The sequence below is a fragment of the Thermococcus sp. Bubb.Bath genome, assembly GCF_012027595.1.
Taxonomy (GTDB): domain Archaea; phylum Methanobacteriota_B; class Thermococci; order Thermococcales; family Thermococcaceae; genus Thermococcus.
The window spans coordinates 277,290-331,138 of sequence record NZ_SNUR01000001.1 but is presented as its reverse complement, the minus strand read 5'-3'; the positions used below and the strand labels follow the sequence as shown (position 1 = coordinate 331,138).

63 protein-coding genes, 1 tRNA gene, 1 pseudogene and 1 CRISPR repeat array (1 of these 66 only partly in view) are annotated in these 53,849 nt (G+C 52.6%); of the genes and pseudogenes, 37 read left to right on the top strand and 28 right to left on the bottom strand.

Annotated elements, in window-relative coordinates; all coding sequences use genetic code 11:
- The first annotated feature begins 436 nt into the window (after positions 1-436).
- From cas1 to E3E29_RS01780, 4 genes are all read left to right on the top strand, one after another.
- The gene (gene cas1 / locus E3E29_RS01795; protein WP_167909233.1) at positions 437-1,390 is read left to right on the top strand and encodes a CRISPR-associated endonuclease Cas1; all 954 of its coding nucleotides are present in this window, start codon (positions 437-439) and stop codon (positions 1,388-1,390) included.
- Positions 1,391-2,111: 721 nt separating this feature from the next.
- Positions 2,112-2,514: direct repeats of the CRISPR family, unit length 29 nt; unit sequence GTTGTTTCAGAACTATGATGTGTGGAAAC.
- A 112-nt stretch (positions 2,515-2,626) separates the two neighbouring features.
- Positions 2,627-3,103, top strand: coding sequence for a hypothetical protein (locus tag E3E29_RS01790; RefSeq protein ID WP_167909232.1), 477 nt, complete (start codon positions 2,627-2,629; stop codon positions 3,101-3,103).
- A 146-nt stretch (positions 3,104-3,249) separates the two neighbouring features.
- Complete coding sequence (locus tag E3E29_RS01785) at positions 3,250-3,456, top strand: hypothetical protein (protein ID WP_167909231.1); 207 nt, start codon at positions 3,250-3,252, stop codon at positions 3,454-3,456.
- A gap of 40 nt (positions 3,457-3,496) precedes the next feature.
- Positions 3,497-3,754, top strand: coding sequence for a hypothetical protein (locus E3E29_RS01780; RefSeq protein ID WP_167909230.1), 258 nt, complete (start codon positions 3,497-3,499; stop codon positions 3,752-3,754).
- 17 nt (positions 3,755-3,771) lie between these two features.
- Here the strand turns inward: E3E29_RS01780 and E3E29_RS01775 are convergent, their stop codons facing one another.
- The gene (locus tag E3E29_RS01775) at positions 3,772-5,025 is read right to left on the bottom strand and encodes a hypothetical protein (protein ID WP_167909229.1); all 1,254 of its coding nucleotides are present in this window, start codon (positions 5,023-5,025) and stop codon (positions 3,772-3,774) included.
- The gene (locus tag E3E29_RS01770) at positions 5,022-6,476 is read right to left on the bottom strand and encodes a hypothetical protein (protein WP_167909228.1); all 1,455 of its coding nucleotides are present in this window, start codon (positions 6,474-6,476) and stop codon (positions 5,022-5,024) included. Before E3E29_RS01770 ends, E3E29_RS01775 begins: the two co-directional genes overlap by 4 nt.
- A gap of 102 nt (positions 6,477-6,578) precedes the next feature.
- Here E3E29_RS01770 and E3E29_RS01765 point away from each other — a divergent pair, with 102 nt between their 5' ends.
- On the top strand, positions 6,579-7,829 hold the full coding sequence (locus E3E29_RS01765; protein WP_167909227.1) for a hypothetical protein: 1,251 nt from the start codon (positions 6,579-6,581) through the stop codon (positions 7,827-7,829).
- Between the two features lie 164 nt (positions 7,830-7,993).
- Here E3E29_RS01765 and E3E29_RS01760 read toward each other — a convergent pair whose 3' ends face one another.
- The 3 genes from E3E29_RS01760 to E3E29_RS01750 all read right to left on the bottom strand — a co-directional run bounded on the left by E3E29_RS01760 (position 7,994) and on the right by E3E29_RS01750 (position 10,328).
- Positions 7,994-9,067 (bottom strand): mRNA surveillance protein pelota, encoded by a 1,074-nt coding sequence (locus tag E3E29_RS01760; protein WP_167909226.1) that lies wholly within the window; start codon positions 9,065-9,067, stop codon positions 7,994-7,996.
- Positions 9,058-9,219 carry a hypothetical protein gene (locus tag E3E29_RS01755; RefSeq protein ID WP_240922726.1) on the bottom strand — a complete coding sequence of 54 codons (162 nt, stop codon included), beginning with the start codon at positions 9,217-9,219 and terminating at the stop codon, positions 9,058-9,060. The genes E3E29_RS01760 and E3E29_RS01755 overlap by 10 nt, the downstream gene beginning before the upstream one ends.
- A 62-nt stretch (positions 9,220-9,281) precedes the next feature.
- Positions 9,282-10,328 (bottom strand): Xaa-Pro peptidase family protein, encoded by a 1,047-nt coding sequence (locus E3E29_RS01750; protein ID WP_167909224.1) that lies wholly within the window; start codon positions 10,326-10,328, stop codon positions 9,282-9,284.
- Between the two features lie 103 nt (positions 10,329-10,431).
- On the opposite strand from E3E29_RS01750, the gene E3E29_RS01745 reads away from it, so the two are divergent.
- Positions 10,432-10,623 (top strand): PCNA-inhibitor, encoded by a 192-nt coding sequence (locus E3E29_RS01745; protein WP_167909223.1) that lies wholly within the window; start codon positions 10,432-10,434, stop codon positions 10,621-10,623.
- On the opposite strand, the gene E3E29_RS01740 is transcribed toward E3E29_RS01745, so the two are convergent.
- Positions 10,618-11,769 carry a methyltransferase domain-containing protein gene (locus tag E3E29_RS01740; RefSeq protein WP_167909222.1) on the bottom strand — a complete coding sequence of 384 codons (1,152 nt, stop codon included), beginning with the start codon at positions 11,767-11,769 and terminating at the stop codon, positions 10,618-10,620. The two genes, E3E29_RS01745 and E3E29_RS01740, sit on opposite strands and share 6 nt — an antisense overlap.
- Before the next feature lie 81 nt (positions 11,770-11,850).
- On the opposite strand from E3E29_RS01740, the gene E3E29_RS01735 reads away from it, so the two are divergent.
- Positions 11,851-13,713 (top strand): dolichyl-phosphate-mannose--protein mannosyltransferase, encoded by a 1,863-nt coding sequence (locus tag E3E29_RS01735; protein ID WP_206205743.1) that lies wholly within the window; start codon positions 11,851-11,853, stop codon positions 13,711-13,713.
- Positions 13,714-13,719: 6 nt separating this feature from the next.
- On the opposite strand, the gene rnhB is transcribed toward E3E29_RS01735, so the two are convergent.
- The 3 genes from rnhB to E3E29_RS01720 are packed head-to-tail and all read right to left on the bottom strand — an operon-like array spanning position 13,720 to position 16,084.
- Positions 13,720-14,472, bottom strand: a complete 753-nt coding sequence (gene rnhB, locus E3E29_RS01730; protein WP_167909799.1) for a ribonuclease HII — start codon at positions 14,470-14,472, stop codon at positions 13,720-13,722.
- A 2-nt stretch (positions 14,473-14,474) separates the two neighbouring features.
- Positions 14,475-15,296 carry a metal ABC transporter permease gene (locus E3E29_RS01725; RefSeq protein ID WP_167909221.1) on the bottom strand — a complete coding sequence of 274 codons (822 nt, stop codon included), beginning with the start codon at positions 15,294-15,296 and terminating at the stop codon, positions 14,475-14,477.
- On the bottom strand, positions 15,293-16,084 hold the full coding sequence (locus tag E3E29_RS01720; protein ID WP_167909220.1) for a metal ABC transporter ATP-binding protein: 792 nt from the start codon (positions 16,082-16,084) through the stop codon (positions 15,293-15,295). The genes E3E29_RS01725 and E3E29_RS01720 overlap by 4 nt, the downstream gene beginning before the upstream one ends.
- Positions 16,085-16,502: 418 nt before the next feature.
- Between E3E29_RS01720 and E3E29_RS01715 the strand changes: the two genes are divergently transcribed.
- The gene (locus E3E29_RS01715; RefSeq protein ID WP_342764645.1) at positions 16,503-17,129 is read left to right on the top strand and encodes a DUF447 domain-containing protein; all 627 of its coding nucleotides are present in this window, start codon (positions 16,503-16,505) and stop codon (positions 17,127-17,129) included.
- Here the strand turns inward: E3E29_RS01715 and E3E29_RS01710 are convergent.
- Positions 17,097-18,062, bottom strand: coding sequence for a hypothetical protein (locus E3E29_RS01710; protein WP_167909219.1), 966 nt, complete (start codon positions 18,060-18,062; stop codon positions 17,097-17,099). The genes E3E29_RS01715 and E3E29_RS01710 overlap by 33 nt on opposite strands.
- Positions 18,063-18,220: 158 nt before the next feature.
- Between E3E29_RS01710 and E3E29_RS01705 the strand changes: the two genes are divergently transcribed.
- The 5 genes from E3E29_RS01705 to pgiA all read left to right on the top strand — a co-directional run bounded on the left by E3E29_RS01705 (position 18,221) and on the right by pgiA (position 21,290).
- Complete coding sequence (locus tag E3E29_RS01705; protein ID WP_167909218.1) at positions 18,221-19,165, top strand: ribonuclease Z; 945 nt, start codon at positions 18,221-18,223, stop codon at positions 19,163-19,165.
- 8 nt (positions 19,166-19,173) lie between these two features.
- Complete coding sequence (locus E3E29_RS01700; RefSeq protein WP_167909797.1) at positions 19,174-19,881, top strand: TraB domain-containing protein; 708 nt, start codon at positions 19,174-19,176, stop codon at positions 19,879-19,881.
- A 13-nt stretch (positions 19,882-19,894) separates the two neighbouring features.
- Positions 19,895-20,083, top strand: coding sequence for a KH domain-containing protein (locus E3E29_RS01695; RefSeq protein ID WP_167909796.1), 189 nt, complete (start codon positions 19,895-19,897; stop codon positions 20,081-20,083).
- Positions 20,080-20,655, top strand: a complete 576-nt coding sequence (locus E3E29_RS01690; RefSeq protein ID WP_167909217.1) for a site-2 protease family protein — start codon at positions 20,080-20,082, stop codon at positions 20,653-20,655. Before E3E29_RS01695 ends, E3E29_RS01690 begins: the two co-directional genes overlap by 4 nt.
- Positions 20,656-20,720: 65 nt before the next feature.
- Positions 20,721-21,290, top strand: coding sequence for a glucose-6-phosphate isomerase (gene pgiA / locus E3E29_RS01685; protein WP_167909795.1), 570 nt, complete (start codon positions 20,721-20,723; stop codon positions 21,288-21,290).
- A 46-nt stretch (positions 21,291-21,336) separates the two neighbouring features.
- Here pgiA and E3E29_RS01680 read toward each other — a convergent pair whose 3' ends face one another.
- Together E3E29_RS01680 and E3E29_RS01675 are read right to left on the bottom strand one after the other, a co-directional pair.
- The gene (locus tag E3E29_RS01680; protein ID WP_167909216.1) at positions 21,337-21,918 is read right to left on the bottom strand and encodes a lysine exporter LysO family protein; all 582 of its coding nucleotides are present in this window, start codon (positions 21,916-21,918) and stop codon (positions 21,337-21,339) included.
- A complete protein-coding gene (locus E3E29_RS01675) occupies positions 21,915-22,178 on the bottom strand; it encodes a hypothetical protein (protein WP_167909215.1) in 264 nt (87 codons plus the stop codon). Before E3E29_RS01675 ends, E3E29_RS01680 begins: the two co-directional genes overlap by 4 nt.
- Before the next feature lie 88 nt (positions 22,179-22,266).
- Here E3E29_RS01675 and E3E29_RS01670 point away from each other — a divergent pair, with 88 nt between their 5' ends.
- A complete protein-coding gene (locus tag E3E29_RS01670; RefSeq protein ID WP_167909794.1) occupies positions 22,267-23,466 on the top strand; it encodes a pyridoxal phosphate-dependent aminotransferase in 1,200 nt (399 codons plus the stop codon).
- A gap of 77 nt (positions 23,467-23,543) precedes the next feature.
- Here E3E29_RS01670 and E3E29_RS01665 read toward each other — a convergent pair whose 3' ends face one another.
- Together E3E29_RS01665 and E3E29_RS01660 are read right to left on the bottom strand one after the other, a co-directional pair.
- Complete coding sequence (locus E3E29_RS01665; RefSeq protein WP_167909214.1) at positions 23,544-23,747, bottom strand: MoaD/ThiS family protein; 204 nt, start codon at positions 23,745-23,747, stop codon at positions 23,544-23,546.
- 494 nt (positions 23,748-24,241) lie between these two features.
- Positions 24,242-24,319, bottom strand: a tRNA-Val gene (locus tag E3E29_RS01660).
- Positions 24,320-24,419: 100 nt separating this feature from the next.
- On the opposite strand from E3E29_RS01660, the gene E3E29_RS01655 reads away from it, so the two are divergent.
- Positions 24,420-24,914 carry an HIT domain-containing protein gene (locus E3E29_RS01655; protein WP_167909213.1) on the top strand — a complete coding sequence of 165 codons (495 nt, stop codon included), beginning with the start codon at positions 24,420-24,422 and terminating at the stop codon, positions 24,912-24,914.
- 30 nt (positions 24,915-24,944) lie between these two features.
- On the opposite strand, the gene E3E29_RS01650 is transcribed toward E3E29_RS01655, so the two are convergent.
- The 6 genes from E3E29_RS01650 to gatD form a co-directional block, all read right to left on the bottom strand.
- On the bottom strand, positions 24,945-26,009 hold the full coding sequence (locus E3E29_RS01650; protein WP_167909212.1) for a glycosyltransferase family 2 protein: 1,065 nt from the start codon (positions 26,007-26,009) through the stop codon (positions 24,945-24,947).
- 31 nt (positions 26,010-26,040) lie between these two features.
- Positions 26,041-26,457, bottom strand: a complete 417-nt coding sequence (locus E3E29_RS01645) for a hypothetical protein (protein ID WP_167909211.1) — start codon at positions 26,455-26,457, stop codon at positions 26,041-26,043.
- A gap of 17 nt (positions 26,458-26,474) precedes the next feature.
- Positions 26,475-26,696 (bottom strand): hypothetical protein, encoded by a 222-nt coding sequence (locus E3E29_RS01640; protein ID WP_167909210.1) that lies wholly within the window; start codon positions 26,694-26,696, stop codon positions 26,475-26,477.
- 100 nt (positions 26,697-26,796) lie between these two features.
- Positions 26,797-27,300, bottom strand: a complete 504-nt coding sequence (locus E3E29_RS01635) for a hypothetical protein (protein ID WP_167909209.1) — start codon at positions 27,298-27,300, stop codon at positions 26,797-26,799.
- A 41-nt stretch (positions 27,301-27,341) separates the two neighbouring features.
- On the bottom strand, positions 27,342-29,231 hold the full coding sequence (gene gatE, locus E3E29_RS01630) for a Glu-tRNA(Gln) amidotransferase subunit GatE (RefSeq protein ID WP_167909793.1): 1,890 nt from the start codon (positions 29,229-29,231) through the stop codon (positions 27,342-27,344).
- Between the two features lie 5 nt (positions 29,232-29,236).
- The gene (gene gatD / locus E3E29_RS01625) at positions 29,237-30,553 is read right to left on the bottom strand and encodes a Glu-tRNA(Gln) amidotransferase subunit GatD (RefSeq protein WP_167909792.1); all 1,317 of its coding nucleotides are present in this window, start codon (positions 30,551-30,553) and stop codon (positions 29,237-29,239) included.
- Positions 30,554-30,636: 83 nt separating this feature from the next.
- Here gatD and E3E29_RS01620 point away from each other — a divergent pair.
- The 5 genes and pseudogenes from E3E29_RS01620 to E3E29_RS01600 all read left to right on the top strand — a co-directional run.
- Positions 30,637-31,275 (top strand): annotated as a pseudogene (locus E3E29_RS01620) (haloacid dehalogenase); the annotation flags it as partial.
- On the top strand, positions 31,256-31,861 hold the full coding sequence (locus E3E29_RS01615; protein WP_167909207.1) for an endonuclease V: 606 nt from the start codon (positions 31,256-31,258) through the stop codon (positions 31,859-31,861). The pseudogene E3E29_RS01620 and the gene E3E29_RS01615, both read left to right, overlap by 20 nt.
- A complete protein-coding gene (locus tag E3E29_RS01610) occupies positions 31,827-32,474 on the top strand; it encodes a DUF120 domain-containing protein (protein ID WP_167909206.1) in 648 nt (215 codons plus the stop codon). The genes E3E29_RS01615 and E3E29_RS01610 overlap by 35 nt, the downstream gene beginning before the upstream one ends.
- Positions 32,471-32,977 (top strand): hypothetical protein, encoded by a 507-nt coding sequence (locus E3E29_RS01605; protein WP_167909205.1) that lies wholly within the window; start codon positions 32,471-32,473, stop codon positions 32,975-32,977. The genes E3E29_RS01610 and E3E29_RS01605 overlap by 4 nt, the downstream gene beginning before the upstream one ends.
- 34 nt (positions 32,978-33,011) lie before the next feature.
- On the top strand, positions 33,012-33,218 hold the full coding sequence (locus E3E29_RS01600) for a PRC-barrel domain-containing protein (RefSeq protein ID WP_167909791.1): 207 nt from the start codon (positions 33,012-33,014) through the stop codon (positions 33,216-33,218).
- Here the strand turns inward: E3E29_RS01600 and E3E29_RS01595 are convergent, their stop codons facing one another.
- Positions 33,219-33,515 carry a transcriptional regulator gene (locus tag E3E29_RS01595; protein WP_167909204.1) on the bottom strand — a complete coding sequence of 99 codons (297 nt, stop codon included), beginning with the start codon at positions 33,513-33,515 and terminating at the stop codon, positions 33,219-33,221.
- A 48-nt stretch (positions 33,516-33,563) separates the two neighbouring features.
- On the opposite strand from E3E29_RS01595, the gene E3E29_RS01590 reads away from it, so the two are divergent.
- The 9 genes from E3E29_RS01590 (at position 33,564) to E3E29_RS12010 (ending at position 38,931) form a co-directional block, all read left to right on the top strand.
- On the top strand, positions 33,564-34,730 hold the full coding sequence (locus E3E29_RS01590) for a tRNA pseudouridine(54/55) synthase Pus10 (RefSeq protein ID WP_167909203.1): 1,167 nt from the start codon (positions 33,564-33,566) through the stop codon (positions 34,728-34,730).
- A 184-nt stretch (positions 34,731-34,914) separates the two neighbouring features.
- Positions 34,915-35,211: a 50S ribosomal protein L21e gene (locus tag E3E29_RS01585; RefSeq protein ID WP_167909202.1), complete on the top strand. Its 297-nt coding sequence runs from the start codon at positions 34,915-34,917 to the stop codon at positions 35,209-35,211.
- Between the two features lie 2 nt (positions 35,212-35,213).
- On the top strand, positions 35,214-35,582 hold the full coding sequence (locus E3E29_RS01580) for an RNA polymerase Rpb4 family protein (RefSeq protein ID WP_167909790.1): 369 nt from the start codon (positions 35,214-35,216) through the stop codon (positions 35,580-35,582).
- A 69-nt stretch (positions 35,583-35,651) separates the two neighbouring features.
- A complete protein-coding gene (locus tag E3E29_RS01575; RefSeq protein ID WP_167909201.1) occupies positions 35,652-36,272 on the top strand; it encodes a DUF655 domain-containing protein in 621 nt (206 codons plus the stop codon).
- The gene (rsmA, locus tag E3E29_RS01570; protein ID WP_167909200.1) at positions 36,269-37,087 is read left to right on the top strand and encodes a 16S rRNA (adenine(1518)-N(6)/adenine(1519)-N(6))-dimethyltransferase RsmA; all 819 of its coding nucleotides are present in this window, start codon (positions 36,269-36,271) and stop codon (positions 37,085-37,087) included. Before E3E29_RS01575 ends, rsmA begins: the two co-directional genes overlap by 4 nt.
- A 116-nt stretch (positions 37,088-37,203) precedes the next feature.
- Positions 37,204-37,608 (top strand): glycine cleavage system protein GcvH, encoded by a 405-nt coding sequence (gcvH, locus tag E3E29_RS01565; protein ID WP_167909789.1) that lies wholly within the window; start codon positions 37,204-37,206, stop codon positions 37,606-37,608.
- Between the two features lie 375 nt (positions 37,609-37,983).
- The gene (locus tag E3E29_RS11705) at positions 37,984-38,196 is read left to right on the top strand and encodes a hypothetical protein (RefSeq protein WP_240922725.1); all 213 of its coding nucleotides are present in this window, start codon (positions 37,984-37,986) and stop codon (positions 38,194-38,196) included.
- Between the two features lie 27 nt (positions 38,197-38,223).
- Entirely contained in the window at positions 38,224-38,640 is a 417-nt protein-coding gene (locus tag E3E29_RS11700; RefSeq protein WP_342764670.1) for an ATP-binding protein, read from the top strand.
- A gap of 84 nt (positions 38,641-38,724) precedes the next feature.
- A complete protein-coding gene (locus E3E29_RS12010; protein ID WP_342764644.1) occupies positions 38,725-38,931 on the top strand; it encodes a hypothetical protein in 207 nt (68 codons plus the stop codon).
- A 57-nt stretch (positions 38,932-38,988) separates the two neighbouring features.
- Here the strand turns inward: E3E29_RS12010 and gltA are convergent, their stop codons facing one another.
- The 4 genes from gltA to E3E29_RS01540 form a co-directional block, all read right to left on the bottom strand.
- Complete coding sequence (gltA, locus tag E3E29_RS01555) at positions 38,989-40,434, bottom strand: NADPH-dependent glutamate synthase (protein WP_167909199.1); 1,446 nt, start codon at positions 40,432-40,434, stop codon at positions 38,989-38,991.
- Entirely contained in the window at positions 40,434-41,309 is an 876-nt protein-coding gene (locus E3E29_RS01550) for a sulfide/dihydroorotate dehydrogenase-like FAD/NAD-binding protein (protein ID WP_167909198.1), read from the bottom strand. Before E3E29_RS01550 ends, gltA begins: the two co-directional genes overlap by 1 nt.
- A gap of 173 nt (positions 41,310-41,482) precedes the next feature.
- Positions 41,483-42,241, bottom strand: a complete 759-nt coding sequence (locus E3E29_RS01545) for a tRNA (adenine-N1)-methyltransferase (RefSeq protein ID WP_167909197.1) — start codon at positions 42,239-42,241, stop codon at positions 41,483-41,485.
- Complete coding sequence (locus E3E29_RS01540) at positions 42,228-42,860, bottom strand: hypothetical protein (RefSeq protein WP_167909196.1); 633 nt, start codon at positions 42,858-42,860, stop codon at positions 42,228-42,230. The genes E3E29_RS01545 and E3E29_RS01540 overlap by 14 nt, the downstream gene beginning before the upstream one ends.
- 55 nt (positions 42,861-42,915) lie before the next feature.
- Here E3E29_RS01540 and E3E29_RS01535 point away from each other — a divergent pair, with 55 nt between their 5' ends.
- Complete coding sequence (locus E3E29_RS01535; RefSeq protein ID WP_167909788.1) at positions 42,916-43,245, top strand: signal recognition particle protein Srp19; 330 nt, start codon at positions 42,916-42,918, stop codon at positions 43,243-43,245.
- On the opposite strand, the gene E3E29_RS01530 is transcribed toward E3E29_RS01535, so the two are convergent.
- Positions 43,246-43,488 carry an Lrp/AsnC family transcriptional regulator gene (locus E3E29_RS01530; RefSeq protein WP_167909195.1) on the bottom strand — a complete coding sequence of 81 codons (243 nt, stop codon included), beginning with the start codon at positions 43,486-43,488 and terminating at the stop codon, positions 43,246-43,248.
- Between the two features lie 365 nt (positions 43,489-43,853).
- Between E3E29_RS01530 and E3E29_RS01525 the strand changes: the two genes are divergently transcribed.
- Genes E3E29_RS01525 through E3E29_RS01505 form a run of 5 tightly spaced genes read left to right on the top strand, consistent with a single transcriptional unit; the run spans position 43,854 to position 50,289 of the window.
- A complete protein-coding gene (locus E3E29_RS01525) occupies positions 43,854-46,067 on the top strand; it encodes an ABC transporter substrate-binding protein (protein WP_167909194.1) in 2,214 nt (737 codons plus the stop codon).
- Positions 46,068-46,120: 53 nt separating this feature from the next.
- Complete coding sequence (locus tag E3E29_RS01520) at positions 46,121-47,122, top strand: ABC transporter permease (RefSeq protein ID WP_167909193.1); 1,002 nt, start codon at positions 46,121-46,123, stop codon at positions 47,120-47,122.
- A 9-nt stretch (positions 47,123-47,131) separates the two neighbouring features.
- Complete coding sequence (locus tag E3E29_RS01515; RefSeq protein ID WP_167909192.1) at positions 47,132-48,334, top strand: ABC transporter permease; 1,203 nt, start codon at positions 47,132-47,134, stop codon at positions 48,332-48,334.
- Positions 48,327-49,307: an ABC transporter ATP-binding protein gene (locus E3E29_RS01510; protein WP_167909191.1), complete on the top strand. Its 981-nt coding sequence runs from the start codon at positions 48,327-48,329 to the stop codon at positions 49,305-49,307. The genes E3E29_RS01515 and E3E29_RS01510 overlap by 8 nt, the downstream gene beginning before the upstream one ends.
- 10 nt (positions 49,308-49,317) lie before the next feature.
- Positions 49,318-50,289: an ABC transporter ATP-binding protein gene (locus E3E29_RS01505; protein ID WP_167909190.1), complete on the top strand. Its 972-nt coding sequence runs from the start codon at positions 49,318-49,320 to the stop codon at positions 50,287-50,289.
- Here E3E29_RS01505 and E3E29_RS01500 read toward each other — a convergent pair.
- Positions 50,256-50,891, bottom strand: a complete 636-nt coding sequence (locus E3E29_RS01500) for a hypothetical protein (RefSeq protein WP_167909189.1) — start codon at positions 50,889-50,891, stop codon at positions 50,256-50,258. The genes E3E29_RS01505 and E3E29_RS01500 overlap by 34 nt on opposite strands.
- Positions 50,892-50,942: 51 nt before the next feature.
- Between E3E29_RS01500 and E3E29_RS01495 the strand changes: the two genes are divergently transcribed.
- Positions 50,943-53,108, top strand: a complete 2,166-nt coding sequence (locus E3E29_RS01495) for an ATP-dependent DNA helicase (RefSeq protein WP_167909787.1) — start codon at positions 50,943-50,945, stop codon at positions 53,106-53,108.
- On the opposite strand, the gene E3E29_RS01490 is transcribed toward E3E29_RS01495, so the two are convergent.
- On the bottom strand, positions 53,101-53,439 hold the full coding sequence (locus tag E3E29_RS01490; RefSeq protein WP_167909786.1) for a hypothetical protein: 339 nt from the start codon (positions 53,437-53,439) through the stop codon (positions 53,101-53,103). The genes E3E29_RS01495 and E3E29_RS01490 overlap by 8 nt on opposite strands.
- A 103-nt stretch (positions 53,440-53,542) precedes the next feature.
- On the opposite strand from E3E29_RS01490, the gene E3E29_RS01485 reads away from it, so the two are divergent.
- Positions 53,543-53,849, top strand: partial view of a dephospho-CoA kinase gene (locus E3E29_RS01485; protein WP_167909785.1) — the 5' portion only. Its footprint extends 251 nt past the window's final position; only the first 307 of its 558 coding nucleotides appear in the window; the start codon lies at positions 53,543-53,545; the stop codon falls past the right edge of the window.

Sequence of the window (53,849 nt, the reverse complement as noted above, 5' to 3'; positions counted from 1 at the left end):
AATTATGCACAGCAACAAAAAAATACGGGCAAAACTACGTGAACACGCGTGAGTTTCTCACGCGTATTATAGTTGCACCCCAACATTTCATGTTTTTCTACTTTTTTTCAAATTTAATTCGAAAAACTGTTTCACCTTCTCGCACACGTTAAACCAAAAATGTGCCACCCTTTTCTCACCTTGCAAAAACTGTGTACGCCACATGACGAGTGAACCCCCTTCTTCTCACACCACAGCTTCACATTCCCTAAAGCTACTGCATGCACTATTTTCGCCCGCCCAATCCCCTAACTTTACATTTCCTAAAGCTAATGTTATCAACGTGCACGACACCTCAAACTCCCCCCAGCTCCAAGGTATGGGGCTTTCGGGAGAAAAAGGCAATCCCCACCAAAATGCTTTTACCCTTGTGGTTGTACTATTGGGGGTGTCCCCCATGAAGTACCCGCTCTTCATCACCCAGCATGGGAAGCTTGAGAGGGAGGAAAACGCGCTCTTCTTCGTCGGCGAGCTCGTGAAGAGGGCCATACCCCTCGCCCAGGTCGAGGAGATACACTGCCTTTCCAGGGTCTCGCTCACGAGCGGGGCCATTGACCTGCTGAGCGACAAGGGTATTCCGGTTCACTTCTACACGGTTAAAGGCGACTACAAGGGCTCCTTCATCAACGACGCCTCCCCGCGCGGAAAGCTCCACCTGGCCCAGGCTGAGCACCACCTCGACCCGGAAAAGAGGCTCCACATCGCGAGGGAGATAGTTAAGGGAATCCAGAACACGATGGCCTTCACGCTCTCCCGCTGGGGGGTCAATCCGGTCAAGCTGAACTCGGTTAAGGTCGATGGTGAAACCGTCGATGAAGTCATGGGGAAGGAGGCGGAACTCTGGACCCACTACTACCGCTACTTCGGGGAAGCCATTGGCGTTGAAGATTTTAAAAGGACAAGAAGGCCGCCCGGAGATGACGTGAACGCCCTCATAAGCTACACTAATGCAGTTGTCTATGGTCTGGCGTTCTCCTCAGCAGTTAAAGCCGGCCTCGACCCGTCGATAGGCTACCTCCACTCTGCCAGCGACAGGAGGCACTCCCTGCCCCTCGATTTGGCCGACGTTTTCAAGCCCCTCTACGTCTTCTCCACGATCAGAGAAGCCCTCCAAAACGGTATTTTCTCAAAGTCTGACTTCGTGAAGAAGGGAAAAGCCGTCTACCTCTCACGGGAGGGCAAGAGAAAGCTACTCTCGGCCCTAACCGACACCCTGAGGAGGACCGTCTATTACAAGCCCTGGAAGAGGAGCATGACGTACCGCTTCATGATGGATTATGAGGCGAGAAAGCTGAAGAGGCACCTCCTCGGAAGGTCCACGTACAGGGCCTTCAAACCCTGGTGGAAGTGACGCAAAAGCCACCATACAAAGGCTACCACCCGTTAAGCGTATCTTTTTGCTTTTTTCTTGCTCAAACGATTGGAACACCACCGCACTCGCCTTTTCTTCCGGTTGTATTAACCTGATTAACGAGAAAACCGAAATCCAACTACATTGGAAGACGCCCCTATGGGGGGAACGTTCGGCCTCCTTTAGTTGTTATCGGGCGTATCAAAGGAGATAGATGGAGGGATATGCTATGCCATACCCCTGATAACAAAAATAACTGGCGAGAGGACTTTTCAATTTTACAATTTTTAAACGTAATTAGTTGAACTTTGGAAATTAAAGTCGGCTGTTTTCTCTTTTTCAAAGGGAAAAGGACTCTACAAGGCTTTAAATTTCAAAAAGGCCAAAATCCAACTATTTCCTGAGGGCGTTAATTCGGGGCATTCTAACGGTTCCTCCGACAGAACAGGGGACGTTCCCGGAAGATACGTGGAGTGATTTCCGGGTACTGTCCTTCTTCAGCGCGACAAAACGGGGATCTGCCCTGCAGTTACCGTCCATCGTTCTGGCTTCCCCTACCGAGCCCTAAAAGCCCTGAGGTTCCCCAAGTTAAGGGGTTACTATGGCCGATGATTCCATAGAAGAGCCCCGTGACCATAACTTTCCGACCGTCAAAGGAGCGAAAAGCTTATAAGAAGTTCTTACAATAACGTATATGTCCAAAGGGACAAAAAAGTGAACCGTTGTTTCAGAACTATGATGTGTGGAAACAACCTGCCAAAACACTTCATGTTTGTCCCTCCGAAAACATCGTCGTGTTGTTTCAGAACTATGATGTGTGGAAACTTTATAAGTTTCCCCATATGTCTCATCTTCCTACCTCCAGATTTTTTCGTTGTTTCAGAACTATGATGTGTGGAAACGCGTCGTTGTGGCAGATTATCCTATATTTATCATATTTTGTCGTTGTTTCAGAACTATGATGTGTGGAAACCAGAGCGGCATGCCGAACTGTAGGATGTAGTACCATGTTTTGAAGTTGTTTCAGAACTATGATGTGTGGAAACCCTGAGGTTTGTTTCCTCTATTCCCTGTCGTATTTTCCTTATGTTTCAGGTTGTTTCAGAACTATGATGTGTGGAGACGTACCTACTGGTGTGGGTATACCTCAATTTGCAGTTCTTATTTTTCCGGGCCGGCTTGGTTTGGAAGGCCGATGTTTCAGGAATCCAAACGTTTTTAAGATGGTGTTTGAGAGTGCGATACTGCAAGGCTACCCCCTCTGGGGTACTTGTAAAAGTTTGGAACGTGATGCATATGCTCGCGGAGCGTGTTGGGGATTTTCTGTACCGCGTGGGTGAAGCCGCTGAGGGGTTACCGTACCTGCTCGACTTCCTCGGGGAGAAGCTCACCCTCAACCTGAAGATGGCCGGCATCCTCGCAGTCCTCCTGATACCCCCGGTTTACGTCTCCCTCGGTCTCATTGCGGCTGGCGTCGTGAACGGCTTCATCACCGCCCTTCTCCTCTACAACACGGGCACCGTTGAGAAGGCCAGCGGGGCCGCCGGCATCGTGCCGTTTGTGGTCGCGGGCTTCTTCCTGGCGCACTGGTACTACGTCTTTGAAATGGTCGCGCTCGTCGCTTATGCCATCTTTTCCATGTTATTCATTCCCATTGGGGAGTACGCAGCAGAGATTGGGGCCTGGGAGGAAACGTTTCCCACCGGCCCCTGACCGAAAACTTTATAAACTCCAGGCTACTTCCATTATCCTGCCGTTTCAGGAACTCCCCTGGAATTTAGCGAGGCAGTGGCTCTTCTTCCCAGCGTTCTGGATAGAATAAAAAAACTCCCGGAGGTGTTCTCTTGAGGGGTGTGGATTTGAAATATTACGTTCTCGAACTCGACACTCCGGACGGCCCCGTTGAAATCTCGATGGTATTCCGCCCCGGTTACGCCCTTCTGCAGAGTGATTTTGGGAGTGTGAGGCTCAAACTCACGAAGGAGAACGTTCTCGCCCTCGCGTACCTCATAGCCAAGTACTCCGAGAAGGTTCTCACGCCGGAGGAGATGAAGGCCCTCCTGTAAGTTTTCTTTTCTTTCCGTAAAAAGTTTGGGAGGTGATTTTGTGGCGAGAATGAGGGTTTATCCAAGGTATGAGGTCGAGATTGAGGGAGGCAGCGAGCTTCTTGAGTTGCTCTTCGGCGCCGAGGCCGGCGAAACCGCTGTTCTCACCCTCTACGAGAGTGTTGCCGAGTTCCAGTTTCCGGGAATGACGCTTGGGCTGGTCTACACGAAGGAGAACGCAAAAACCCTGATAGAGTTCCTCAAAGTCTTCGCCGAGAGGGTAAAGCTTGAGGAGGAGAGGAAAAGGCTCCTCCACTGAAATCTTTTCCTGTGGAGCTACTTCTCATGCAGCTTCCTCTCGTATTCCCTCTCGAAGTACTCCCTCATCTCCCTCACGAGGACGTCGAGGTCGAAGATGTCAACGTCCACTGCGGCCAGCGTCCCCTTGTGTTCGCCGTTGGAGTACTGCTTCTCCTGCGTTTCCACGGGTTCGTGGTTGAAGTACTGCTTTCCCTGCCACATGTACTCCGCGTGGGCGTCCCCTCTGACGGCGTGGAGCATCATGGCGGCACTCATTGCCGCGGTTCCACCCGTTATGTTGAATGCTACTTCCTCGCTGTCCTGCTCAATGATGTCGTTTATCTCCGAGTTTAATATCTCCTTGAAGACTTCCCTGACGTTCTGGCCGGTTTTTACGTGCACGAACTTTACCTCAACTTTCCTCTCCTCCCCGTTTCCTATTTCCAGGGTTCCCCCATCCCACCAGTGCACGGTGAAGCCGACGTTCAGGCATTCCCTGGAGGAGGCCCTCTCAAAGAACTCTCTGAGGTACTTCTTCACGTCTTCGCTTTTCGCGATATGATCATCAGTTATGAGGAGGTAAACTCCCTCAAGCCTCTTCCTCCTGTAGTAGAGCGAGGCGTATAGGGGAACCAGGTTGAGAACAGGCGGTCTTCCTCCTCGATCACTCTCCTGGAGCTCTTTTATCTCCTCCTCTGTCAGGGCCCTCCACTCGTTATTTTCCTTCTTAAAGGGGATGTTCCTCCTGAGCTCCCTGCAGTCGGGACTGATCTTCTCAAGTATTTCCCAGTTCGTGGGCCTGCTCAGGCCGTAGACCAGGTACTTCGTCGGGACGGGTTTGTTCGACCTCTCCTTTTCCTTCTTCGGTGCGGGGTAAACCCACGCCGTCAGGAATATTGTTCCGAGGAAGTAGAACGCCAAACCAACTGTCCAAACCCAGTTTTCGTTCTCTATGCTGTCGGGAAGCCACGCCGTCAGTATGGCCGCGAAGACCACGAAGATTAGGAGCCCGTAGAGGGATGTCGTCATCTCCCCGACGAAGTACCTCGACAGGAAGAGCCTCACGAAATCCCCGATCAGCGGTTTTTTATTGCCCCTAAAGCCCCATCCAGCATTTTCAGCGAGTATCAAGGAAATAATAAAAAGAACAATGGAAATGAAAACGAAGAGCAGGTGCTCGCCTTCACTTTTTCTGAACATCGTGTCCGGGACGAACATAAGCAAGGCCGTTCCGATTATGAACGCAGACGCCAGCACTTTTCTCTTCTGCCCCGGGTTTTCACCGCTCATTTTAAGGCCTCCAGTATCCTGCTGTGCCTGAACCCACTTACCTCAACCCTCTCGGCCCTCCAGTCCGGCTCCCCCTTCCCTGGCCAGACTCCAAGGATTCTGCTCCGTCCGGCCTGTATCTCCCCGAGCGTGACGGCGAGGGTGTAGAGGGTGTCCCTCATGACCCCCCATGATCCCCCATAGGTCTCGCCGAGGGAAAAGGGAACATCGAGCTTAAACGGTACCAGCCCGCTCCCCTTCAGCGCACTCATCTGGGCATAGGCCCTGTCGTCGAGTGTTATCACGATGACGTTGGCCTGCTTCTCCTCGGCAAAGGCCTTGTAGTCGAGGGCTATCTTGGTGTCCCCCTCGAAGGTTTCCTTTGAGTTTGCCCTCTCTGCCCCGGCATCCCTGAGGTTCTCAAGCTCCACGACCCCCAGGGCACCGAGCCTGGCCCTCGGACCCGGCTGGTTGGAGAAGTTGCCGAGCTCCCTATCGTAGGGCAGCTTGTACCCGTTGGCTATTCTGCTGACCTCAACCTGAACCTCGTCGGAGTAGACAAAATCTACTATCAGATTGTTCCGCTCTCTCAAGGCGGGCTCATCGAGAACCCGCGACGCCATCCTCATGAGGAGGGCGTTTGTATCGAAGCCGATGTAAACGGGCCTCCCGCCGGACTTCAATGTCTTGACGAGCCCAATCAGCTCGCTCCAGTTGACAACGGGCACCATTCCCCCAGCTATAAGGGCCTGTTTCAGTATTCCCACGTCCCCGTGAAGCCCGTCATTGAGGTCGATGTTCCGGGGAACGCGGTAAGCCACGTCCTCCCCAAGGGACACGTCCCCGATGATTTTCCCCGAGACCTTCACCGTAAACTTCCTCTCACCGTCCAGATAGAACGAATCCAGAACCGCCATCAAACCCTTCCTGTCGGTTTTCACGTTCTTGGCTTCGCCCCTTCTCCTGCCCGGCCACCTGATACTCCCCCTTCTACCCGTGAGCTCCCTCATCGTGAACAGTTCCTGCTTCACGATCGGTATCTCGAACAGAAGCCCCCCGATGTAGCGCGTCCACTCCGAGAGGTGCAGGTAGGTCACCTCGCTGACACCAACACCGTAAGCCGCTCCCAGAAGGAGGGCGCTCATGAACTTCCTCCCGGGGGTTATGTCGACCACCACCTCATACTCATTCTCCTTGAGGTTCTTCAGCAGTGCCGACACCTTCTCCCTGAATTCAACGGGGTCCTCCTCCCTGAACTTCTCGCCCTCGCCTGCATAGAGCTTTATATCGACCCCGTACGCTCTTGAGAGCCGCTTTATGAGTTTCACTGCAGTTTCCAGGTGTCTGGTAACTCCATCGTTCCAAAACAGGTAAACTTCATCCGGAATCCAGCCTTTAACCTCCATGAGGTACCACAGAGGGTTAAGAACGGCCTGGGGGGAAGTCCCCACGGTGGTCACGTAGGCTCTCATAGCATCACCTCCTACAGTTAGACTGCTGTTGTTATTAATATTTCTCCCCAAAATCCTAAGTCGATAGAAACCCATTTAAACCATAAACATCCACAACATTCGATGAGCTCCGGAACTACAGCAGAGGAGGACCCCTACTGGTGGAGGGACATAGGGTTCATATACTTACTCATAGCTAGCATCTATTTTCTGAATGAGACCTTTAGTTCTGACTCCAAAGTGAACATGGTCGAGGGGATAGGACTCGTACTTCTCCTGTTCGCGTGGACCGACTTCAGAGATTTCGTTATATTCCCTATTTTTGCCATTTCGGCTTTTATAGGCTTCTTCGTAGGAAACTACGGAAGGATAATTTACAGCTTTTTAGTTGCAATTTTCTTCGTTGCCTTCTCCCTGCTCCTCGGGGCGAACAAGGAAAAGGAAGCAACCTACGTCTTCCTCGCCGCACTCCCCGTGGCAGTCCTGAGCAGTTACTACATGCCTGGGGGAAGCGCCCTGGACTGGAGCCTCATCGGACTGATGCTCGGGTACATAGAGAACACCGTCATCGAGGAAATGGCCGAGGGAGACGTCTACATCATAGCCCTTTACTTCATGGCCCTTGGACCCCTAGCCTTCATTCCCTACGGTCTCCAAGTTATAACGGGGACGGCCCTGTACTCAGAGGAAATAAGATATCCTGTGGGCCCGGCCATGTTTCTCCCGGCTACTCCCTTATTCCTCTGGCTTCCCAAACTCACATCCTCCCGCCTAATTCCATCCTGGCTCTTTTATCCGCAGGTTCACGGTCTAACTCACCCAAGCGCGGCGTTTGCGGTAGCGCTCATTTCCATCTTCATCGTGGCAGGGGCTGAGTACTACATTAAAGTATCTAACCTACTAGCCGTGATCTCGGGCTTCTTCGCGTTTGTGGTGACCCTGTTGGCATCTCTCACAGTCTTTGTGCTAGTGAACAAGCTCTTAACGGGAAAATTCTCGGGAGAGCCTTCAACATGGGTGGCACTTTTTATAGTCTTCGTATCCTTCGTCGTTGGAGCAGACGTCGCAATGTACTCATCCAACCTCCACTACGAAGGCAAAAGCTCGATAGACGTTACCCCATTTTGTCTGGGTGCCCTCATCTTTGGAATCATCCTCACGGTGTTAGTACTCGCGGCCGCCCTAGACGTTAAGCTTCTCGACAGGAAGGCAGTAATCGTGTCCCTGCTCTCCTCTGCGCTGATGTTTATTCTCACAAAGTACACAATGGGCCCAAGTAAAGGGGAGCCCATTGATGCCGTTACCGGAATCTCCTTAGTCGGCTCAATATTCGCCGGATTCTTGGCAGGAGTTCCGCTCTCCATCCTATTCTAGTTACAGCCTGCTAAAGCGCACCTTCCTCCGATGAGGTTTTCTTCATAAAAGCCCCAATAAACCAATAAAAACGGAGTTTTTAAATTAGGAGGTCATAAAATTAATCTTCTGAAAAAACTGCTGGCGCTAGTGGTTTCCGAAGTCTTGCCGAGGGAAAAGGGAAATTACTTCACCCTGAACCTCAGCAGAGCTGCCAACCCACCAAGAGCCTTCAGCTTTTCCCCACCCTCGTGCTCCGAGCTTACCACCACAACTTCCCCACGGGAGTACCTCACCGCGTCCATCAGCTCCTCGACCTTCCCCCTGAGTTCGCCCTTAAGGAGCCCGTCGAGGACTAAAAGCGTCTCGACGGCGCCGTAGTTAATCGCCTCCTCGACCTCTTTCAGGCCGTAGGCGACCAAACCGTTGTTCCTCGCTATGTTTTCCAGCACCTTCTCCACAAGCTGAATCTCCTTTGCCACGCGGTTCTCGTGGTAGACCTTATCCACTATGCCTCGCTTTATGACTTCATAGATGCCCGTCCTACCAGTGACGCTCGTATCCTCGATGACGACTTTCTTCGCCAGTTCCGGGTACTTCTCACGCAGGAACTTGTAGAAGTCCTCCTTAACAAAACCTGGCCCGGCAACGATCGCCTTCTCAACGTTCTCGCGCTTCATTATCTCCTCCATCGTTCTCGCAACGTCGTGGAAGAACCTCATCTCCTCGCTCTCCCTGTCCGTTCTGTACTGCTTTCCCCCAAGGTTGTGGCGGATGCTGTTGAGCACCTCAACCCCGTACTCCCTCACGAGAGCCATATCTGCCTCCCCATCATCAATCACAACTATCATCACACGGGCGCGCTTTGAGGCCTCAACCGCTTCCTTAAGGCGCTCAATGTGGTGCTCCTTCCAGCGGGGCTTCTGGATTGTGACAACCGTCCCCTGCTCTATCGCTATCGTGTGGTACTTGCCCAGCGGCACGTCTTCCCTGCTGGCGTAGACTATCGGTCCTGTAACCCTAACCTGGTTGGCGAACTTGTGGAAGTTTATCTTCTCGGCTTGAACCCCAAGGAAAACGGGAATGACCTCAACCTTCTCAGCCCTCAATGAATCTGCCCTCTGGGCCTGCTTCCTGAGAGTTTTGGCGTAAACGGTGTCCCCCGGGTCGATTATGTGGTAGAGGTGCCAGAGGTCGTCGAGGGTCTCAGCCTTCACTTTGACCTTACCTTCCTTTATGTCCCGGTGAATTATCTGCATCCTCCCACCTCCAAGAGAACGTCCTCAAGCCTTCTCCCATTCATTTTAGCATCCTCCAGTAGTCGATAGAGTTCTTCAAGTTCCTCCTCGCTGACTGTGAAGTACCCTGAAAAGTTTATTCCCTTCGAGTTGGCTATCGTGTTCGTCTCCATTTCTCTCCCAGAAAAGAGATCAACCCAATCCATAAAAGGTTTTAGCAGAAAAAGGAGAAAAGTCAGATCAGCTCCCTCTCCGTCTTGGTGAGTCTCTCGGCACCGTTCTCCGTGATGACAATGGTGTCCTCTATCCTCACCCCTCCGAACTTAGGAATGTAGATTCCTGGCTCGACGGTTATCACCATCCCCGGCTTCAGGACAGTCTCGTCGTACTGGCTCACCCCAGGCCACTCGTGAATTTCAAGGCCAACTCCGTGTCCGGTTGAGTGGATGAAGTAGTCCCCGTAGCCGTATTCAGCGATGACGTTCCTCGCGGCGGTGTCGACGTCCTTGGCAGTTATTCCAGGCCTGGCAGATTCGACACCCTTCTTCTGGGCCTCAAGGACGATTTCGTATATCTCCCTCTGCTTTTCGTTCGGCGAGCCGACCACAACCGTTCTCGTCATGTCCGAGTGGTAGTGGTTGAAGAGCGCGCCCTCATCGATGACGACGAGATCCCCCTTTTCTATCACCTTGTCGCTCGCTATTCCGTGCGGAAGGGCCGAACGCCACCCACTCGCCACTATCGTATCGAATGCTACTTTCTCCGCCCCGTTCATCTTCATGACGTACTCCATCTTCGCGGCCACTTCCCTCTCCTTAACCCCCTCGCGTACCTCCTCGATGGCGGTTTCCATTGCTAGGTCAGCTATCCTGCAGGCCTGTCTTATGACCTCTATCTCCTCAGGACTCTTTACCATTCTAAGCTCCTTGATGACGTCGTCAATGAGGGCGAAATCCTCAGCTCCAATCTTCTCCTTGAGGTTCTGGACGCTGGAGTAGCTCGTCCTGCCCTCGATGCCGAGCCTCTTGAGGTTGAAAGCTTTCAGCTTCTCGTACAGGTCGGCTCCCTTCTTGAAGTACTCGACGGGGACTTTCGAGCTCTTCCTGGCCTCCTCGTACTCAAGCTGGGGAACAAGGAAGAGCTCTTCATCGGCAGTGACAACGAGGTAGCCGCCGAGAACCGGGGCGGAGCCCGTGAAGTAGAACAGGTTGGGCTTGTACGTTATCAAAACACCGTCGAGTTCCTTCTTGGCTATGAACTCCTTCAACTTTTCGATCCTCATCTAAACCACCTGAAGTGTGTTGAACTGAATGGATAAAACGTTTTCGATATGGCATTTCGGAAAAAGTTTTATACCCCCTCCCCTATTCTCCCTGGTTGAAATCATGGACCGGAAGCTGGACGAGTTTCTAAGCTCGGGGATCTCGGTCAAAAAACCGGAGAACGTTCAGAAGAAGAGAAAACGCCTAAGGGAGACCAAGCTCGATGTTTTTCTTCCTGAAGAGCACATAAACTATTTTAAGGGGCTCAGGATCGGCTCCAAGAAAATTAGAAACGCCAAAATTGAGGAGCTATAGTTCCTCGGCGATAATTCCCCTCTTCCCAACCTTGAAGACGAACGCTCTCCTCTCACCCCTCAGGTTCTCCTCGATTTTCCGCCGTATCTTCCAGTAATCTCTCTCCGGAACGCTTATTCTTAGAGTGGCCCTTCCAAAGCCCTCCCTTCTTAGGAAGTCGTTTATCCTGACCGGGTGGAAAGGTAGGACGGCGAGAACGCGGTAGGTGCGCTTTAGGTAGGGGCTCTCCACCGGCTCGCTTCCCGTTGCCAGAACGCGCCTTTTCTCCCTCATGAGCATCTTTGCCTCGACGGGAAGCCTGTGGAAGAGCTCGTTTATTAAATCCGCGTAGTCAACGGCCTGTGGTATCTCGTAGAGGTACTCGTTGGGCTCTTCGGTCCACTCCACGATGTTCTCCAGGGTCGGATCGCTCTCAAGCCTTGCCCCTGCTGGAAGGATGACCGCGCTCCGCTCCGCCTTCTCCAGCGGCTCTGTGTAAAATGTGAGCCTGTTGAGCGCGCCGAACAGGCCTATGTACTCAAACTCGCCCTTCCAGGGGACTTTCTCCCTCCTCATCTGTGGGGGGAGGTCGAATATGAACGAATCCGTCTTCTTCTTGTAAGCTTCGTATATTTTAAGCGGACTTGGCAGGAGCCCTTCAAGGTTTCTCTCGGGGGCTTCAGGGGGCCTTGCCGGGTCGGAGAAGATAACCTCGGCGTCGATTTTCTCAACGGTTTCCGGTGAGAGTGAATCGGCGTTAATGAACTCAATGTTCGAAACCCCGTACTTCTCGGCGTTCCGTTTGGCGAACTCGATTTTGAGCGGGTCTATGTCTATACCATAGGCCCTTTCCACGTTCATCGCGTAGAAGATGAGCTGTATTCCTATGCCGCAGGAAACGTCGGCGATGCTTTTTATCCCGAACTCCCGCATTCTTTCAGCGCGGTATCTGGCAACGACCTCGTGGGTGGCGTAGCGGAGGCCCTCCATGTCCATCCAGAGGTCCGAGCGGGAGAACTTGTCCTTTGCCTTTATTCTGGCCCTGGCAACCTCCGCTATGAGCTCCCAGTCCCCCCCGAGTTTGGCACGGAGCCTCCTATTGTCATATCCTTTCTTTATGAGCCCTACCGCGAGTTCGATCAGCTCTTCCGTGATCTCCGCCATCATCACATCCCGTTGCCCTGCCGGGTTTTAAAAGCTTCGCCCAAAACTTAAAAGGAAACGCTCCAAAACACTCCAGGTGGTAGCATGGTAAAAATCGGAAGGTTTAATGTTGGTGTAAAGTTCATTCTGTTTCTCCTCCTTGCCGTCGGTATGATAGGGGCATCGCTCTGGTACGCCTACGACACCGCCACGAAGAGCAGCCTGCAGGATTACATTGGAGACGAGGTGTGGTACGTCCCCGCCTCCCGCAACACTCTCCACCTGCTTGGAATGGATCCGCACTACATTCACAACGGCTATGAAGGAGTCAACATCATATTCAGCAATGAGGATGCCATGCTCAAGTACCGCTACATAGTGGATGAGGCCGTGATGATGTGCGACGGGAACTCCTCGGCGACTATAGTCTATCAGAATTTCCCAGGCATGTACGTCGAAATCCCGCGGAAGAACCTCCCGGCTTTCATGGACTACCTAAAGAAAATCCCGGAGGGAAAAGCATACACTGTGACTGGCTTCCACTATCCAGACAAGGATAACATTCAGAACTACCTCAACACGGAGCATCCCTTCCTCGGAAAGGACTTCATAATGCTGGGGATGCTGGTCTTCGGGGACGACCCAAGGGGATGGCGCCTCCCGGGCATAATCCTCTATGGACTGCTCCAGCTCCTCGTTCTCCTGGCGACTTACAGGGTAACCCGGAGCTACCTCGCCTCGCTCATAGCACTCTTCTTCGTCGCAGTTGACCCGACACTCCAGGCGACTGCGGTCGCAGCCATGCTCGACATCTACGTTGCGTTCTTCGTCGGGCTCTTCGTCTTCCTCCTCATCTACGGCTGGAGGAACCTCTCTGGATTCGGAGTGGGACTGGCAGCAGCAACAAAGCTCAGCGGTGCCTTTGGCTACCCAGTGCTCTTCCTTCAGCTGGTGGCAGATGCAAGGAAGAAAGTTTCTTGGAAGAAAACCATCAGGTTCATAATACTCCTCGCCCTCATCGGCGGTGCCATCGTCGCCTACGCAGAATACCTGGCTGACTACTGGGACGCGAAGTACTTCGAGGTTCTGACGCTCCTCTCACTGCTGGCGCTGGCAGAGTTCAGCTACTCAAGCAGGGACGCGCTGAAGGAACTTGGACTTTTCCTCAACGTTACCCTCATCCTGCCCCTCGTGGGCTTCCTTCTCCCGGAGATCCCGGCCATCAAGGTCGTTGGTCTACATCAGTGGCTCCGCGACTTTCTCGGAAGCTTCAAGTGGCATCTCAGCTACAAGGGCCCAAACCCGTGGACGGCCCCCTTCTGGGAGTGGTTCTACAACGGAAACTCCTTCCACTTCCACTTCAACCCGGACGTCGTGGCGAACACCAACCCAACGCTGCTCCTCTTCGCCGTCGTGGCAATCTTCGCGGTTCCGTACGTATGGAAGAGGCGCGGTGAGGGAGCGCTGATTCCATTCGGTGTGTTCTGGAGCACGGTCCTTTTCTTCGCCCTCCAGTACGTTATGGGCGGAAAGACGCAGTTTAGCTTCTACGCAACGGCCCTCGTCCCAGAAGCTGCCATCGTGATGGGGGTCTTCCTCTACGACCTCGTCAAGTGGGAGGCCTTCACTGACTCTCTACTGGACTACCTTCTCTGGCTCGGCAGGCTCTGCAGGATAGGCAGGTTCGTTCGCTACGTTGAATCCAAGAGAAAAACCGGGGAAGAAGAAAAGGTCCCTACTCCTGTGGCGGATATGCGGGTTCCTCCTCTGATTCCCATGGTCTACGTCGCTGAAGACGGGCTACCGAGGAAGAACTCCTCCCCAAGACTGCCGAAGAAGAAGGAGCCGCGCCCTGGAGGACTGCCAAAGAAGGGCGAAAAGAGCGCGGAAGGAGAGGATAAGAAGGGAGAGAATGCTAAAGAGACCCCCGAAAGGGAGCCCATCGAGCTCGATGTGGAGGAGCTCTGAGATTGTTCACTTTTTTCTTCCGAAAGCCTCGCCCCTCAGGGCGGGGAGGAGGTCAGCCTCCTTTTTCTCTTTGATGAAGCTTTCAAGCGTCAACTGTCCTTTGCTCTCCATTTTAGCGCTCTCGGCCCCTATCTTTTCCGCTATCTTTTTCAGGGTCTTCCAGGTCTTTCTGACGATGGGCGGGAAATCGCCGTGTTTCCGGTAGTACTCCTCTAGGAACTTCCTCGTCCTGGGGTCGCTTGGGTATCCCGAGCCTATCTCGCCGTACTCCCCCCTCAGCTTCTCTATCTCCCTGTCCCTCGTCACCTTAGCCAGTATCGATGCCGCCGAGACGGGGAGGAACTTGTCATCGGCCCCGTGTTCGGCCACAATCTCAGCTTTGAAGTCAAGCCCGCTCCCAATCTCCTTCCCAAAGCGCTCTTCCTTCACGTCGGCCGCGTCGATGTAAACGACGTCGGGCTTCAATTTGAGAGAGTTGAGGGCCCCAACAAAGTTCTCAACCTCGAACTCGTTGAGAGTTCCCTCCCTTGAGTCAATCTGCTGGGGTGGAAAAACGAGAAGGACGTAATCGTCGACGATGTTGATTATCTCCTCAAAGAGGCGCTCCCTTCGTTTTGGGGTCAGCTTTTTTGAATCCCTTACCCCCAGTTCCTTCAAGAGGGGAAGCTTCTCCTCGTCGACGACGACAGCTCCTATCACCATCGGGCCGAGCACCGGCCCCCTTCCAGCCTCATCGATTCCAGCGAGCTTCCTTCCCATCTTCACCGCCTCATGATTAGTGCGCCGTAGACCGCGCCGAGTATTATCGTGGCGATACCGCTGGGAGGAATGGCCGTGAAATACGCTATAAGAACGGAGGAGAGCTGGATGGTCAGTGTAACGGAGAGGCTTGCCAGGGTGATGCGTCTAATATCGCCGCCAAGCATCATTGCTATCGCACCAGGGAGAACCGCTATGACCTGGAGGGTTACCAGACCGACGCTCTGCACTATTAACGCCCCGATGAGCCCCACGAGCGTGTAAAGGAGGTAGAGGTAGAAGCGAGTTCTCCCACCGTAACTCTCCATTCCATCCGGGTCAAAGCTGAGGTATATGAAATCACGGTAGAAGAGCAGGATGATGAGGAGGACGAAGAACCCTATGGAGGTCAGCACGAGGAGGTCGGAGGTGGTCACGAGGAATATCTCGCCTGTAAGGTAGGACACTATGTTCTCGCTCAGCGGGAAGTACGGTCTGCTCGCCATCACCTTGTAGAGGAGGCCAAAACCGAGGACGACGAGGCCAGCCGCGAAGCTGGCCACGATTCCAACTGCGCTATCTGGGGAGAATCCATGCTGCTCTATCTCAGCTATTAGAAGAACTGTAATAACGGTAACCACCATGGCCACGAACGTGACGAGGGCCAGGTTATTGAGGAGGAGGCCGAGTATCATACCCAGCACTGCACCGAGGAGGAGAGCGTGGAATATCGCGTGGGTTAAGAAAGCGAGCCCCTTCATGTTTATCAGCGGACTCAGCAGGCCAAGGAGGACGCTGACGGTTATGCTGGCCAGTACGGCCCGGATTATGAAATCAGGAATCACTTTTTCTCCCTCCCGAATATGTGGAAGTCACCTGTTATACAGTACAGTCTATCCTCAACCTTTATGACCCTCGCGAGGGGCCCGTACACGGCCTTTATTATCTCGTCTTTCAAGGCGTCGTCTGGCTTTCCAAAGGTTATCATACGTTTGTTGATTAGCATTACCCTGTCCCCGATCTCCAAGAGGGGGTTTATATCGTGGGTTGTTATAATCATCGTTATGCCCCTCTTTGATTTTATCTTTGATAGAACTGAAGTCACTTCCGCCCTGGCAGATGGGTCAAGGGCCGAAAGGGGTTCATCTAAGAGGAGGAGCTTCGGGTCGCTTATAAGGGCCCTCGCAAGCAGAACCCTCTGTTTCTGACCTCCGCTGAGGTTTTTGAACGGTTTATCCACTATGCCTCCAAGGCCAACGAACTCCAGGGCCTTCGCGGCCCTCTCAAGAATTTCCTCCGGAATTTTCACATGGAGTATCCCATTCCTGTACAGGGCCCCCATGGCCACAACCTCCAGAGCCGTCAGGGGGACCTTCTCGTTGAGGGAGTGACTCTGGGGCACGTAGGAGACGAACTCCCTTGCATCCAGGGGGGTTCTCCCAAAAACGAGCAGTTCACCCTGATACTCTCTGTGAAACCCGGCTATAACCTTGAGGAGTGTCGTTTTTCCTGCCCCATTGGGGCCGAGGAGAAGCAGGGTATCCCCCTCACTAAGCTCGAAGTTAACGTCTGAGAGGGCTGGTTTACTGCTGTAGTATATCATGAGGTTCCTGGCCACTACGGCTTCTACCATCTTCGCCTCATCTCCAGTGTCTCCACTATTCTCCGGCTCTTTTAAACTTAATCTACCTACCAAAACCCATATTAACATACCAGTGGAAAAAGTCTCCGCTCAGTTTAGTATATTGCCATTTGGGCTGTAACAAAACCTTAAAAATACAGAGGAGGCCCGGAGCGCATCACTCTTCAGCCGGTTGAAGACAGTATAACCCTCGAAGGAACCGTCGACCTCGTGGACCACTATGGCTTCTTCATTGAGTCATTGGGCTGTTTGGGGAAACGAGGATAATAGCGAGGACGATCGGCTCAAGGGACATCGGGACCTGAGGCCCACGATGCCGGTCAAGTTCCACATCAAGAGGGACGACATCCTCATACTGCCAAAGCAGCAGCTTTAAATTCTTCCTCCCTATTTTTCCCGGTGGTTTAATGTGACACTACTCGACCTCCTGAGTGACGGTCAGGTTTACGAGATGCTCCTCGTCACACGAACGAATGTCACCCCCGTGGGTGTTGTTAAAAGGGAAAAGGCTCTCTCGTTCAAGCTCTTCGGCGGCAGGAGTGCTGAGGAGCTGGTGAAGTGGCCCCACGCCGCCCTCCAGGCCACCAACGATGTCGGTCTTATAGTCAGACTGGCCCTCAACATTCCACTGGATTCTGAGCTCCCCTTTGAGGAGTCGGGCCCATACAGGTGGATTAAGGGACTTCCAGGCGTTTACGGAGACGTTGGATGTACTCGGAAGGCTCACTCCGATAGTCTCGGAACGACAGAGATTCTGAGCTGTTCTCTCTTTCCCAAGGCGGATATTCCCGGATTGCTCCCCCCACGGCCGTTTAGCAGAGCAGACTGCGCGCTGGTGGAGATGGCGATTGACTTCACGAGGCTGGGAATAGCAGTTAACTCCCCTCCCGACGAAGCTAAGAGACTTTTCTCCAAGATAAAGAAGAACTACGCCCTGTTTTCCAGGCTTGGTGGGAAGGATAAAATGGGAAGAAAAATAATGGAACGGGCCCTCGAAATCGCCTCAAAGCTCGGCCTCACCGAGGAACTGGAGTAGGTCGATGAGCCGCCTGTCCTCCACCTTTTCCACGATTTCCTTGAGCTTCGACTCCTCTACGCGACCGTCTTTGTAGAGGGCCAAGTAGCGCACGCCCTCGAAGAAGCCGTCCAGATTTGGAAGTGCATCCCTGAACATCGGGGTGTTGTTGTAAACCGTCTCAAAGTCGTCATCGAGGAAGAGTTGCCAGAGCACATCGACGAGTGTATCAAAAGCAACGTCGTAGTACTCCGTTCCCCTAGCCCAGAGGAGGGCGTAGAGGCATTCCTGAAGGGCGGCCTCGTAATCCTCATCCTCCTCGAAAATCTCCTCAAAACTCATGTGGATCTCAGCGAGGAGCCCCCCGTTCTGGAGCTCCATTGCCTCCGGGAGGAGGGAGGCCAGCATGGCCTTGGCCTCGTAGGTTTCCCCCATCTCGAACCGGACGTATGCCTTATAAACGCGAACATGGAGGAGTCTTTCCCTGTCCCCCAGCTTTTCGTAGTTTTCCTCTGCCCCCTCAAGGAGCTCGTAGGCTTTCTCGTAGTCCTGGAGTTCCTCACGTATGAGGGCCATGTTGTACTGGATCTCCGCTATGTGCTCTAGGTTTCCTCCCTTGAGTTCTTCCTCAAGGAGTTCGTCGTAGAGGGCGAGGCTCTTCTCAAGCTCGCCGATGAGGAAGTACAGGTCAGCGAGGTGGAATTTAGCCTCGAAGGAGCCCTCTTTCTCGGCCAGCTCCTCGAATTCGCTTATCTTGTCCACCTCAAGGAACTCGTGATAGTAATACACGACGAGCTTGTAGAGCTCGTAGTCCTTCTGCTCAAGGGCCAGCTCCTCGGCCTTCTTCAGAACCTCCTCGAGCTGTTCATCCTCCAGCTCGTCAATCTTGTAGTAAAGAAGGTTTGCAAGCTTTTTTGTGTCCTTCTCTTCAATAACTTTCAGAATCTCCTCCATGTTGCTTCACCATAACGTGTACGTTCTGTGGAGTTTTAACTCTTTTTATCAGAAGACCCCTTGAAATGAAACCATAAACTCCCGCGGATTTCAGAGAGGGTGTGCTGGTGAAATTATCAGATGGGATGAGATTTAAAAGGGCAGGGAAAAGTAAATATATGCTCGAAGTCTTCTTCCTCGGCACCGGCGGCATAATGCCAACGCGCGAAAGGAACGTGCCAGCGATAGCCCTCCGCTATAAGGGGGAGATAATCCTCTTCGACGCCGGGGAGGGCACGATTAGACAGATGAACACGGCAAAGCTCAGTCCGATGAAAGTTGATAAAATATTCATCACTCACTTCCATGGAGACCACTACCTTGGAATTCCTGCACTAATTCAAACGATGAACCTCTGGGACAGGGAAAGGCCGCTCCACATCTACGGGCCAAAGTACACCTTCGAATTCATTCAACACCTACTGAACAGCGGCTTCTTCAGACCGGGATTCGATATCCACGTTCACGAGCTTGGAGAGACCCGCTTGAGGTTTGGGGACTACGAGGTGTGGAGCTTCAAGGTCGAACACGGGGTTCCAGCACTAGGCTACGTCTTCAAGGAGAGAGACAGGAGGGGGAAGTTCCTAAGGGAGAAGCTCGCCGAGTACGGACTTGAGGAAGGACCCATACTTGGGAAGCTGGAGAGGGAAGGGCAGATAGAGTGGAACGGAAGGATAATCCGCCTAGAAGACGTTACTGGGCCAAGAAGGAAGGGCCTAAAGGTTGTCTACACCGGCGACACGGAGCCCTGTGAGCGGGTGAGGCTCTTCTCGGAGAGGGCCGACCTGCTTATCCATGAGGCGACGTATCTGAGCCCGAGGGACAGGGGAGAGAGCTACCACTCCACAGTCAAGGAGGCCTGCGACACAGCGAGAAGGGCGAAGGTGAAGCTCCTCGCTCTCTTCCACAGGGCCTTCCGCTACAGTTATGAGGAGTACAAAAAAGAAGCCCTTAACATATGCGAGAGCCTTAGTGTTAACACGGTAGTCCCGAGGGACTTCGACGTAATAACCTTCAAATCGGGCACCTGGGAGCTCAGAAACATCATGGAGGAAAAACGATGAGCGGGGGCGTGAGCTACCTGAAGTACGTTACGCTCATAGGAACCATGCACGTGTCGCCGAGGAGTCGAGAAGAGGTTCTGGAGACGATAGAGCGGGAGAGACCTACAGCCGTAGCGGTCGAGCTCGATCCCCTGAGGTTCAGGGGGATTACATCGGGGGTAAAGGCGGGATTGAAGGAGAGCCTCCAGTTCGGGCGCTCTGGGTTGGTTAGCTATCTCCTGACCAAGTTCGAGGAGAGGCTGGGGGAGGAGTTTGGGATGGCCCCTGGGGGCGAGATGCTTGCGGCCATCGAGGCCGCGGGAAGGCTTGGAGTCCCCCTCATCCTTATAGACGAGGACATAAGGATGATAATGTCAAAAATACTGGCCGCTCCCATTAGGGAGAGGCTTCTTCTGGCTCTTGAGGGCCTCTCCTTCTTCTTCCCAGGGGTGGGAAGCGCCGCCGCGGAGGAACTAGGAGATCCTGTGGAATCGTACAGGGAAATGACGCTCGAATTCAGGAACAGGTACCCATATCTCTACCGGGTTCTCGTCAAGGAGAGGAACGCCGTCATGGCCCGCAACCTAATCTCCGCCGTGGATGAGTTCAGAATGAGGGGAATAAAACGGCCCAGAATCGTCGCGGTTGTGGGACTCGGCCACAGGGAGGGCATAGCGCACCTCCTTGATTCTCCACAGCTTCTGGGTAACATTTATAACTTAGGGTTCGTTATCTGAATGGGGAGTGGCCATGAACGATATAACCGAGCGCCTGAGGAAGATGCTCAACGTCGAGGTACTGGAAGTCGAATACGAGGGGGACAAGATAATCGTCTATGTACCCCAGGACCAGGTTAGAATCGCTGTAGGAACAGGAGGAGCGGCGGTTAAGGCTGCCGAGCTCGTTCTCGGCAAGAAAATTGAGGTGAAAGCTAGATGAATCGCCGCGAGGTAGAGGACTTAGCGATTTCCTTTCTTGTCCTGTTGCTCCTGTTTTCTGACTTCAACCCCCGCATGATGCTTCCCGCGGCGATCGCAATCTTAACGGCGTTTGTCTTTCACGAACTGGCCCATAGATGGGTGGCCCGGCGCTTTGGTTACTACGCGGTCTACCGAAGGTGGGACACCGGGATTGTGCTGGCCCTTCTCCTTGGAGTTGCGACCAAGGCCCTGACAGGGAGCACGTGGATATTCGCCGCAGTGGGAGCGGTCCAGATATACAGCCTCTACGGCATCATTGACCGGAGAGCCATGGGCATAACAGCTCTCGCCGGCCCTGCGACAAACATACTAATAGCGGTTATCTTCCTGGCCCTTCATTTAGCGGGAAGGCCTTTTTCAGGGGGAATCGTTGGACTTACGGTGGGAGTTACGGCTATGGTGAACGCTTGGCTTGCCTTCTTCAACCTCTGGCCCATACCTCCGCTGGATGGATGGAAAGTCCTCCGCTGGAACGCCGGCTACTGGGCGGTGGCCATTGGGATAGCCTACGCGTTGAACACAATTGTATAACACTCACAGTGATACAAAAGGGAAAGGTTAAATAGGGGTTGTGAGAATGTTCTTTGGTGATACTGATGGAGTACAAGCTCCCCATGGGGGTTAACATAAACCTTGAGACCGGCGTCATCCCCGGCGCCAAGAAGCTCGTCAGGAGGCTTAGTAACCTTAAGGGCTACTTCCAGGATGAAGAGGCTTACAACGAGCTCCTTAAGGAGGACCCCGTTGTCTACGAGGTCTACGCGATCGAGCAGGAGGAGAAGGACGGCGACCTCAACTTCGCAACAACCGTCCTCTATCCCGGAAAGGTCGGAAAGGAGTTCTTCTTCACTAAGGGACACTTCCACGCAAAGGCCGACAGGGCCGAGATATACTACGGCATCAAGGGGGAGGGAGGAATGCTCCTTCAGACGCCTGAAGGGAAGGCCGAGTGGATCGAGATGGGGCCAGGCACAGTGGTCTACGTTCCACCCTACTGGGCCCACAGAACCGTCAACACCGGAGACGAGCCCTTCATATTCCTCGCGGTCTATCCAGCTGATGCAGGCCATGACTACGGCTCAATAGCCGAGAAGGGCTTCTCCAAGCTCATCATCGAGGGGAACGGGGAAGTCAAGGTTGTAGACAACCCGCGCTGGAAAGAGTGAGTTCTTACTTTTCTCCCCATTTCTCTCCTTCACATTTTGCTCCCCTCTAAATTCCCAGAATTACAGGGAGGATAAACGGCACCAGCACGGTCAGGATGAAGCCGTGGATGAAGGCTGTCAATGCCACATCCCTCCCGCCGGCTTTTGCAATGAGTCCCAGAGTAGTGTCCATCGTCGTTGCCCCGCCGATTGAAACGGCCGCCCCCTTGGGGATGCGCCTTATCAAGGGGGGGTAGAGCACAACAGTAAGGAGCTCGCGCAGGATGTTAGCTAGGAATCCAACCGCACCGTAGAACGCAGAGTAGGGCGCTATCACCGGCCCCGTGAGGGAGTACCACCCGCAGCCGGCCCCAACGGCGATTGAATACTTCAAGGAGAGCCCCATAACGACTGCCCCCAGTGCCGCCCCGGCGATTGAGCCAATGAGGGTGGAGAAGGGGAGCATCAGCGCTTTTTTTGGTATTCTGTCAGTTCCCTCACTAAGGCTTCCGCCGATGTCAACTCCTATCAGGAAAATGAGAACGTAGAGGGCAAACTCGTAACCCTTTCCGATATTCGGGTGAAACAGAAAACCGACTGCAATACCCAGGAGGAGAGCCGAGAAAACCAGGATGCTAAATTTGCTCATCTTTCCCACCTCCACAGGATGATCGCAAGGATGAGGCTCCCAAGGGAGGTCAGAACCGCAAGAACCACGGACACCAAGGTTGCGTTCCCAACGTTTATCCCCGTCTCCGCGAAGTTCACCCCCATCAGGAAGATGAGGAGGAGAACGCTGAGGGAAATGACAACTTCGAGGGCTTTTCGGCCTATGTTACTAGTTAAATGAACCTTCTGGAGAAGATAGCCCAGTCCAAGCCCGACGATGAGGGGGATTAGGACGTTCATGGAAGGGGATCCAAAGGCGGTTTAATAAGCCTTTTCCCGGACGGAAGGTTTTTAGGATGAGGTTTTCAACATTTAGATGGTGATTGATATGATAAGCCCATCGAAAAGGGCAATGGGAATTGAGTACGCCATCAGGGACGTCATCCTCCCCGCGAGGGAGCTTGAGAAGAAGGGTATTGACGTCATCAGGCTCAACATCGGCGACCCCGGAAAGTACGACTTCCAGCCTCCCGAGCACATGCAAGAAGCATATTGTCGCGCTATAAAGGCGGGTCACAACTACTACGGGCCGAGCGAGGGCCTTCCGGAGATGAGGGAGGCGGTCGTTCAGCGCGAAAAGAGGAAGAACGGCGTGCACATTACGGCGGACGATGTAAGAGTTACAGCCGCGGTTACAGAGGCTCTACAGTTCGTATTTGGAGGGCTTCTTGATCCAGGCGACAATATACTGGTTCCCAGTCCGAGCTATCCACCCTACGTCGGCCTCGTCAAGTTTTACGGTGCAGAACCCAGGGAGTACGTGACGGTGGAGGAGAACGGCTGGCAGCCGGACATAGACGACATAAGAAAGCTCATAGACGAGAGAACGAAGGGAATAGCAGTAATAAACCCGAACAACCCCACCGGCGCGCTCTACGAGAAGAAGACAGTTAAAGCCATCCTAGATCTGGCGGGTGAGTATAACCTTCCGGTGATCAGCGATGAGATATACGACATGATGACCTATGAGGGCAAGCACGTGTCGCCCGGTTCCCTCACCAAGGACGTCCCGGTTATCGTCATGAACGGCCTCTCCAAGATCTACTTTGCCACAGGCTGGCGCCTCGGCTACCTCTACTATGTGGACCCCGAGAACAAGCTCACCGAGGTCAGGGAAGCAATAGACAAGCTCGCCAGGATAAGGGTCTGCCCGAACACTCCGGCCCAGTTTGCGGCAATAGCCGGTCTCAACGGCCCGATGGACTACCTCGAAAGATACATGGCGAAGCTCAAGGAGAGGAGGGACTACATCTACAAGCGCGTGCAGGAGATACCGGGAATAAGCGCCCAGAAGCCACAGGGAGCGTTCTACATCTTCCCACGCATCGATGAGCGCTCCAAGTGGAAGAACGACTTCGACTTCGTTATGGACGTCCTCCATGAGGCCCACGTCCTCTTCGTCCACGGCTCCGGGTTTGGAAAGGCCGGTGACTGGCACTTCCGCATCGTCTTCCTCCCGCCCGTGGAGATCCTTGAGAAGGCTATGGACAGGTTCGAGGCCTTCATGAAGAAGAGGCTCGCGGAGTGAGCTTTTCTATTTTACTCATTTTGACCCTCTTAATCCCTGCAATTTTATTTTGATTCTGCATGATGCAAAAAGAGAAGTCAGCCCCCCGAAACAACGGGGATGACCTCAACACTGGCCTCATCATTCACACGGTCATCTTCGAGAGCCACTCTCCCGTCAACCCTGGCTATGGCGCTCTCAGTGTTGAATCCAACCTCTCTCAACACGTCTGCAACCGTCATCCCCTTCCTCCATTCGATTTCCTTTTCTATGCCCCTTCCGAGCACGCGCACCTTTATCATCATAACCACCGGAACAACTAACTCCATACAGCTTTATAAAGCCGACTGAATCCACATTGAACTTCGCCGGGAGGGCTTTTGGGAAACACTTCACTAAGGAAACTTACTCCAAAGCAAAAAGCAAGCGAGATAAAACAGGCAAAAACTTTCCGTTATCCATTAAGGACGCTTGAGCGATAGTGAAAGTAGCATTGGAGCTTTTAGAAAGACTTCACCAAAAGTTCGTAGCTCTTTTCGGAAAAAAGCCGTATACGGGAATTTTACACTATAAGTGTCCATCTTCAGATGAGAACACGTTAAATAGGGTTCTTAAAAAGAGGTTTATACTTTCTTTGACGCCCTCCGGGCGTTGATTTTAGAGTTAAACTCCCTAAAGGAGCACTTTGAGAGTTCTCATATTCAAGTGGTCCCATTGATGAGAAAATCCTGTGAGATTCTGCTCTTATAGAAAGAGCTACGAACTTTGATGAAACTTTGCGCAGGCAAAGTTTCTATGGTGGGCCCGCGGGGACTTGAACCCCGGACCTCCACCGTGTGAGGGTGGCGTCATAACCAGTCTAGACCACGGGCCCATCCCGTCTAATGGAATGGAACCGCCGTTATAAATTTTTCGTCCCCTTAACCGCGGAAACTTTTTAACCCTCCCATCCATCCTCCGCCGGGGGTGAGAGATTGAAGACCCTATGGGCACCGTGGAGGATAGAGTACATACGCTCACCGAAGCATGACGGTTGCATATTCTGCGACTTCCCGAAGGAGAACCGGGATAAGGAGAGGCTCATCCTCTACCGCGGGGAGCATGCCTTTGTGATCATGAACAACTACCCCTACAACCCCGGCCACGTCATGATAGCCCCCTACAGGCATGTCGGAAAGTGGGAAGACCTCACCGATGATGAGCTCTTCGAGATTATGAAACTCTCACAGCTCATGATAAAGGCCATAACGAAAGCAATGAACCCCGATGGCTTCAACATGGGTGTCAACCTTGGCAGGGTTGCTGGAGCGGGAATAGACGACCACGTTCACCTTCACATCGTCCCACGCTGGAATGGTGACACGAACTTCATGCCTGTTGTTGCCGACACGAAGGTCATCCCCCAGTCCCTCCAAGAAGCTTACGACGAGCTCAAAAAAGCTATAGACGAGGTTTTGAACGGGGGGTAATCTTTGGCTTTTACCATTTGTCCCCTCGTTTCACTTCCATTCTGCCGGCTCACCCTTTGAGAGCGCAAACCTCAGATAGCCATAGGCGTGAAGCGATAGGTAGAAGGCCGCCCAGAACCACAGGACGATGGGGAAGAGAAGAACCTCCCTAACGAGACCCCCTTCCCTCCACACCGCGGCTGCCATCGTGATGAATTCAAAGGCCAGAAAAACAAGGAGAAGCACCCACTTACCAAAGGCAATCGCAAGAATTGGAAAGACAACGTCCGCGAAGGCAACCACGTCGCTTACCACCAGAAAAGCCTTCTCCTTAAGAGGTCCCCCACCGAGCTTGGGAAGATCACCGAGAAACCACCTCTTCCTCTGTCTCCAGAGTCTTCCGAGGAAAGTCGGCATCCTGACCCAGGCCCTCGCCTTCGGTGCGTAAACCACCTTTCCCAGCTTTTTAACTGCGATAGTGGTCGCGTAGTCCTCAACGAGGTCATTGGCAAAGCCCCCGATTTTCTCAAGGGCATCCCCCCTGAAGGCTGAAACCGGGCCGGGAGCGAGACTTAGGTTTTCCAGCTCGTAGGCTCTTCGGAAGGTCGCTATCCTGATGTGCTCTATGTCCTGCACCAGCTCCAGAAAACCCCCTGGAAAGACCCTGACCTGCCCGCCGACGGCGACTACATCCCCCCTATAAAACCTCTCGACGAGCCTTCCGACGGCGTTCCTCTCCAGCCACCCATCGGCGTCAGTAGTGATGATAACTTCTCCAGAGGCAACTTCAAGACCCGCGTTTAATGCCCTCGCCTTCCCGGAGTGAGGGATCCGGAGAACCTTCAGGTGAGGGTCTTTTATCGAGGAAGCAGCATTGTAAGTATCGTCCGTTGAGCCATCATCTACAACTATGACCTCTAAACTGGGATAGTCCTGAGATAGGGCCGCGTCTATTGCGCGCTTTATGTTTTTCTCCTCGTTATAAGCCGGTATTAGAATGCTAACCTTTGGGGCCCATGACGAGGTGGGACACCTCCCCCCAAGACTCAGCAGGTATCGGAGGAAGAAGTAGCCGTCCCACAGCAGAATCACCGCGAGGAGGACTTCGGTTATCATGTTCCCATAATCGCAGGGAAGTTTAAAAGCCCTACTCAGCCTTCTCAGTGGTCTTTCTTATTCTCTCAATCCTGACGACCTTCGCTTTCTTCTTGAAGGGATCATGGGAGAGCACCTCAACACCTTTGAGGTAGAGGAGTGAGAAGGGGTAGTCAATGATGAGGTATATTAAAACTGTGAGGGCAAGGAAAACAATGGATTGGAGCCAGTAATTTCCAAAGTTAAAGAGGACCGAGAAGAAGAAGCTCCCTAGAAAGCTTATCGCAAAGTTTATCCCGGAACGGCGTCTGTATCTTTTTCCGCTGATTCTATTCTTTCCGAGTATTCTAAGAAGAATTTCTAGGGCTTTCCTGCTCTTCACATTGAAGAAAAGGGTAAACTCGGGTTTAAGTTCTCCCTCCAGCCTAACCGGAACCTGGGGTGCAGCCAGATAGAACATCCTGCTCATCCCATCGGTAAGCTCGACTATCTCAACGGACTTCCGGGGTAGAGCCCGTCCGCATAGGATGCAAGAGTATCGGGATCGGGCTCGAGCAGTCTGACGAACCCAACTCCAGAGGCCTTGAAAATTGCCTCCAGCTTTGAGGCACACATCGAAAGAGCCTCACATCTAATCCGGGCGTACATCACATATTTGTTCAGCATCCATCGGTGGGTTATCCTTGAAAACTTGCCCCTCGCTTTCATTGGCTAGCTATACTACTTTGAATTTTAAAAACGTTGCGTTTTTAGTGGAAAGGCCAAACATAAAGATCAACATCAAGAACTTTAAACGGGAGGGTTTTCCTCACTCCGACCAGTGACGGGGAGCCGATATCCTGACCCTCTTCTTCTGATATCCCCTTAATAAGCCGCCGAGAACACTGAGAAGAAGGCCCACGAAGAGGAGCAGCAGGTTGTTCATCTCCGAGAGCATGTGATAGTGGTAGCCTGTGTAGAATAAAACCGCTATTCCAGCCAGAATTAAAGCCCCGCTTAGGATTGGTCCACCTGAATTCTTTCCAGCTATCTCCTCGGCCACCTTTGACAGACCCATCTCCTTCTGGACAAGGAACTCGTAGGCCTCTTTGCACTGGACTCCCTTAACCTCCCCGGGGACAACGTACACAACGGAATAATCACCTGCATTAGCCCTTAGAACTGTTATTACCTCCGAAGTCTGGGCGATCTGAAAGAGGGCATCTGTGAGAGCCTGAACATCCGGCCCGAAAAGTTTGAGGTAGCCCTTTATGTTGAGATCCTTTAGCCCGTCCTCTCTAATGCAGTAGAAGACAGTGAACCGGGCCTTCATTTCTTTCCACAAAAGGGATCAGGAAAAAGGGCTTAAAAACCTCAGCCCGCTATCTCCTGAATCTTCTTCCTTACGATCTGGTTGACGAGCTTTCCGTCTGCCCTTCCGCGAAGCTTCGCCATCGCCCTGCCCATTATCATGCCCATTGCACCCATCCCTTTGGCCTTAATGACGTCAATATTCTGGTGGATAACCTCAGCTATGATCCTCTCAACATCTTCCTCGCTGAGGAGCGTCAGTCCCTTTTCCTCTGCCACCTGCTTTGCGCTCTTCTCCGGATGGAGGGCAAGCTCCTTGAATATCTCCTCAAATGCCTCCTTCGCTATCTTCCCTTCGAGGTAGAGCTCAAAGGCCTCCCTGATGTGCTCGTCGGTGACCTTCTCTATCGGGACCTCCTTCTTGAGCCCCTTGAGGACGACAACGAGTATTGAGGCCGCTAATGACGGTTTAACTCCACCCTTTATTAGCTCCTCGAAGAGCTCATCGCGCTCGTCGTTTACCAGAGTTTCTGCGAGGCTCCTATCTATCCTGTACTCCTTAACGTATCGCTCAACCCTCTCCTGTGGGAGCTCGGGTAGGTTGGCCTTTATTCTCTGCTTCTCCTCCGGCGGGAGGAATATCGATGGTATGTCTGTTTCAGGGTACATCCTGGCTTTTCCTGGAAGCGGGCGCATATATTGCGTGTTTCCATCGGGCAGGGCCCTTCTCGTCTCCTCCGGAACGCCTTCAATGGCTTCCTGGGCCCTCTTAACCACCTCACGGAGCGCGTTCTTGGCGGTCTCTTCCTCTGCCGCGACGAGGACAAAGGCGTCCTCCTCCCCAAGACCAAGTTTTTCAATAACAGCGTTAACCTCTAATTCTGTAATTCCGTAATTCGGTAATTCATCAATGTGGAAGATGCCCTTAACGTACTTCTTGGCCCTGTCGGCCATCTCCGTTCCGAGCCTTCTTCCAGGCTGTACCTCCTTTCCGATGAGACCGCGGAACTTGGGGAGCTTTACCGCGAGAACCTTGCCGCCCTTCTTTATCGTCCTTGCGATTATCTTTGAGCCGGTGCTCTGGAAGACTTCGGTCACGTCGTAGAACTCCTCCTTGATGCCCTCCGGCTTAATGCCCCTCTTCCTCAGCTCGTCCCGTATCTTGAGCAGATTCAGCTGCCTCTCGACTTCCCGCTCTATGATGAGGGGTATCATGTCAAGCTCCTGGACGCCCTTTATCTCGACCCTCGCTCCACCCCTGATCGAGACGTTGAGGTCCTGCCTGATGGTTCCCAGGCCGCGCTTTACCTTTCTCGTGGCCCTCAAAGCGTCGCCTATGTACTTGGCAACGACCTTCGCCTGCTCCGGATGGTGTATGTCCGGAGTGGTGCTTATCTCGACCAGCGGGATTCCAAGGCGGTCGAGGCGGTAGATTACCTCCTTCTCCTTCCTCTCGACGATACGGCAGGCGTCTTCCTCAAGGCAGACTGTGGGTATACCCACGCTTCCCCAGGGGGTATCAACTTTCCCGTTCATGGCCACTATCGCGGTCCTCTGGAAGCCCGAGACGTTTGATCCATCTATGACGATCTTGCGCATGAAGTGAACCTCATCGACCGGCTTGGCGTTGAGGAGGTAGCTTATCTGGAGGGCAACTTCAAGGGCCTCCCCCTCCGGCCCCCTCGGCGGCTCCTCGTCCATGTAAACGAGGTCCGTAAGCTTGTAGTTGCCCTCGTAGATGAACTTCTTTCCCTTCTTGAACTCCTCAAGGGCTGCTGGGTCAATTTCTCCCAGCTCGCTCATCGTGGGCCTCAATCTCCTTTCAAAGGTGAAGTCAACTTCCTCGCTGAACTCGCTCGGGACGGGTGAGAACAGCTTCTTGGTGTCGAGCTGCCTGTGTATCTCAAGACCGACCTTAAGGCCGAGCTCCTCGTAGTTGAACTTATCGGTCATCATCATCACCTCAGGAACGTGTCAAACCTCGTGTAGGGCGTTATCTCGCCGGCGTAGTTGGCCAGCATCATCTTCCTTACCTCTTCAGGGTCGTCAGTGTGTCCGAGAACCCAGCCGAGCTTGACGTAGGCCGTCTCCGGAAGCATGTCCTCACAGGGTATAACGCCTGCCTTGAGGAGCCTCCTTCCGGTGGAGTAGACGTTGAGGTTCACCCTACCGTAGAGACACTGGCTCGTCATGCAGACAGCAACTCCGTTCTCAACGGCCCTCTCAATGGCCGGAATCATGTAATTCGGGGTGTGGCCGAGACCGGTTCCCTCGATGACGATTCCCTTGTAGCCTTTATCAACGAAAAACTCAAGGAGCTCACTCGTTACACCAGGATAGATTTTGAGTATCGCGACCCTCTCTTCGAAGCTGTCGTCAACCTCGACTTCGCCCTCACTCCTCTTTCTGTAATCGTACCTGAGGTACTCGATCTTCCCATCGGGCCAGACCTTTGCTATTGGAATGTCGTTGATGCTCCTGAAGGTGTCCCTCCTGCTCGTGTGCATCTTCCTGACCTTGGTTCCGCGGTGGGCCAAACAGTAGGTGTCGCCCGTTTCTCCGTGCATGACCACCATGACCTCACCGGCATCGGCCGTTGCCATTCTCGTTGAACAGATAAGGTTGGTGGCGGCGTCGCTGCTCGGCCTGTCAGAGCTCCTCTGGGAACCCACGAGAACTACTGGCTTGGTGAGGTTCCTGAGCATAAAGCTGAGTGCGGCAGCCGTGTAACCGAGTGTATCCGTTCCGTGGGCGATGACAACACCGTCCTCACCGGAGTTGAGGGCTTTAGCAGTCTCGTGGGCTATTCTCTTCCAGTACTCAGGCTTCATGTCCTCGCTCATTATGTTGAACAGGAGCTTGGGTGTTATGTTCGCTATCTCAAATATCTCCGGGACTGCCTTGGCCAGCTCCTCCGCCGTAAAAGCCGCGTGGACAGCACCGGTCTTGTAGTCTATCCTGCTCGCTATCGTTCCGCCGGTTCCAAGGATGGTAACCCCCGGAAGCCCTTCCTTTCTCGGCAGGACTTCCTTGAACTCCATCTTCGGGGCTTCCTTAGCCTTCTCAACGACTTCAATGCTCTCTATAGCGTCTATCAAAATGCCGATGTTGTAGCCGTTGTCAAGCTTAATCGTGAGCGTCTCTCCCGGAGAAAGCTCGTAGGGTGGCATCACCCTTCCTTCATACGTGGAACCGTCTCTTTCGGTTACACGAACCAAATCCCCTATGTTGAGGTTGTTTTTCTTCATGAAAAGGTCTATCTTCCTGTCCTTCATGTCCATCCCCCTGGGGTCTCTGTCGAACACTATAAAACGATACCGGGTTCTCTTTTAAGGTCTTTCACCAAAGGGGAGATGGTGATGGTATGAAGCTCAAGAAAACGATGGAAAAAATCAGGGCCTATCTAGACGAAGCCGACTCCATGAGGGAAGAGGCGCTCAGGATTACCCGTGAGATAGTGCGACTGAGCGGGGACGCTGTCAAAGCCGCCCACAGAGGGGATTTTCAAACTGCCGAGGACAGACTTGGTAAGGCCGGAGAGCTCGTGAGAAGATTGAAGGAAAAGCTGGAGAACTACCCGATGCTCTACTACTCAGGTTACGTCCAGACCGCCAACCAGGAGTTCGCCGAAGCGAGCCTTCTTCTCGCTTACATTGAGGGGCGGGAGCTCCCCGACCCGTGGGAGCTGGGAATTCCAGAGGCGGACTACATCCTCGGGTTTGGCGATTTCATCGGAGAACTGCGGAGAAGGTTTCTTCTTCTGCTACTCGATGGGAAAGTTGAGGAAGCTGAAAAGGTCTACCGCTTCATGGAAGAGCTCTACGGTGAGCTGATGGCGTTTGAGTACCCCAAAGGCCTCGTGAACGTCAGGACGAAGCAGGATCAGGCGAGACACATACTTGAGAGAACCCTCGAAGACCTCACGAGGGCCAAGCTGAACAAGAGGCTTGAGGAGAAGCTGAACGCGGCGGTGGGAAATGGAGAGAGCTCCCAATGAACTCCTTGAGAAAATAGCCAAAGTTCAAAGAAAGCTTGCTGAAAGGGTAGTTGAGAGCCCGCTGGAGGTCTCAAAGGTCAGAACGGTTGGGGCCGTTGATGTCTCTTACAAGGATAATATAGCCAGAGCTGCCTTCGTGCTCTGCTCCTTCCCGGACTGCAAACTGCTGAAAAAGAGGGTTGTTAAGGTGAAGGCGAGTTTCCCGTATGTCTCAACTTTCTTCTTCCTCAGGGAAACGCGGCCTGTTCTCGTTGTAGTTGGGAGGGACAGACCTGACGTTCTCCTCGCTGAGGGGCACGGAAGGGCTCACCCGAGGGGATACGGCTTGGCATCTCACCTCGGCCTCGTCCTTGGAATTCCAACGATCGGGATTGCCAAACGGCCGCTTAGGGATGTCCCGGAAGGCTCGTGGGTAAAGGTCGGAAAGGCCTACGTGAGCGTTGGGCACTTGATCGACTTGCCCTTGGCGGTCGAGATAGTTAACGCTTTAAACAGGAACGGCTATCCCCTTCCGCTCAGGATTGCCGACAAACTCTCAAAGGGTGCCAGCTATGGAGAAAATTCCTTTGCTCCTCGAACTCGCTAAACTGGGTGCGATAGGTGAAAGAAAAGCTATAACCGTGAGAGAACTGGCGGAAAAGCTTGGGGTATCCCCCCAGACTGCCCTCCGTTCGATAGATTCCCTCGTGGAAGAGGGGCTACTTGAGAGGGAAGTGCTGGGAAGGAGAACGTACGTTGAGCTCACTGAAAAAGCCATGGAGTACCTCGAAAACCTGTATTCAGAACTTGGAAAGGCCCTTTACAATGGTGTTATTGTGGGGGAAGTCATCTCCGGTCTCGGCGAGGGGGCGTATTACATAGAACAGTATCGGGAGAGGATACACGAGTACCTTGGCTTCGATCCGTATCCGGGCACCCTCAACCTCCGCGTCATATTTCCCAGGACGATATTCGATGCCCTCTGCACCGTTAGACCCACTCTGATCCCCGGCTTCGTGAAAGGAGGTAGAAGCTTCGGGGACGTTAAAGCATACTCGGTCAGGATAAAAGGAGTTAACGGTGCTATAGTCGTCCCATCCAGAACCGTCCACCCTCCGAAGATAGCTGAGATTATAGCACCGACCAACCTGAGGGAAAGCCTTGGATTGAAGGATGGCGACAGGCTGAAGCTCTATATAACTGAGGAGGGAGAAAAGTGAATCTCAAAAACATCCCCGCAGGAATGGGGGTTGGAGTCTTTGCGGCCCTATTGGTAGTCGTGAAGCTGATGCCCGATTACGCTTCCATATCCAGCACATGGTGGGTCTACCTCCTGGGTGCCCTCATTGGGGGACTCATCTTCGCAGGGATCAAATGGGAGTTTAAATGTTCTTCAATCGCCTACGCTGGGGGACTGGGGGCTATTCTCCTGGCGCTGACGCTCTCAGGGGTGTGGTTCTCAAGAGGCATGCTCTTCACAGTAATAACACTCTCCATCGCTCCCCTTTACCTGGAAAAACCTTCGGGAATAGCGGACGTGCTTCTCTCAGGTCTGACCTACTTCGGCGGAGCCTTAACGGGGATGGCCATAATAGGGGCGGCCGGCTTTCTCGATGAACCCAGGATGGCCCTGGGGGCAATCTTCATAGGCGTCATCGGGGCAATAGGCTCCTTCATGATGGCGGCGCTGCTGCTCGTGATGCGCTCGCACCTTAAACCTTAAATAGGAGAAAGTCTATAGAACCCCGGTGGTTAAAATGGTCCTGAGGCTCTCAAGGATTTATGGGAAGCAGATTTACAACACGAAGGGCAACTACGTGGGCTACGTGGATGAAATCCTGATCGACATCGACACCGGTCGCGGAAAGGTCATAGCGCTCGCCCTCCCCGGAGAGAAGGTTGGAATCCCCTACGAGCGCGTGGTTTCCATCGGCGACATACTCCTCGTAAAGGCAAAAGAGTGATCAGAGTTTGCTTTCTATCTTAAACCTTGGCTCTTCTATCCACTCCGATTTGCAGTGGGGGCACCTGGAGGGGACTTTTATCTCCGGCTTGAAAACGAAGCCGCAGTTCCTGCACTCGGCGGGTTTTATCAGGAGAACTTTCCCCTCCCTCTTCACAACGCGCTGTATGACCCTTAGGTCTTCTAGAATGGTTTTCACTGCCCCCTTTCCCCGCAGATCGAGTGCCCTAGCCAACTCGCTCGGCGAGTAGTCCTTCTCCTCCAAAAGGCTTATTATCCGTTCCCTCCTCGTCATCACTGAAAGGTGAAAAGAGAGGGGTTTAAAGTTTACGGACGGGGTGAAACGATGATAACTGGGAAGGGAGAGGAGGCGCTTAAAACAGTGAAACTTTGCGACCACTGCCTTGGGAGGCTCTTCGCAAAGCTCGGAAAGGGAACCGACGAGGAGAGAGGTAAGGCTGTACGCTTTGTAATTAATATGGAGAGGTCAATTAGGGGAGAGAAACCCATTGAAGAGCCTAAGAGGTGTGAACTGTGCGGTAACGTCTTTGATAGGATTCCTGAGCTTGTTGAGGTAATGAAATCAGAAGTTGAGAGAATCGAGTTCGAAACTTTCCTCATAGGCTCTCGGTTCCCCGAAGACATTCTCAGGAGAGAAGAGGAGCTGTGGGGGAAGCTTGGCATAAAAACAGGCGAACCCCTCAACCGCGAGTTCAACCGGGAGCTTGGGAAAGCGTTCGCCGAGGCCACGGGTAAGGAACCCTCAAGAAAACCCGACGTACTGTTCATAGTCGAGCCGTACTCCTGGAAGATTGAGCTTCAGGTTTCACCCATCCACGTCTACGGACGATATAGAAAACTCGTCAGGGGCATTCCTCAGACCCCTCTGCGGGGATTTAAGGAGAGCGTAGCTTCGATAATCTGTCGCGAGTTCTCCAAGGCGTTTGGAGGGAAATGTGTATTCAAAGGGGCTGGAAGGGAGGACGCCGACGTCAGGACGCTTGGAAACGGAAGGCCATTCGTGGTAGAGATTAAAAGGCCCAGGAAGAGGCGGGTTGACCTCGAGGAGGTTGCGAGGGTGATAAATGAGAGCGGTAAAGTGGAGGTTCTTGGTCTACGGTTTATGACTTCTGAAGAGGCCAGCATGCTGCTTTCCACCTCCCATAAAAAGGAATACCTGGCCCTCGTTTATGTTGAGGAGGGAGTAACCCCCGAAGAGTCGGAGATGGTGGCGGAAAGCCTCACAGGTATGGAAATTCGCCAGAGAACTCCCCGTCGCGTGGAGCGTTCGAGGGCAGATAAAGTCCGCGTCAGGAGGGTTCACGAGGCGGAGGCCAGGTGGGTGGACGAGAGGCACTTCGAGCTCCGACTGGTAACCGATGGCGGGCTCTATATAAAGGAGCTGATATCCGGGGATGAGGGAAGAACCAGCCCATCCGTGGCGGAACTGCTGGGCAAGAAGGCCGTGTGTGAGAGGTTAGATGTTCTGAACGTGCTTGATAATGAAGTCTAACAGCCTCTTCTAAAGGTAGGTGAAAAATTTATAAACGCTTCACCAGAGGCTTCACTGATTCCCGGACCGGGTTAGTTGGGGAACTAACGGTGAAAAGCGAAAAGAATGTCCGGGAAGCTAATCGTGTTCGTGTTTGCTGAAAGGGTTGAAGCCCTGATTGAAAACCCATATTGGAGGGATTAGCATGGTTAAGAAAGCGCACAGCTTCAGGAGGAAGACGCGCGGAAAGCTAAGCAAGAGCCCTAGGAGGAGGGGACTTCCGCCGCTCACCAGGTTCCTCCAGGAGTTCGAGGTCGGGCAGAAGGTTCACATCGTCATAGAGCCGAGCTACCACCGCGGAATGCCCGACCCGAGGTTCCACGGAAGAACCGGGACCGTCGTCGGAAAGCGCGGAGATGCATACATCGTCCAGCTCACCGACGGCGGCAAGGTCAAGACCTTCTTCGTCCACCCGGTTCACCTCAGGGCCCAGAAGGGATGAGTATGATCGGGCGGAAGAAGATTGAGGAGCACTACATCGCTATAGCTGAGGCCGGAAAGCTCCTCGCAAAGAGACGGGAGGAGGGCATGGAGGAGAACCCTGAAGAGCCCATGTTTTACGAGGCTAGAGTTAGCCTTGAGCACGCCGAGCGCTTTGCAAAGCTCAAACCTGAGCAGGCCGAGGAGCTCAGGGCCAAGCTCATGGAGCTCTACGACTGGCTCACTGAGAGGATAGCGGTCAAACTCATAGACCTCATGCCGGAGGACTACACGGACATGCGCGTTATATTCTCCAAAGAGGAGTACATGCCCTCTCCTGAGGAGGCTGAGGCCATAATAAAGCTCCTCGATGAGTACAGGCCCGTTGAATGACCTTTTCTTTTTAACTTTCTCTCACAAACTATAAAAACTCTGGAAATGACTAATTCTGGGGGAGAGAAGATGGACTACTACAGGCGCCACTCATATAGAGAAAGTGTTCAAAAGAAGAGGCACAATAAGGAGTACGAGGAATACGCCTACGTGCTGGACTACCTTCCAGAGGGATATACCGATATAAGGACGGGAAGGAGAACCGGAAAGCCCGTGGGACAGGTTATAGGTGAAACTGCGTTCACCCTCCTTGAGGTAACACCCAAAACCGACCTGACGGTCTACGAAAGGGTTTTCATCGGCAAGGGTGAGAGGGACAAAATCCTGATGATCAACCGTAAAATCGGCTACGATGAACTTACCGCCGCGGCAAAGGCGGAACTGCCCTACGTTGTGCAGGAAATTATCAAGAATCACGAAGAGCGCTTTGTCAAGTTTTTCAACATGGCACCCCCTATAACCAACAGGCTCCACAGCCTAGAGCTCTTGCCAGGAATAGGCAAAAAACTCATGTGGGATATCCTGGACGAAAGGAAGAAGGAGCCCTTTAAGAGCTTCGAAGACCTCAAGAACAGGGTTAAAGGCCTTCATGATCCCTGTGAGATGATAGCCAAGAGGATCGTCGAGGAGATAGAGGGCAAGGACAAGTACAGGCTCTTCGTAGGCTCAAGGAGGCTCTTCAGGGAATGAGGGATCACCTCTTCTATTTAATTTCCAAGTACCACCTCAACCCGAGGAAAGACCTCGGTCAAAACTTTTTAGTGGTTCCAGACATAATTGAAAGGAACATTGAGCGAGCTGAGGTTTCTGAGAGGGACACAGTTCTTGAGATAGGGCCGGGATTGGGTGTTCTAACAGATCCTCTCAGTAGGAGAGCCGGGAAGGTGTATGCCATTGAGAAGGACAGGAGAATAATCGAGATCCTCCAAAGGGAGTACGACTGGCCCAATGTCGAGATAATCCACGGCGATGCAATCAAAGTGCCTTTTCCCGACTTCAACAAGGTTCTTTCAAACCTGCCTTATCAGATATCCTCCCCCGTAACATTTAAGCTCCTGAAACACGAATTTGAGAAGGCCGTTCTGATATACCAGCTGGAGTTTGCGGAGCGGATGGTGGCCGAACCTGGAGAGAAAAACTACTCCCGACTCTCCCTCATGGTTCGTGCTAAAGCCCATACAAAACTCGTTGAGAGGATAAGTAGGGGAGCTTTCTGGCCCAAGCCAAAAGTTGACTCCGCGGTGGTGATCCTTGAGCCAAAACCTCAGGGAGAGAGGATCGAACTCAATGAAAACCTCGTGAAAGCCCTCTTCCAGCACAGGAGGAGCACCGTGGCAGCGGCACTCAAGAAATCCCCCCACATGATAGGAGCGGACAAATCGGCAATTCGAGAGATAACAGAGGGGATGCCCTACTCATCCAAGCGAGTGTTTCAGCTGGCCCCGGAGGACGTTCTCGAAATCGAAAATTATCTTGAGAGAAAGGGAATAGCCCCAAACCAGTAATTCGAGCTCTGGATGGGTGTGAAGACGACCTAAACTATGGAAATAGTGAAGAGACTTCATGAGTGACCTTAGAAAGGTTTAAATGGTCAAATTTGATACGATGATCGGTGATGTTCATGATCGAAGTCGGCGAATACAAGGTTAATGAGGGCATGTACTACACCAAGGACCACGAGTGGGCCCAGGTCCTTGAGGACGGAACCGTTCTCGTCGGGATAAGCGACTACGCCCAGAAGGAGCTCGGCGATCTGGCTTACGTTGAGCTTCCAGAGGTCGGGGCAGAATTCAACAAGGGAGACGTTCTCTGCGAGCTGGAGAGCGTCAAGGCCGTTAGCGAAGTCTACGCCCCGGTCAGCGGTGAGGTCGTCGAGGTCAACGAGGCCCTCGAGGACAGCCCGGAGCTTCTCAACGAGGACCCCTACGAGAACTGGATAGCCAAGCTCAAGCCGAGCAACCTCGAAGAGGAGCTCAAGGAGCTCATGGACGCCCAGGCCTACACCGAATACCTGAAGAGCCTCTGATTCTGCTCCCTTTTCATTCCATTCATTCTCAAAGGGGATTCTGAAAAGAGTGAGCTCGGCTCTTTTTTATCATCACTGCCGTCCCCACGGTTCAGATACCCTAGAGCTCGTCATCGCTCGTTTTTATTTTTGAGAGGGAGTTAAAAGAGTAGCGGCTTGTCACTACCCCCTCATCAGCCTACCCAAAACCCTATAACTTCTGCCCCAGGAGTTAACCTCTGGGATGGTAGTTGTGTATTTCGATGTGAGACCAAAAACAAAGAGGGAGGACCTCTATGATGGGGGGAGGAACTTAAGGAGTTTGAGCATTCTATATCCTCCGGAAACTCCTTAACCGTCATAACTGGCATAAGACGACTGGGAAAGACCTCCTTGATGATTATGGGGCTGAACGAGCTTGAAATCCCCTACCTTCTAGTTGATTTCAGGGGAATCAACCCAAATTCCAGAATGGACGTGTACAAGAGAATTGAAGGGAGTTTAAATGAATTTTTCAGGAAAAACAAGGAAGTTTGGAGGGCTCTGAAAGATAATCTGAAAAACATCTCCAGAGTCAGTGTGATGGGGTTTGGGATTAGCCTCTCGTGAGGAAAGGCAAAGGCGGACCTTCTTTCACTGTTCAGGAAGCTTAAGAAGTATGGAGTAGTTCTGGCTTTTGATGAAGTCCAGTACCTCAGGGGGCCTGTGGGCTCGGAGTTTGCCGGCATTATAACCCATCTTTATGATTATTCCGAGCTGAGGATAGTCGTGACAAGCTCAGAGGTAGGGTTGCTCCACGATTACCTTGGGGTCAACGATCCAAACGCTCCCCTCTACGGCAGATACTTCCATGAAATCAAGCTCAATAGGTTCACACCTGAACAGAGCGGAGAGGTTCTGATCAAGGGATTTAAGCAGGTCGGGATTTCTCCCCCAGAGGGGATTATTGAGAACGCTGTTTCCAAGCTCGATGGTATAGTAGGCTGGCTGGGTATTTTGGGAGAAAGGCGATTGAAAGAGGGTTCCAGAGGGATCTTGTGGATGAAGTCGTAGAGGAGGCTAAAGCGCTCGCTCCTCCAGGAATTCCGGAGCTTCCTTGAAAAACGCTCCCCCGCCCAGAAAAGGTACATTGAAATTATGAAGGCCGTTGCCCATGGGAAAAGTAGGTGGGAAGAAATAAAGGAGCACCTAGAAAGGGCCGAAGGAAGGAGCATTTCCGATAGCGTTTTGTCGCGGTTGCTTAAGGCACTCGTTGATTCATCGTTCCTGGAGAAGATCTCCGAAGGAAGGAACATTTACTACCAAATTCCCGACCCCATGCTGGAGTCCTGCTTTAGAGGGTAGTTTTTATTCGTTCCATCAAGGAAAATCGAAACTAAGAATCAAAAAGAGAAGTGAAAATCAGGCGTTCTGCCCTTCCCTCTTCTTCGTGAGGTACTCGTGGATGGCCTTAGCGGCCCTCCTTCCGTCGCCCATGGCGAGGATAACCGTTGCCTCGCCCCTTATAGCATCTCCACCGGCGAAAACGCCCGGAATGCTCGTCATAAGGTTCTCGTCAACGACGATTCTTCCGCGCTCGACTTCAAGGCCGGGAGTATTGATGATGAGCCTGTTCGGGTGCTTTCCGATGGCGATGATGACGGTGTCGGCTTCGAGCGTTACGTACTCGCCGGTTCCAACGATCTTCCTCTTGCCGCGCTTGTCCCTCTCCTCAAGGGCTTTCATCTTCTCGAACTTCACGGCCTTAACGTTGCCGTTCTCGTCGCCGATGAACTCGACCGGGTTGATGAAGTACTCGAACTTGATGCCCTCTTCCTTGGCGTGCTCAACCTCTTCCTCCCTGGCTGAAACGTCCTCCTCACCGCGGCGATAGGCGATGGTTACATCAGCACCGAAGCGCCTTGCTGAACGAGCGGCGTCCATGGCGGTATTTCCGGCACCGATGACGATGACCCTCTTCCCGACGTAGACGGGGGTGTCGTACTCCGGAAACTTGTAAGCCTTCATAAGGTTTACGCGCGTGAGGAACTCATTGGCGGTGTAAATACCATTGAGGTTGATTCCCGGGGCGTTGACGAGCCTTGGGGTTCCCGCACCCGATCCAATGAAGACCGCATTGTACTCCTCCAGGAGCTCCTCGATGGTGACGGTCCTCCCGACAACGTGGTCAGTGAGTATCCTAACGCCGAGCTTCCTGAGCTTGTCAATCTCCTTCTCAACTATCTCCTTCGGGAGCCTGAACTCCGGAATCCCGTACATGAGGACCCCACCTGCCTCGTGGAGGGCCTCATAGATGGTGACGTCGTAGCCGAGCTTGGCCAGCTCTCCTGCTGCTGTTAGTCCAGCAGGGCCAGCTCCGATGATGGCGACACCCTGGCCCGTTTTCTCGATCTTCGGGATTATCTCAAGGAGTAGCTGCTCATCTATCCCCTTTTCGCGCGCGTAGTCTGCAACGAACCTCTCCAGCTTTCCGATGTTGATCTTGTCGCCGACCTTACCCATGACACAGTTCATCTCACACTGGTCTTCCTGTGGGCAGACACGACCGGTTGTGGCTGGAAGGGAGTTGCAGGCCCAGATGACGTTGAGGGCCTCCTTGACGGCCTTGTCCGGGTTGTCGCGGTACTCCACGAGCTTGCTTATGAAGCCAGGGATGTTAATGTGAACGGGACAGCCCTTGATACAGGGTGCGTAGTCGTAGGGGCACTGGAGGCACCTCTCTGCCTCCTTAACGGCCAGCTCAAAGGTGTACCCGAGGTTGACCTCACCAAAGTCTTTAACCCTCTCCTCCGGCGGTCTCTCCGGAGTGGGAACGCGCTCCTTAATGATTTTTCTCCTAACCGCCATCACTGCTCACCTCCCTGAGCCTGGAGCCCCTTGAGATAGTGTTCCATGGCCAGCTTCTCCATCGGGGCATAGAAACCGGTCCTGTGGATGAGCTCGTCCCAGTCGACTTTGTAGGCGTCAAATCCAGGCCCGTCGATGCAGGCGAACTTGACCTCGCCGCCGACGGTAACACGGCATGCTCCACACATTCCAGTAGCATCGACCATGATCGGGTGAAGGTCGGCGTGCATGGGGATTCCATACTCCTTGACGACGTTGAATATGGCCTTCTGACCACCGGCCGGACCGACGGTGAGCACCATGTCAAAGTGCTCGTTCTCAAGTAGCTCCCTGACCTTGGCGACTGCCCTCTTAGCGAGTTCCTGGCTGATTTCGTTCATACCCCAACCCTCCTGAAGGTCAAAGCCTTCAACTATGTGCCTCGAAACGGACTCCTCAAAGTCCTCCTTGAGGATAACCATGGGGTTCGGGGTGATGTGAAGGGTCGTAACGTCGTTTCCGAGCTCCTGCAGAGCCCTAGCTATTGGGAAGACCTCAACCATTCCGGTTATCAGGCCAACCGCGAGTATCCTGCCGTATTTCTTCATCGGGGCAGGGTTTCCGAGCGGGCCGGCGACGTTGAGGATCTCATCGCCGGGCTTCAGTTCGTTGGCCATCTTCATGGTAGTCTTTCCGCGGACGAACGTGACAAGCTCTATCCATCCCTCTTCACGATCCCACCTTATGGGAGTCAGAGGAATCCTCTCTCCCGTGGGAAATGCCCTGACTATGACAAACTGTCCTGCCTGAATCTTTTTGGCAACATGGGGGGCATGTATTCTATACCAGACCTCGTTCATGGCGAGCTCCTTCTTGTCGAGTATCCTGTAAGGCATAATGAACACCTCCGTACATAAGCCCAGATTTGGGCATCTAAAGATTCACAACCTTGAGTGCTTATAAACCTGTTGTTAACCAAAGGTTGAGAATCCTGAAAATGTGCTCTTACACATATAACATTATCGAAAGATACTGGGGCAGAAATGAGAAACGGTAAAAGACCTCGAACTCAGAGTTTCCGTAGAAACGTTATGTAACCCGTGTGGGCCAGCATTGTTGTCTTTGGCCTCATGCACTCCTTCTTAACCTCTTGTTCCCTGACGAGAACCTCAATGATTCTCGGCTTGTAGAACTCTTTCTTGTACTCCTGGAAAGCCTGGAAGAAGCGGTGAACCTGGTTGGCACAGGGGGTGTATGCAACGAAATACCCTCCCGGACGGAGAACCCCAACCGCGTGCGGGAGAACGTTCTCCGGCTGCGGGAGGTCGAGAACTATGTGATCCGCGTGCTCTTCTTCTATCCCTTCATAGATGTTTCCGAGTTTTATCATCACCCTGTTGGAGAAACCAGCTAACTCAACGTTCTTTCTGGCTATCTCAGCATGGTCTTCCCTCACCTCGTAGCTGATGACCCTCCCCGTTGGCCCCACCGCGTTGGCGAGAAAGAGGGTGAGAGCGCCGCTTCCAGCACCCGCCTCGATGACGGTATCCCCTGGTGAAATGCCTGCATAGGCAATGATTATCCCGGCATCCTTCGGGTGAACTATCTGGGGCCCACGCCTCATCTTGGCTATGATATCGTTGATATCGGGCTTCAGGATTCTGAACTCCTCTCCCTTGTGGCTGGTTACGGTATCTCCATAATCTTTCTCCAGGAGCTCATTGAGCTTTATTACCCCAAGATCCGTGTGGAATTCCTTGTCCGAGACTGTAACAAGATAGCGTTTGCCCCTCCGGTCTATAATGAGAACCTTCTCACCCGTCTTCAACCCCTGAACCTCCCTTGAGTACTCTCAGGCTTCCGTCTGTAAGGGATATCACGTGTGAGGCCATGTTCTCCACAACGGCCAGCACCTTCGGGTCGACTGCCTTGATGTCAAGTGGAACAATGGTCACGAAGTCCTCCACTGGAAGGGAGCTGATAACGTACAGCAGGTTGTACAAACCGGAATCGCCCGTGAAGTGAAGGTACTCTGATATCCCAAAGATTACAAGGTAGCGGGGCCTCCTCGGGACACTGAGGGCCCTGCGCATCATCCAGTAGTAGGCCTTCATGAAGTTCTCCGTTCTACTGTATACCTTTTCCTCTCCAATAATCTCACCGTAGCTGGGATTTCCTGGTCCCACCTTGAAAACGTGTATGTGCTTCTTCCCCTCTATGAACTTCCGGTATTTCCGGCTCGGAGCAAGCCGCACGTAGTTGCGGAACATTATATCCCCTACACCGTATATGTCAATAACAGCTATATCGCCCTCTTGGATCATGGCAGATATAATCTCACCCCATATCACCCTCTCCCCATCCGAGAGGGGTTCGTACTCGATTATAACCCGGTCTCCAGGCTGGAGAAGGGCGAGCAGGCGGTCGACCCCTTCATATTTCAGCATGTCATCACCACAAGGATTTTTAAACGACGAATTTTAAAAAGTTTGGGTGAGAGGAATGCATAAGTTCGTGCTGTGGCCAAATGAGATCGATGCTAGGATTCCAAGAAAGTACGGGCGGCTGGTTCCAGAGAACGTGGCGGTAAGGGCACCATCCCCGAGTGAAATTGAGGACGCTGCCCTCGCTCTGGGCCTTAAAATCATTGAAAAAGACCCGACTAAGTTGAACCCTAGATTAGCGGGTCTGGAAGAGGACTACCGGAGCAGGGGTGTTATGGTGATAGAATCACCGCACGGAAAAGGCAAAACCGCTAGACTGCTCAGCGAGAAGATTCGAGAACTAAGAAAACGCTCGGAAGGAAGGAAATCCAAGCGGAAGAAGCACTGATCACTCTTCTTCCATTTCAACGACTATCGCTGTCGTGGTGTCGATAACACCGTCGATGTTGTGGATGTCGTGGAGTATCTTCCTAGTCAGTTCTCCGAGGTCGTTGGCCTCAATGTAGACTATGGCATCGTAGGGCCCGGTCACTGCGTCGGCCCTTATAACTCCCGGTATCTGCTCGAGGGCCTCTATAACGCTCTCCACCTTTCCAATCTCTATAGTCAACAAAACGTAGGACTTAACCATGGGGACCACCTTCAAGCTTTTACAGTCCTATTTTGTACACCCTTTAATTTAAGCTTTTCGCAACCTCAAAGCAAAGGGACAGTGAAACCTCATTCATATCCCTGAGAACCGGTTCAACAGGACATTTTTCATGTAGAAAATTTGGCGGATGACAGCGAACCACCCTGTCAAGAAGTTTAAAGAATTTTTAGAGGGGTACCAATGTCAGAATTGACCATTGAGCTACGACGCACGTCCATGATAAGATTTCGTTTAGCATACTGTACTGTCCTGGTAGGTTTGTTCATATTCAAATGTGTGCATCGAAAGATTTATTACGGACATTGACCACAATATGAGTGCCGATACCTTAGAGGTGGTACACCATGGCATCCAAAAAAATGGTGTTGTCTGTTTTTATTGTATTTTTAATGGCCTTTGCAGTAGTGGCCAGCGGCTGTCTTGGAGGCGGTGGAAGCTCAAGCACCACAACTTCAAGCCCAAGTGCAACCTCCAGCTCAAGCCCGAGTCAGAGCACAACTTCAAGCCCAAGTGCAACTTCAAGCCCAACAACGACTACAGTTTCACCCACTAAAGTGGTTCAATACGTTGGGGACCATCTGTCCAACGCTACCGTTGTTGAGACTCCCAACTACGTTGTAATAGTCGGCCCCGAGGGGAGTGGTGCTAAAGTCAGCAACCTCCCGAACAAGCCCGCCATAGTCGTTTCATACAAGGTCAATGAGAAAAAGACCCCAACTATACAAGAGCTCATGAACGAGAGCCAGGGATTCGGTGCAATAAACCCTGCCTTCCTACGTGATCCCAACCTTGACGCCCTTATCAAGGTCGGCAGGGAAGTAACCGATATCAAGATCAGGGAGGCCATCTACAACGCCCTGTACATAATGGCCAACAAGGAAGTTCCCGAGATTATCATCGGCGATAACAAGGCCGCACGCGTCTCGTGGAACTGGGTTCACGACTGGTATTACAACCCGGTCCTCGCCCCACGCTGGGATCTCGTCATGGAGGATAAGAATGCTCCTTCCCAGGCCATTGGAATAGGCGACTATAAGAACGAACCTGGAACGATAGTTGAGGCAACCTTTGGATGGCCGAAGTCCTTCGACCCGGCCTTCGACTACGAGACCTTCGGATGGGCCGTATACCACAACGTTGGTGACACCCTCGTTACATACTGGAAGAACGAGACCAAAGAGGTCTCACCGGATCTGGCTGTTGCTTGGGCACACAACAAGAACGGTACAGTCTGGTACTTCGTCATAAGGGGTGGTGTCAAGGCCTATGATCCGAAGAACAACCAGCTCTATCCGATAAACGCAACCGACGTTGAATTTGAGTTCTGGCGCGTCCTCAGGGCAGGATACTCTGTCAACTGGATGCTCGCCACTTACACTAACCTCAGCGCAAGCTACGCTATGAGTGAGAACGAGTTTAACAAAGAGGCTCAGAACGGCCTCATAGCGGAGTACCAGGGCAAGGAGGAAACAGTTAAGAGCCTTAACCAGCTCCTCCAGTTCTTCGGCTACAACGGTCAGACCGCAGGAGTTTACAAGCTCGTCCTCCCGCACCCGTACGGCGGTATATTGAGCGTTCTCGCTGACCCCTACCTTATGGTAATCCCAGCCAAGTACATGCTCGGCGACAAGTACGAGGAAGCCATGAAGGCCGCAGACTGGGGTAGAAAGCCTGACGAATGGGCTAACTACGTTCAGAAGGGCTCCGACGACCCGATACACAAGATGCTCCAGGACAACATGATAGGGGTCTTCACTGGACCATTCTACATCAAGGAAGGAAAGGAGAACAGCTACCTCGTCCTTGAAAGGAACCCCTATTACTGGAACGCCAGCATATGGAGCAAGCTTGAGAGCGAAAACCCGGGCCTCGTTACGACAAAGAGGGTAATTTACGTCCTCTCCAAAGACCCGCAGACGAGGATAAGCCTGTTCCAGAAGGGCGTTGCAGACATTGCGGCCGTTCCACTCACGAGACTTAATGCCGTCCAGAACCTCAAAATAGGAAACTTCGAGTCAAGGATAGATACCGTCGTGACCCCAGATATGGTCTTCGTTGTCCTCAACGCTGCAAAAGAGCCTTTCAACAACGAGCTTGTAAGGGAAGCCCTGGCATGGGCAACACCCTATAACAAGATCTACCAGGCCGTTTACAACGGATACATGGTTCCGAACTACGGCCCGATACCGGTTGGATGGCTCGGTTACACCACCTGCTGCGTGAACAAGTACTCCTTCAACCTGAACAAGGCCCTCCAGCTCCTCAAACAGTCCGGAATAAACCCAAGTGACTACAGCATAACTATCTACTACAACAGCGGCAACACGGAGCGCCAGGATATGGCGACTCTCCTGCAGAACACCTGGGGCCAGCTCGGCTTCAAGGTTACTGTAACCGCACTCTCATGGCCAACGCTCCTGCAGAAGACGGGTAGCGGCGACTTCCAGGTTTACATCGTCGGATGGGCACCGGACTTCCTCGACCCGGACGACTACATAGGGCCGTTCCTGCAGAGTGCCGTTGTATTTGACAGCCTCAACTATGAGGTTATAAGCTGAAGTTTTCCTTTCTTTTTCTATTCTCTGTTTAAAAGTGCACGGAGGGAAAGATCGTGGCAGGACTGGGAAAGTTCCTCGTTAGAAGGGGTCTAACCTTCATCCCCACACTCATAGGTGTTACGCTCATAGTTTTTATTATAGCCTATGTTATTCCGGCCAACCCCGTAAGGGCATGGGCCGGCGGCGAGAAGGCCTCTCAAGCCGCGATTGAAATGATAAAGAAGGAATACCACCTGGATCAGCCATGGTACGACCAATACTGGTTCCTGCTAAAGGGGCTCTTTACCAATAAGCTCCTTGATCCGCTAAACCAAGAACCAGTTTTTAGCAATATTGGAAATCGTTTCGTTGTGACATTTCAACTGGCCCTGTTTGCGTTCTTTTTCGTCGTGCTCATCGGCCTTCCCTTGGGTATAATCTCCGCATTGAAAAGGAACAGCGCGACGGATATGGCCTTGAGGATACTGGCCCTCATCTTTATCTCAACTCCAATCTACGTTATAGCCTACCTCTTCATCTGGCTGTTCTTCCTGCACTGGAGCATGACGACCCTTGCCGGAATTCCACCAGGACCCCCTCACGCAATAACGCACATTCCGGTTATTGACGCCCTCCTGACACTGGACTGGGGGAACTTCGTACAGCAGGTTCAGAGATTCTGGCTACCAGGCTTCACACTGGGGATAGCTGCGGCAGGTGTCCTGATGAGGTTTACAAGAAACTCCTTCCTTGAAGCATACGGGAGGGACAGCACGCTTTTCCTCAAAGCAAAGGGGGTCCCAAAGAGCAGATTGTACCGCCATGTATTGAAAAACGCCCTCGTTCCAGTTATAACTATCCTGGCACTTCAGTTCGGCGGACTCCTTGCAGGGACTCCAATAACTGAAACTATTTTCAACCTCCCCGGGATAGGTCTCTATGCCCTGAACGCAATAGAGTACCTCGACTTCCCCGCTCTGATAGGGGTGACCTTCCTGTATGCAATAGTCTTCGTGACGGCCAACCTGATAGCTGACGTACTCTACGCCATAGTTGATCCAAGGGTAAGATTTTGAGGTGATACAATGCCGGAGAAGAAGGTTGAGGAGTACGAAGAAGCCGAAGAGTACGAGATGAGCATTCTCGATAGGCTTAGCGATAGCCTCATAGACGCCCTTGCTTCATTCATAGAGCTCTTCAGAAAGGGTTGGAAAAAGAGAAGTCAGTCTAAAATAAAGGAATGGAAACTGATGGCATATGCCATAAACCGCTCGCCACCAACTTTGCTGGGTGTTGTGATAGTCATTGCCTACATATTCATTGGAATCTTTGGACCATATCTGGCTCCCTGGCAGTACGACTTTGAACCAATCCTCTACAACTCGACCACAAGGCTGGCCCACCCCGGAGCCACCGCCTTTCTGAACGTTACAGAGATTGAGAACTGGCACGTTATCCAGTACACCACAACCATACATTACCCCCTTGGGGCTGATACTCTGGGAAGGGACATTCTGAGCATCCTGCTGGCTGGGGCGAGGGTGGCTTTAGTACTTGACGTCTTTATCATCCTCATAGGTCCTACCATTGGGATAATACTGGGTCTCATCTCAGGCTACTACGGCGGCAAGGTGGACGAGACTATAATGCGCATAACCGATATGTTCCTCGCTTTCCCAGGGCTTATCCTGGCAATAGCGCTCTCGGCTGTTCTCCCGGGCAGGATACAGTCATTCCTGAACCACCACCACTGGTTCCAGGTCATCGTTCTCAAGCTGTTCGCCCTCAGTCCGCGGGACGTCAACAATCTGGGTGCGCTCCTCTCGGTGTTCGTTGCCCTGATAATCGTCTGGTGGCCAGGATATGCGAGGATAACCCGTGGCTCAACGCTCACCGAAAAGGAGAACCTCTATGTTGAGGCCGCAAGGGCAATAGGCCTGCCCACGAGGACAATCCTATTCAGGCACATCCTTCCAAACATCATAGGCCCGATACTGGTAATGATAACCATGGACTTCGGAAACGTTATCCTGACGGAGGCTGGTTTGAGTTTCCTTGGCCTCGGTGCCGTTCCACCGATACCAGACTGGGGTAACCTCATAAATCAGGGGGCCAGTTACTTCCCGCAGGCATGGTGGCTGGTGGCCTTCCCGGGAATAGTCATAGTCACCGTCGTCCTCGGATGGAACCTACTCGGAGATGGACTTAGAGACGTTCTCGATCCAAAAACCAGGAGAAGCCTTGAGTTCAAGGTTAAGAAGAAGGCTGGAGGTGAGAAGAATGCCTGAACCCATCATAGAGGTCAAGAACCTTCGCGTTTATTTTTACACTTACGCAGGCGTTGTAAAGGCCATCGAAAACGTCTCCTTCGACATCTACCGTGGTGAGACCCTCGCCTTGGTGGGTGAAACCGGCTGTGGAAAGAGTGTGACCTCCAGAGCGATAACCCAGCTTATAGAAAGCCCTGGAAGGATAGTAAGTGGCCAAGTTATATACCACCGTGACGATGGCTCCACCGTTGACCTCCTTAAACTAAACGAGGAGAAAATCAGAGAGATTAGAGGAAATGAGATAGCGTACATTTTCCAGGATCCTCATTCTTCCCTCGATCCCCTTTACACCGTTGGGTACCAGATAGGGGAGGCAATGGAAGTCCACGGAAAGGTGAAGAACATAAAGGAGGGCATCGGTAGGGCCGTCAACATACTAAAGGAGGTTCTAATACCCGACCCAAAGAACAGGGTGAAGAACTACCCCCACGAGCTCTCTGGCGGCATGAAACAGCGTGTGGTCATAGGAATTGGAGTATCCAACAACCCCCGTCTCCTCATAGCGGATGAGCCAACGACTGCCCTAGACGTTACGGTTCAGGCTCAGATACTTGAGTTGCTAAACGAGCTCAAGAGAAAGTACAACGCCACAGTGCTCCTCATAACCCATAACTTAGGTGTCGTCGCCGAGACTGCACAGCGCGTCGTCGTTATGTACGCGGGAAAGGTTGTTGAGATAGGCTCGATAGACCAGATCTTCCACAACCCACTCCACCCTTACACGGTCGCCCTCCTGCGGGCGGTTCCCAACCCGTTGAAGAGGATAGATCGGCTTGAGAGCATACCCGGAACCGTGCCCAACCTAATAACACCCCCAAAGGGATGCCGCTTCCACCCAAGGTGCCCGTACGCTACAGAAATCTGCCGGAGAAAAGAACCCGAACTCAAGGAAATTGAGCCCGGCCACTTTGTGGCCTGCCACCAGTACTGAGGTGAGAAGGATGGAACCGATACTCAAAGTTGAAGGTCTGAGGAAGCACTTCCCGGTTAGGAGCCTCCTGAGAACAATCGGATGGGTCAAGGCAGTAGATGGAATCGACTTTGAGATTTACCCGGGTGAGACGTTCGGACTGGTTGGGGAAAGTGGCTGTGGAAAGACGACCACAGGGAGGACCATACTTCGCCTCATAGAACCAACCTCCGGGAGTATCATCTTCAACGGGAGGGACGTTACCCAATTAAAGGGCAAGGATATGCTCTGGTTCAGGAAACACGCTCAGATAATGTTTCAGGACCCGTACTCCTCGCTCGATCCCAGGCAGACAGTCTTCAACACCATAATGGAACCCGTTAAGTTCCACGGCATCCCCGTTGACGACCCTGAGGATTTCGTGATAAGGCTCCTTGAGAGCGTCGGGCTGAACGAGATGCATCTCTACAGGTACCCCCATGAGTTCTCAGGTGGGCAAAGACAGAGGATAGCACTGGCGAAGATACTTGCTTTGAGGCCAGATTTCGTCGTTCTGGATGAGCCGACATCGGCGCTGGACGTTTCGGTTCAGGCCAACATCCTCAACACACTCAAAGACCTTCAAAAGAAGTACGGCTTCTCCTACCTCTTCATCAGCCACGACCTGGGCGTCGTCAAGTACATGAGCCACAGAATGGGCGTTATGTACCTAGGGAAGCTCGTGGAGGTGGGGCCAGCGGAGAGGATATTTGAAAATCCACTTCACCCATACACCCAGATGCTGCTCTCTGCCATACCCATTCCAGACCCCGAGCTCGCCAGACAGAAGAAAAAGATGGAGATTAAAGGTGAGCCTCCGAGCCCCATCAATCCCCCCCAGGGTTGCCGCTTCCACCCAAGGTGTCCACTTGCTAAGGCTGGTCTCTGTGATAAGAGGGAACCCCCACTCGTGGAGGTCGAAAAGAACCACTACGTTGCCTGCTGGCTGTACGAAAAGTCCTGAGCTCTTTTCTCAATTTCTTTTGGCAGGAATGTTCTCCTGAAATACGCGGAGTAAAATGCCGTTCTAAAGGCGGGATCAATTTTAAGCAAGTTGGTGTAGACCTTATCTTCTCTCCCATCTATCTCAACTATTCTACCGGAAACCACCCGAATATCTTTGTAGAGCACCCCCTCTACCATTATCCGGCGGGAGTCAAAGTCGTCCACACTTTTCACTCCAAGAACGCTCTTGAGTATTGAAAGTCCCAGTGAGTTCTCCCTCTCAACCTGGGCAAGTATTTCATCGGTTGCGACGTGCCTTCCATGACCGCTTGGGATTCCAAGGATGCGGAGGAAGCTCCACCTCCTCATGTGAGAAACCCTTTTGCTGAGCACTTCTTCAGATGTCATCTCAAGCTTTTCAAACAGTTCTCTGAAAAAGTTTTTGAGATCTCCTTTTAGGAGAACTGGCAGTGGATCTGCTGCTGAATCGGTGAAGTTCTCCCGCGATGGATCCTTGATTAGAACAGTCTTCCTTGGTCCCAGGGACAGAAACTCAACGAAATATGCATCAATGACGAACCTTCCCTCGGGCGTTCTGAAAGCTATGAAAGGTACCTCCATAGTCCATCCCAAATCTATTTAACCTCCCCCTCAATAAGCCTTGCGGTGAAAATGAAGGTCGATGAACTTCCCGTTGACGAGAGAGTGAAGAGGATCATCAAGGAGCGGGGGATAGATGAACTCTACCCACCCCAGGCGGAGGCCCTTAAGAGCGGAGTTTTAGAGGGAAAAAACCTTGTCCTGGCCATTCCCACGGCGAGCGGAAAGACCCTGGTGAGCGAGATAGTTATGGTGAACAAGCTCTTGACTGAGGGTGGAAAGGCGGTCTACCTTGTCCCACTCAAGGCCCTTGCTGAGGAGAAGTACAGGGAGTTTAAAGAGTGGGAGAAGCTTGGAATAAGAGTGGCGGCGACCACTGGCGATTACGATTCAACCGACGACTGGCTCGGGAGGTACAACATCATCGTTGCAACGGCAGAGAAGTTCGACTCCCTGCTGAGGCACGGGGCGAACTGGATTAAAGAGGTCAAGTTAGTCGTCGCAGATGAAGTCCACCTCATCGGCTCCTACGATAGGGGAGCAACGCTGGAGATGATACTTACCCACATGCTAGGGAGGGCTCAGATTCTGGCTCTGAGCGCGACCGTCGGAAACGCGGAGGAGCTTGCGGAGTGGCTGGACGCCTCGCTGGTTGTAAGCGACTGGCGGCCAGTCGAGCTGAGGAAAGGTGTTTTCCACCTCGGCCAGCTCTTCTGGGAGGACGGCAAAACTGACCGCTATCCAGAGAACTGGGAGAGCCTTGTGGTGGACGCAATAAAGAAGGAAAAGCAGGCGCTGGTTTTCGTTAACACGCGCAGGTCCGCCGAGAAAGAGGCAATAAGCCTGTCATCAAAAATATCCCGCTTGTTAACAAAGCCCGAGAAGAGGGCACTTGAGGAACTGATTTCATCCATTGAGGACAACCCGACGACTGAGAAGCTCAAACGGGCTCTTAGAGGCGGTGTGGCCTTCCATCACGCAGGACTGAGCAGGACGGAGAGGACGCTGATAGAGGATGCATTCCGGGCCAAAACGATAAAAGCCATCGTAGCTACCCCTACACTCGCCGCTGGCGTGAATACCCCCGCTTTTCGCGTGATAATCCGCGATACGAAGAGATACGCCGGCTTCGGCTGGACTGACATCCCAGTTCTTGAGATACAGCAGATGATGGGAAGGGCGGGAAGGCCGAAGTACGATAAGGTTGGAGAGGCCATCATCGTTGCGAGAACTGAAGACCCCAAAAAGCTCATCGACAAGTACATCCATGGAAAGCCAGAGAAGCTGTTTTCGATGCTTGCCAACGAGCAGGCGTTCAGGAGCCAGGTTTTAGCCTTGATTACAAACTTCGGCATTGAGAACTTTGGGGAGCTTGTTAGCTTTCTCTCAAGGACTTTCTACGCCCACCAGAAGGGTGACACGGCCTCCTTAGAGCACAAAGCCAAAAACATCGTCTATTTCCTGATCGAGAACGAGTTCGTTGACATGGACATGGAGGACAGCTTCATGCCGCTCCCCTTCGGAAAGAGGACCTCCCAGCTCTACATCGACCCCCTCACCGCCAAGAAGTTCAGGGACGCTTTTCCACAACTGGAGAAAAATCCCAACCCCTTCGGAATCTTCCAGCTAATCGCCTCAACCCCGGATATGGCCACCTTGAACGCCAGGAGGCGTGAGATGGAGGACTACCTCGATTTGGCCTACGAGATGGAGGAATACCTGTACTCGAACATCCCCTACTATGAGGACGCACGCTTTCAGGGCTTCCTCGGGCAGGTCAAGACCGCCAAAGTTCTCCTTGACTGGATAAACGAGGTTCCAGAACCGAGGATTTACGAGACCTACAACATAGACCCAGGGGACCTCTACAGAATCCTTGAGCTCGCCGACTGGTTGATGTACTCCCTCATAGAGCTCTACAAACTCTTCGAGCCGAATGAAGATGTCCTCCAGTACCTCCGCGACCTGCACCTCCGCCTGAGGCATGGTGTCCGCGAAGAGCTCCTTGAACTGGTGAAACTGCCAAACATCGGGAGAAGGAGGGCCAGGGCCCTCTACAGCGCTGGCTTCAGGAACGTTGAGGCAATTCTCAAAGCCAAGCCAAGAGACCTCCTCCAGGTCGAAGGCATTGGTCTGAAAATCCTGGAAGGGATTTACAGGCACCTTGGGGTTGAGATTACTGCCGTGGATGAGCCAAAGCAGAAGAAGAAAGGGAACCTGGACGACTTCCTCAAATAACTTCCCCCTCCTTTTTCTCAATCGATATCAGGCTGAAGACGTTTCTTCCCGGTTGAATACCACTTTCCAGTGTTTTGCGATAGAGCCTTCCCCCAGTTCTCTGGCCGAGGAAGTAAGCTATCACAAAAATTGCTATCAGCGGGATGCCCTCTGCGTTCCAGCTCAGCCCAGCGAGATAGCGGAGGAAAACTACCAACGGAACGGGCAGGTGAACCGCAAAGGCCCATTCCACCTTGCTTCCCCTTCTTTTGGCATCCGCTCGCCAGAAGCCGAACGGGATGTTCACGGAGAACGTAATCATGAGTCCCAGGATGAACCACGTTGCGTTCATCTTTCCCACCAAAAAAGTTTAACTAACGAACCTTAAAAAATTTTGCCCTCCTAACTCCCCATCAGATTTTTAAGGGACTGGAGGCCTACTTGGTGTGGGCACAATGATAGTCATAGTATCTGGAATGCCCGGTTCTGGAAAGAGCAGGATCGTTGAGGAGTTCGAGAGAAGGGGTTTTCCAAGCGTTTCTCTCGGGGACATCGTAAGGGAAGAAACGGTAAAGCGGGGCCTTGAGCTCAGCAAAGAGAACGTGGCAAAGGTAAGTATACGCCTGAGGCAGGAAATGGGCCAGAACGCAGTGGCGAAGCTCGCCGTTGAGAAGGTGAGGGAGCTTTTGGCAAAAGCCAGGCTCGTTGTGATAGACGGCGTGCGCTCTCTGGATGAGATAGGGACATTCAAGGGTGCATTCC

What these genes read in the sequence shown, in the direction of transcription:
- cas1 (WP_167909233.1), top strand. Translation starts at nt 437, where the DNA reads ATGAAGTACCCGCTCTTCATCACCCAGCATGGGAAGCTTGAGAGGGAG.
- E3E29_RS01775 (WP_167909229.1), bottom strand. Translation starts at nt 5,025, where the DNA reads ATGAGCGGTGAAAACCCGGGGCAGAAGAGAAAAGTGCTGGCGTCTGCG.
- E3E29_RS01770 (WP_167909228.1), bottom strand. Translation starts at nt 6,476, where the DNA reads ATGAGAGCCTACGTGACCACCGTGGGGACTTCCCCCCAGGCCGTTCTT.
- E3E29_RS01765 (WP_167909227.1), top strand. Translation starts at nt 6,579, where the DNA reads ATGAGCTCCGGAACTACAGCAGAGGAGGACCCCTACTGGTGGAGGGAC.
- E3E29_RS01760 (WP_167909226.1), bottom strand. Translation starts at nt 9,067, where the DNA reads ATGCAGATAATTCACCGGGACATAAAGGAAGGTAAGGTCAAAGTGAAG.
- E3E29_RS01755 (WP_240922726.1), bottom strand. Translation starts at nt 9,219, where the DNA reads ATGGAGACGAACACGATAGCCAACTCGAAGGGAATAAACTTTTCAGGG.
- E3E29_RS01750 (WP_167909224.1), bottom strand. Translation starts at nt 10,328, where the DNA reads ATGAGGATCGAAAAGTTGAAGGAGTTCATAGCCAAGAAGGAACTCGAC.
- E3E29_RS01745 (WP_167909223.1), top strand. Translation starts at nt 10,432, where the DNA reads ATGGACCGGAAGCTGGACGAGTTTCTAAGCTCGGGGATCTCGGTCAAA.
- E3E29_RS01740 (WP_167909222.1), bottom strand. Translation starts at nt 11,769, where the DNA reads ATGATGGCGGAGATCACGGAAGAGCTGATCGAACTCGCGGTAGGGCTC.
- E3E29_RS01735 (WP_206205743.1), top strand. Translation starts at nt 11,851, where the DNA reads ATGGTAAAAATCGGAAGGTTTAATGTTGGTGTAAAGTTCATTCTGTTT.
- rnhB (WP_167909799.1), bottom strand. Translation starts at nt 14,472, where the DNA reads ATGGGAAGGAAGCTCGCTGGAATCGATGAGGCTGGAAGGGGGCCGGTG.
- E3E29_RS01720 (WP_167909220.1), bottom strand. Translation starts at nt 16,084, where the DNA reads ATGGTAGAAGCCGTAGTGGCCAGGAACCTCATGATATACTACAGCAGT.
- E3E29_RS01710 (WP_167909219.1), bottom strand. Translation starts at nt 18,062, where the DNA reads ATGGAGGAGATTCTGAAAGTTATTGAAGAGAAGGACACAAAAAAGCTT.
- E3E29_RS01705 (WP_167909218.1), top strand. Translation starts at nt 18,221, where the DNA reads ATGCTCGAAGTCTTCTTCCTCGGCACCGGCGGCATAATGCCAACGCGC.
- E3E29_RS01695 (WP_167909796.1), top strand. Translation starts at nt 19,895, where the DNA reads ATGAACGATATAACCGAGCGCCTGAGGAAGATGCTCAACGTCGAGGTA.
- E3E29_RS01690 (WP_167909217.1), top strand. Translation starts at nt 20,080, where the DNA reads ATGAATCGCCGCGAGGTAGAGGACTTAGCGATTTCCTTTCTTGTCCTG.
- pgiA (WP_167909795.1), top strand. Translation starts at nt 20,721, where the DNA reads ATGGAGTACAAGCTCCCCATGGGGGTTAACATAAACCTTGAGACCGGC.
- E3E29_RS01680 (WP_167909216.1), bottom strand. Translation starts at nt 21,918, where the DNA reads ATGAGCAAATTTAGCATCCTGGTTTTCTCGGCTCTCCTCCTGGGTATT.
- E3E29_RS01675 (WP_167909215.1), bottom strand. Translation starts at nt 22,178, where the DNA reads ATGAACGTCCTAATCCCCCTCATCGTCGGGCTTGGACTGGGCTATCTT.
- E3E29_RS01670 (WP_167909794.1), top strand. Translation starts at nt 22,267, where the DNA reads ATGATAAGCCCATCGAAAAGGGCAATGGGAATTGAGTACGCCATCAGG.
- E3E29_RS01665 (WP_167909214.1), bottom strand. Translation starts at nt 23,747, where the DNA reads ATGATAAAGGTGCGCGTGCTCGGAAGGGGCATAGAAAAGGAAATCGAA.
- E3E29_RS01650 (WP_167909212.1), bottom strand. Translation starts at nt 26,009, where the DNA reads ATGATAACCGAAGTCCTCCTCGCGGTGATTCTGCTGTGGGACGGCTAC.
- E3E29_RS01645 (WP_167909211.1), bottom strand. Translation starts at nt 26,457, where the DNA reads ATGAGCAGGATGTTCTATCTGGCTGCACCCCAGGTTCCGGTTAGGCTG.
- E3E29_RS01640 (WP_167909210.1), bottom strand. Translation starts at nt 26,696, where the DNA reads ATGAAAGCGAGGGGCAAGTTTTCAAGGATAACCCACCGATGGATGCTG.
- E3E29_RS01635 (WP_167909209.1), bottom strand. Translation starts at nt 27,300, where the DNA reads ATGAAGGCCCGGTTCACTGTCTTCTACTGCATTAGAGAGGACGGGCTA.
- gatE (WP_167909793.1), bottom strand. Translation starts at nt 29,231, where the DNA reads ATGACCGATAAGTTCAACTACGAGGAGCTCGGCCTTAAGGTCGGTCTT.
- gatD (WP_167909792.1), bottom strand. Translation starts at nt 30,553, where the DNA reads ATGAAGGACAGGAAGATAGACCTTTTCATGAAGAAAAACAACCTCAAC.
- E3E29_RS01615 (WP_167909207.1), top strand. Translation starts at nt 31,256, where the DNA reads ATGGAGAGAGCTCCCAATGAACTCCTTGAGAAAATAGCCAAAGTTCAA.
- E3E29_RS01610 (WP_167909206.1), top strand. Translation starts at nt 31,827, where the DNA reads ATGGAGAAAATTCCTTTGCTCCTCGAACTCGCTAAACTGGGTGCGATA.
- E3E29_RS01600 (WP_167909791.1), top strand. Translation starts at nt 33,012, where the DNA reads ATGGTCCTGAGGCTCTCAAGGATTTATGGGAAGCAGATTTACAACACG.
- E3E29_RS01590 (WP_167909203.1), top strand. Translation starts at nt 33,564, where the DNA reads ATGATAACTGGGAAGGGAGAGGAGGCGCTTAAAACAGTGAAACTTTGC.
- E3E29_RS01585 (WP_167909202.1), top strand. Translation starts at nt 34,915, where the DNA reads ATGGTTAAGAAAGCGCACAGCTTCAGGAGGAAGACGCGCGGAAAGCTA.
- E3E29_RS01580 (WP_167909790.1), top strand. Translation starts at nt 35,214, where the DNA reads ATGATCGGGCGGAAGAAGATTGAGGAGCACTACATCGCTATAGCTGAG.
- E3E29_RS01575 (WP_167909201.1), top strand. Translation starts at nt 35,652, where the DNA reads ATGGACTACTACAGGCGCCACTCATATAGAGAAAGTGTTCAAAAGAAG.
- rsmA (WP_167909200.1), top strand. Translation starts at nt 36,269, where the DNA reads ATGAGGGATCACCTCTTCTATTTAATTTCCAAGTACCACCTCAACCCG.
- gcvH (WP_167909789.1), top strand. Translation starts at nt 37,204, where the DNA reads ATGATCGAAGTCGGCGAATACAAGGTTAATGAGGGCATGTACTACACC.
- E3E29_RS11705 (WP_240922725.1), top strand. Translation starts at nt 37,984, where the DNA reads ATGATTATGGGGCTGAACGAGCTTGAAATCCCCTACCTTCTAGTTGAT.
- E3E29_RS12010 (WP_342764644.1), top strand. Translation starts at nt 38,725, where the DNA reads ATGAAGGCCGTTGCCCATGGGAAAAGTAGGTGGGAAGAAATAAAGGAG.
- gltA (WP_167909199.1), bottom strand. Translation starts at nt 40,434, where the DNA reads ATGGCGGTTAGGAGAAAAATCATTAAGGAGCGCGTTCCCACTCCGGAG.
- E3E29_RS01550 (WP_167909198.1), bottom strand. Translation starts at nt 41,309, where the DNA reads ATGCCTTACAGGATACTCGACAAGAAGGAGCTCGCCATGAACGAGGTC.
- E3E29_RS01540 (WP_167909196.1), bottom strand. Translation starts at nt 42,860, where the DNA reads ATGCTGAAATATGAAGGGGTCGACCGCCTGCTCGCCCTTCTCCAGCCT.
- E3E29_RS01535 (WP_167909788.1), top strand. Translation starts at nt 42,916, where the DNA reads ATGCATAAGTTCGTGCTGTGGCCAAATGAGATCGATGCTAGGATTCCA.
- E3E29_RS01530 (WP_167909195.1), bottom strand. Translation starts at nt 43,488, where the DNA reads ATGGTTAAGTCCTACGTTTTGTTGACTATAGAGATTGGAAAGGTGGAG.
- E3E29_RS01525 (WP_167909194.1), top strand. Translation starts at nt 43,854, where the DNA reads ATGGCATCCAAAAAAATGGTGTTGTCTGTTTTTATTGTATTTTTAATG.
- E3E29_RS01515 (WP_167909192.1), top strand. Translation starts at nt 47,132, where the DNA reads ATGCCGGAGAAGAAGGTTGAGGAGTACGAAGAAGCCGAAGAGTACGAG.
- E3E29_RS01510 (WP_167909191.1), top strand. Translation starts at nt 48,327, where the DNA reads ATGCCTGAACCCATCATAGAGGTCAAGAACCTTCGCGTTTATTTTTAC.
- E3E29_RS01505 (WP_167909190.1), top strand. Translation starts at nt 49,318, where the DNA reads ATGGAACCGATACTCAAAGTTGAAGGTCTGAGGAAGCACTTCCCGGTT.
- E3E29_RS01500 (WP_167909189.1), bottom strand. Translation starts at nt 50,891, where the DNA reads ATGGAGGTACCTTTCATAGCTTTCAGAACGCCCGAGGGAAGGTTCGTC.
- E3E29_RS01495 (WP_167909787.1), top strand. Translation starts at nt 50,943, where the DNA reads ATGAAGGTCGATGAACTTCCCGTTGACGAGAGAGTGAAGAGGATCATC.
- E3E29_RS01490 (WP_167909786.1), bottom strand. Translation starts at nt 53,439, where the DNA reads ATGAACGCAACGTGGTTCATCCTGGGACTCATGATTACGTTCTCCGTG.